This window comes from Qipengyuania sp. L-5Y (assembly GCF_056859455.1).
Genome location: NZ_JBSXOM010000018.1, coordinates 1 through 55,895, shown reverse-complemented (window position 1 = coordinate 55,895; position 55,895 = coordinate 1). Strand labels below are relative to the sequence as shown.

Sequence of the window (55,895 nt, the reverse complement as noted above, 5' to 3'; positions counted from 1 at the left end):
CGACAACGGCATCTACAAGATCTGGTTTGCTCGAAACTACATCGCGAATGAACCGGGCACCATCCTTCTCGACAATGCATTGGCGACGATGGGCGCAGGCCTTCCATCCGCCATGATGGCGGCGATGCTGTCGCCCGGGCGAAGAGTTCTCGCGGTGTGCGGGGATGGCGGGTTCATGATGAACTCGCAGGAGCTGGAAACGGCCGTCAGGCTGGGCCTGAACCTCGTCGTGCTCGTCCTGAACGATGCGGCATACGGCATGATCCGGTGGAAGCAGGACCAACTCGGCTTTCCCGACTATGGCCTGACCTTTTCCAATCCTGACTTTGTCACCTACGCACAAAGCTATGGAGCGACCGGCCACCATGTCGAGCGAAGCGCGGATCTGGTTTCGGTCCTGAACGCCGCATTCGAGGCTGGCGGCGTGCACCTTGTCGACTTGCCAATCGACTATTCCGAAAACAAGAAGGTGCTGATCGACGAACTTGGCGCGAAGGTGTGCGAGCTATGAAGACAATCGTTCACAATCCGTTCGACCGCTCGCCGATTGCAGAAGTAGCGCTTGTCGACTGGCCTCAAATCGATGAATGGCTGAATAAAGCGCAGTTGCTCCACCGCAACCGTCATGGCTGGATTGCCGTGCATGAGCGGATCGCCATTCTTCGGCGGGCGGCGGATATTATGCGCGAACGAGCCGAAGAACTGGCTCTCCAAATCGTCAGGGAGGGCGGCAAGCCCCTGGTCGATGCCCGTGTGGAAACCGAGCGCGCGATCAACAGCCTCGAACTGTGCGTTCAGGCGCTGTTCGATAATGGTGGCCGCGAGATCCCCATGGATCTTACTCAGGCCGGTGCGGGAAGGACGGCGTACACGTTCTGCGAGCCGATCGCTCCTGTCGTTGCAATCTCCGCTTTCAATCACCCTCTCAACCTGATCGTCCATCAGGTGGGACCCGCGGTCGCGGCAGGCTGTCCTGTCCTCATCAAGCCCGCGTTGGAAACGCCCTTGTCATGCCGAAGCTTCGTGAACATTCTTCATGAAGCGGGTTTGCCCGAGGCCTGGTGCCGGTTTGCTCCCTGTGCGAACCAGACTGCCGAGAAGATGGTGACCGATCGACGGATGGCATTCGTTTCCTTTATCGGGTCAGCGAACGTCGGCTGGACGCTTCGCTCGAAACTTGCCCCCGGAACGCGTGTAGCCCTGGAACATGGCGGAGCGGCACCCGTCATCGTGGACCGTGACGTCGAATGCAAATCCGTGATCGCTTCGTTGCTCAAAGGCGGATTCTACCATTCGGGACAAGTCTGCGTATCGGTTCAGCGCGTGTTCGTGCCCACCGACGAACTCGCGGACTTCGAGGACCAGCTTGGACGGCGCGTTGCCAGCTTGATCGGGAGCGATCCCGCGGACCTTCGCACTGAATGCGGCCCGCTCATCCGGCCGGCCGAAGTTGACCGTGTCGAAAGCTGGGTCGCGGAAGCGGTAAAAGGTGGTGGGACGCTTTCGGCGGGTGGCCGCCGCCTCGGCGACACGATGTTTGAACCGACCGTGATCGTAAATCCTCCTTCGGAAGCCAAGGTATCACGTCAGGAGATATTCGGTCCCGTGATCTGTCTGTACGGTTACAACGACCTGGATGACGCGATCGCGCAGGCGAATGGTATCCCATACGCGTTTCAGGCCGCCGTTTTCACCAATCGGATGTCGGTGGCAAAGCGCTGTATCGAGATGTTGGCAGGATCGACGGTCTTGGTGAACGATCACACGGCTTTCCGGGTGGACTGGATGCCATTTGCGGGGCTGAAGCAATCGGGGCTGGGGACCGGCGGGATAGGCTATACGATGGCGGATATGACGGTCCGCAAGATGGCCGTTCTGAATTGGTCCCACCAGGCATGATTTGCTTTAGCCGGGGAATGGGGCGAAGTGGAGGCGGACGGCGGAGGCGCGCTCTTCCCATGGCTGTGCAATCGTCGCACAAGCGAAACGAACAGACGGGCGGTCCGCGCCTGAAGATTTCGTGCGAGGGCAAGCGCGGCGGTGGCTTGTCAGGCGGCACAGCCTGGAAAAACGGGTCTTAGCGAATGCAGGCGCTCCTCTACACCCTTATGCCGCTCGTCGCCGTGATTGCGGGGGCCGCCTACGCGAGTTGGCGCCGGCCCGGTCCTGCCTTTACCGCAGGCGTTCAACACCTGGCGGCGGGGGTCGTCTTTGCGGCGGCGGCGGGCGAAATTCTCCCGGACCTCAAGCATACCGGCTCGCCCGTCGCAGTTCTGGTCGGCGGAGCGCTCGGCGTCGTGCTCATGCTGGCGATCAAGCGCATCGGCGAAAAGTTCGAGGGGCCGCTGGCGCTGACGACGCTCATCGGGGTCGATCTCTTCATTGACGGACTGGTGCTGGGAATCGGCTTTACTGCCGCGCTGCAAACTGGTCTGCTGCTCACAATTGCGTTATCCCTCGAGGTCCTGTTCATCGGTGTCGCGCTTGCTCTCGGCCTTGCCGCGCGGGGCTGGCGCACCGGCAAACTGCTGCTGACAGTGGCCGCCGTCGGACTGCTTCTGCCGCTGGGGACCCTCGCCGGGATCGCCGCCGCTGGCCTGCCCACATCCGTTCTGACGGGCCTGTTCGCCTTCGGACTCATTGCGCTGCTCTATCTGGTTACCGAGGAACTGCTGGTGGAAGCGCACGAGGGACCCGAAGGCCCCTTGGTCACATCGATGTTCTTCGTCGGCTTTCTCTTGTTGCTGATGCTGGAAGAGGCGATGCCCACCTGACGGGCAAACCGAACGCAATTGCCGGCGCGTGGCAACTCGATCCTCGCTTTGCCACGTCACGCGAGAAGCGCTGGTGCGAAATCGAAGGCAATGCCCAGCGTCGCGATCGCCAGTCCCAATCCCGGCGCCGAGGTCAACGCGCGACTTTGGGCCTGTCTCCAAAGTAGATAGATAATACCTCCGGCAATCGCCGTGAGCGCGGCGGCGATCCAGCGCGCCGTGAGTTGCCCGGGAAAGATGCTGCTCGCCGCCCAGAGGAGCGAAAAATGCGCGGCCCAAACCGAAAGCGCGAGCAGCGGCGTGAGCCAGTCGGTGCGGTTGCGATAGTCGGTCGACATGGCATCAGGCTCCGGGGAAAAGGCGAACCGGGAGCGCGAGGACGAGACCCTGAAGCGCGGCATATTGGAGAAAACGCACGACCACATCGAGAGTGACGCTGTCGGGTGCGACGAGAAGACCTTTCCCGCTCCGATAGCCGAGGTAGAGCGCCATGAGCATGCCGATCGCGGCGGTACAGCCCTGATACGCGAGTAACGCGAAAATCGTCGCGCCTTGGCCGCTGACCGTGGGACCAAGCCCACTGGCCGTCCATCCCATCCAATCCCACCAAATCGCGCCGGCAAGAAGCAAGGCGCTCGCGGCCGCCAGGAGCCAGGGCCCTTGGCCCGGAAACTGTCCCGCCGGCTTTGACGCGAGAGTGCGGCGAGACAGCCGCGCCAAGCCCAAACCCGCGGCCAGCAGCGCGGCTATTCCGCCCGTCTCCGCCCCCGCGGGCGCGGCTCTCCAGACTTCCGGATGAATGCCGAAAAGATAAAGATAGCTGAACAGGCCCATGAACGCGATCATGCCCATCACCACCATCAGCGTGTTCAGCGCCCACCAGCCATGGCTCGAAGGCCCGGTAATGGCAATCGGAACGGCAATGCCCGCGCCGATATCGGCGGTGTCCTGTTGAATCGGACGATCAGTCTCCCAGAGCCAGCGCAGAACGCAAGCGACCGCGACGATGCCGCTGAAGGCTGCGAATGCATAGGCCTGGATGGTCAACGACAGGAAAAAGGAAGCGGTGAACACCGCTGCTCCCACCGGATAAGGCGACGGCCCGGGCATAAGCTGGAGATATTGCGGCTCGGCGTTGATCGGCGAGGTGATGATCGTCTCGCGCAAGCCCGTGACGCTGTTGGGGAGGAAATAGCGGCCTTCCTCAACGTCCGCGCAGATGGCGGGATCGTCCCACAGCGGCTCGCGGCTGCGCACCAGCGGGATGGAGCGCGTCGAATACATGCCGGTGGGCAGCCATTCGAGCGTGCCGCCGCCATAGACATTGCCCGCGTCGGCATCGGTGGTGAAACGGAAATTGCGTGCCAGATCGATCAGAAAAAGACCCACACCCGCGGCGATGGTAAATGCTCCCATGGTCGACACCAGGTTGAGGAGGTCGAGTCCGCGATCGGGCAGGTAGGTATAGACCCGGCGCGGCATGCCCATGAAGCCCGTCAGATGCATCGGCAGGAAGGTGATGTGGAGACCTGTGAACATCAGCCAGAACACCCATCTGCCGAGCCGCTCGGACAGTGGGTTCTTCGAAGTCATCCCGTTCCAGTAATAGAACGCCGCGAACATGGGAAAAACCATCCCGCCCAGCAGTACGTAATGCAGATGCGCGACGATGAAATAGGTGTCGTGCGCCTGCCAGTCGAACGGGACCATGCCCACCATCACTCCGGTGAGCCCGCCCATGACAAAGACGACGATGCTGCCGACGACGAACAGCGCCGGGGTCGTCCAGCGAATTTTTCCCGAAGCCAGAGTCGCGATCCAGCAGAACACCTGGATGCCGGCCGGCAGACTGACCGCCATGCTCGCCGCGCTGAAATAGCCGGTGGAGACACGCGGCATGCCGGTGGCGAACATGTGGTGGGCCCAAACACCAAAACTGATGAAACCGGTCGCCACCAGGGCGAGCACATTGAGCCGGTAGCCGACCAGCTCTGTCCGCGCCACGGTCGCGACCATCATGCTCATCAGCCCCGCGGCGGGCAGGAAGATGATATACACCTCCGGATGGCCGAAGAACCAGAACAGGTGTTGCCACAGTAGCGGATCGCCACCGCGCGTCGGATCGAAGAACGGCCAATTGAATGCGCGCTCCAGCTCGAGCAACAGCGTGCCGAGGATGACGCTGGGGAAGGCGATGACGATCATCACCGCGAACACCAGCATGGCCCAGGCGAACATTGGCATGCGGTCGAGCGTCATGCCCGGGGCGCGGGTACGCAGGACGCCGACTATGATCTCGATCGCTCCCGCAATCGCGCTAATCTCGATGAAGCCAATCCCGAGCAGCCAGAAATCGGTGTTGATCCCCGGCGAATAGGCGATACTGGTCAACGGCGGATACATGAACCAACCGCCGTCGGGCGCCAAGCCCACGAACAGGCTGGCGAAGAAGCACAGGCCGCCCACGAAATAAGCCCAGAAAGCATAAGCCGACAGGCGGGGGAATGGCAGGTCGCGCGCGGCCAGCATCTGCGGCAGCAGCATGATCCCGATCGCCTCCACCATGGGCACCGCGAACAGGAACATCATCACCGTGCCGTGCATGGTGAAGAACTGGTTGTACGTTTCCGGCGGCAGGAAATCCTGCATCGGCGCGGCCAGTTGCACGCGCATACCAAGCGCCAGCACGCCGGCGAGCAGGAAAAAGAGGAATGCGGTGGCGACGTAGAAAAAGCCGATGTAGTTGTTGTTGACGACCGTCAGCAGGCCCCAACCCTTCGGATTGGCCCAGATGCGCTCGAGTTCCTCGACCTCGCCGTCGGGACGAGGGCGATGGGTAGGGAAACGCCGGTAGAGATCGTGGTCGAAACCGGTCTCGGACCTGCGCCCTTCCATGGCGCTGCGTGTCTCCTGCAGCGGCTTGCCGCTCATTTCTGCTGCTCAAGCCAGATCGCCACCGCTTCGAGCTCCTGGGCCGACAGCATGTCGTAGCTGGGCATGCGGTTACCCGGCTTGATCGCCTGGCTGTCGCCGATCCACCCCATCATCGTCCCGCGATTGTTGGGCAGGATGCCCGCGCCCAGCGATAGGCGGCTTCCCACATGCGTGAGGTCGGGACCGGCAAGGCCGTTGGCCTCGGTGCCGGCCACGCGGTGGCAAGCGGCGCACCCGCTTTGCATGAACACTTGTCTCCCCGACACCGGCCCGCTCGGGTCCGTGCGCTCATCGCGCGCCAAGGCCGGCATCTCACCCGGCACGTCTTGGTCGATGGCGCGCGGCGTGGGCGCCGCGCGTAGTCGCCGCCAGCGGTCCCATTCGGCTCGTTCGTGGGCTACGGTAACGAAACCCATCAGCGCATGCTGGCCGCCGCAGTACTCGGCGCACACCCCGCCGTAGCGGCCTGCCTGGTCCGCCTGGATGCGCAGCAGGTTGGTGCGTCCGGGGATCATGTCCCGTTTGCCCGACAGGTTGGGCACCCAGAAACTGTGGATCACGTCTCCGCTGGTCAGTTCTAGGACAACTGGTTCGCCGACGGGCAGGTGCAATTCGTTCGCATCGCGCATGGTCACGTTCCCGGCGCGATCGAGATATTCGACGTCGAACCACCACATGTAGCCGGTTACGCGGACGCGCATTTCATCGCCGGTGACGTCGTCGGTCAGCGAGGCGGTCAAAGTCAAACCCCAGATGAGTAGCGCGGTCAGCACGACGCCCGGGAAAGCAATACCGCCTATCCAAACCGCGCGCTCGCCGCCAAGCGCCGCTTTGAGCGTCTCTGGCCCCTTGATCGCGATATAGAGTGCCGCAACGACTATGGCGGTGACGAGCACCCCCATGCCAATCAGCACCCAGGCAAGAATCACCACGCTGTCGCCATAGGGACCGGCAGGGTCGAGGACCGGCGGCGGCCAGCCCCACCAGGCATCGAAGACATCACTTCCTTCACTCATCGTCGAGACCATAGAGGTACGCCGCCACGTCGCGAGCCTCCTTTTCGCTCAAGGGCATAGCCGGCATGGTCGAACCCGGCTTTACCCGTGGCGCATTGCGCACGAAGGCGGAGAGGTTCCCGGGGGTGTTCGGCACGGAGCCCGCAATCAAACCGAAATCGTCGAAACCAGACAACGATGGCCCGGTGCGCCCGGTGGGCCAGCCAATGCCCGGTATCTCGTGACACGATGCGCACCCCACCTGCTTCATTGCCACAAGGCCGCGCTGTGCGGCCGCCGGGTCCGGTGCGTAGCGAGAGTCCGGTGGCTGCTTGCAAGCGGCTAGCAGCGCGCATAGCGTCAGCGCCATGACCACTCCGATCGCTCGCCCCCCCGGCCTCGTTCCGGCGCCCCCCATCGCTCGGAGGCTGTAATTGGCCTCACGTGTAGTGCGAAAAGGAGGATGATGGCCATTCGTCCTGCTATCATGGTTGCGGCGCTTGCGGTTCTGACCGGCTGTGGCCCAATTGAGCCTGGACTGGATCGCTTCGAGCAAACCGGCAAACTCATTGCGCTGAGTGGCGGCGATGCGGGACCCCGCGGCGCGTGCATTTCGTGCCACGGTCTTCGAGGCGAAGGAGACGGCAATCGTGCGCCACGCCTGGCTGGCCTCGATCAGGGCTATTTCGTGCGTGAGCTGGACTCCTTCGCGCGAGGTCAGCGGCGACACGCCCAGATGGCGTGGATTGCACGCCGCCTCGACTGGCCGGCGCGGCAAAAGCTTGCCTCCTATTATGCGAACCTTCCGATACCCACAGGAGCGGGCAGCGCTCCCAACCCCGGCGATTGCGCGGCCCAAGCCCTGTACGAGCTTGGCGATCCGACACGCGGCATTGCTTCGTGCGCGAGCTGCCATGGTGATGATGGTGCTGGTGCGGGCGCAGGCAATCCTGCCCTTGCGGCCCAGCCCGCCCCCTACCTCCGAGCGCAGCTGGACGCCTGGGCGACCGGAAAGCGGTATGGCAACCTGACAATGCTGCAACTCAGCCAGCTTTTGACGGAGGAAGAGAGGGCGCGCCTGGCCGGCTATAGTTCGGCCCTCCCGGGTGCCAGTTTGTATCCGGCACCTCCGGTAACATGCCCTCGAGAACGTCATCGCGATCCCAGAAATGGTGCTTCAGCGCCGCGAACGTATGCAGAGGCACCAAAAGAGCCAGCAAGATAACCGCGCCGACGTGCACATCTTCTGCGATATCGAGAACCCGGTACTGCAGTTCCGGTGAAAAGTCCTGAAAGGGCATGGGCGGAACCGGTACGAGTCCTAGAAGCGACAGAGGGCGGGCGGGCTGGATCGCCGACCACAGCGTCCAGCCCGAGAGGGGAAGGATCACGAACAGGGCATAGAATACGCCTTCCGTGGCGTAAGCGACCTTCGATCGCCATCCGGCGTCGTCGGCATCGTTGATCGGACCCGGCACCATCAACCGCCAGAGCAGTCGCAGCGCCCCGAAGAAAAGTAATGTGAGGCCGATCTCCGAATGTAGACGGTACGCCTCAAGCTTGTCTGGCCCCGCGAGATAGCGCTGCATCGCCCAACCGGAAATCAGCTGGTACAGTACTACCCCGGCCATCACCCAGTGAAACGTCACTCCCACCGGGGTGAATTTGCCGCGCCCGCGATAACGCTCGGCCCAGGTGCGGAGCTGCCCGATCATCTGACCGGCTCGGGCCACAACGATCGGAAGAGAATGCCGAGTGCCGCGATCAGGTAGATGAGCGAGGCGGGTGCCCACATGATGACCCCGGCCAGTTGCTGGTCTTCGAGCGGAGTCAGTCCCCAGGCAGCGGTCGTCAAAAAATGCGGCGCGTAAAGCGGAACCAGGGCGAAGGTCAGGATCGCTCCCAAGAGCCCCATCGCCAGCATCGCCGCAAGCAGCGCTCCCACCGCTTTCGTAGGCGGCGCTCGCAGAACTCTGCTCCACCAGACCGCCGCGCTTCCCGTGATCGTGAACTGCATGACCCAGAACACCGGGCTGGAATTCATCGCAGCTTCGTACAGCGTCGGCGCGTGCCAACCAAGAAAGATGGCCGCGTGGGCAGCTGTCCAAAGCGTGACGGATCCTGGAATGTGCCGGCGTTGTAATGCAAAAGCGCGCATGATCAAGGGCGCGAGCATTGCCGCGAGAATGACGTCGTGGATGACCCGCACCGTGAATAAGGCCGATCCAAGGGCGCAGAACGGGCTGAAAAACAGTCCTGCGGCAACCGCGCTCGCGGCGAAGGCCGACCTTCGCTCGTGGTGCGCGCCCCATTGCCGCCAGGCGAATAAGCCCGCCAGCAATCCAAGCCCGAGAAGCGGGTCGAAATTCCAGCGGCTTAGCCAGTCGCCCGGCCCCGGTCCCATGCCGCAATAAGGAATCCAGATAAGAGGCGCATTGGGCAAGGGTGTGGTCCTCAGCCTGGATTTGTCGGAAAACAAAATTCAAGCCAGACTAGCCGAATACAGGTGAAATCGACAAGGCCACTCGGAAATTGTCTTCCTCCTTCGAAACAGCCCCGAGACTTTCGAAATCTCTTGGCGGCTTCGACGCGGACCTCGCTTTGGACCATTCCGCACTGGCAATGCCGAGACGGCTTATTTCCGGCGAGCCTGAGTTGTGCTTCGGGCGGAGCGAGCCAATCAATTCTATCGTGGCAAGAGTACTTATCAAGCCAAGCCGGATAATCTGATCACGAAGATCGCGGAAACCCGCCTTCTCTATGGCCCGCCAGTGGCAAGCGCCGGGGGATGAGCGGTCCCCGTAACCGGCTCCCGATCAGCGGGATCCGGTCCCGAGCCTGCGCGCCGCCCACAGGGCCCCTGTGGGAACGGCATCACGACAGGCACGAGACCGATCCTGGTCCCGGGCATCAGGGGCATGATTGCGCTGTAGGTCCACCCCCCAGGCAGCGCCCGCAGCAAACATCTCAACCATTGCGGTCATGAAGAGCCCGATCGCCAGCTAGACAAGGAAACGTGAATTCGGCCAGTCCACCAGCCACCCCCGTACTCTGCATATATGGTTACGACGAAATCGATCTGGCTATCGAGCAGGCGAATGCCCTGCCTTACGCCTATCAAGGCTTTGTATTCACCGAGCGGTTGCCAATCGCCAATTATTGTATCCAGTCTCTGGCGGGATCGGCTGTGATGTTGAACGACCATACGGCCTTCCGCGTCGACTGGATGCCTATTGCAGGGCCGCGTCGCTCCGGGCTCGGTGTCGGCCGGATCGCCTACACGATGGCGGATATGAGCATTGAAAAAATGGCCGTCTGGAACTGGCCTGCGGCGGCATCATAACCCATTCGACAGACCCGGGGATTGCGACACGGGCAGCTTCGCACTCGTCGGCCTTACCCGAAGTTGAGACCGGCATGGGCGGCGGACAATAGCCGGGTATTGGCGAGCCCGACCGAACTGGCGCACGAGGCGCGGGCATCAAGGCTCGGCGGTATCAGCAAGTGCATCGATGATGCGGCAATCGCCTACAGTGTCTTGCTCGCAGGCAGCGATCATGCGCCCAAGTTCCGTCCGCAACGCCTCCAGGCTCGCGATCTTGCACTCGACTTCGCCGAGATGGCTTCTGGCCAGAGCGTCGATGCCTGCGCAGGACCGGTCGGCGTCATCGGAGAGATCGAGCAAGTCCCTGATGCGTGCCATGGAGAAGCCGAGATCACGCGCGCGCCGTATGAATTTAAGGCGCGCTTCCTCTGCAGGTCCATAATCGCGATAATTGGCCTGCGTGCGCGGAGGGGCAGCGAGGATACCCTCGCGCTCGTAGAAGCGGATTGTTTCTGATTTGACGCCGGTTATCCGGGCAAGTTGACCAATTCTCATTACAAAGGCTCCTACCGCTTGACCTTGTAGTTACTACAAGGTCCATAGGATGGATCGACGCAAGGAGTCGAGTAAATGAGAAAGACCTGCTGCGGTCCCGATGAGGCCGGTGCAAGCAACAACGATCCGACATGGCGGCGCATTCTGTGGATCGCGCTAGGCCTTAATGCAATCATGTTCGGTGTGGAGATCGTGGCAGGCATTGCTGCGGATTCGCGCGCCTTGCAGGCCGACGCGCTCGACTTTCTCGGTGATGCGGCAAACTATGCTATCAGTCTCGGCGTAGCCGGGATGGCGCTCGTCTGGCGCGCGCGGGCGGCTCTCGTAAAGGCGGCGACCATGCTGGCTTTCGGCCTGTGGGTGCTCGGCTCGGCCATCTGGGGTTTCTTTGTCGGGGCGTCGCCCGACCCGGGAACGATGGGCGCCATCGGTTCTCTTGCTCTGGCGGTAAATCTCGCCGTCGCCGCGATGCTGTTCCGGTATCGCTCGGGCGATGCGAACATGCGCTCGGTGTGGATCTGTTCGCGCAACGACGCGATCGGTAATATCGCCGTGCTGGCGGCAGCGATTGGCGTTTTCGGCACCGGCCGTGCGTGGCCCGATCTGGTTGTGGCGAGCATCATGGCAGGACTGGCGGTGTGGGGAAGTGCCGAAGTCTCCAAACAGGCCCGTGGCGAACTGCGCTCTACCTAAACTCCAGAATATCCCCGCGATCGGGGGTTGGAGGAAATACATTTCCGTCTACACCCTGCTATTGCGGATTAATTGCAACAGATATAGAGACCCCTCATGCATCGCATCGTCTCCGCCACCGTCCATCCGGCACTGCGGCTCATTCTGCTGGCGCTTGCGCTGTGTCTGTCCGTCACCGCGAACGCGGAAGAACCCGACGTGCGAACCACTTGGCGTCTGCTCGATTATATCGCGGTCGACTACGCCTCCGCCGTTTCCGAGGGACGTGTTGCCGACGAATTCGAATATCGCGAAATGGTGGAGTTTTCCGATGTCGTGGCGCGGCAGATCGCTGCATTGCCGGATACTAAAGACAATCAAGCACTCATCCGCCGATCGGACCAGCTGCGAGCTCTGATCGCCAATAAGGAACCCGCCGAGCGAGTTGGGCGCTTAGCGCGCGCGCTGGCAGCCTCGTTGCTGACAGCCTACCCGGTTCCGCTTGCCCCTTCGCAAGCGCCCGACCTTGACCGCGCCCGCACTCTCTTCGCGCAGAACTGCGCCTCGTGTCACGGCGCCGCCGGAAGTGCGCCACCGGCCGCAATGCAGGCACTTGATCCCCCGCCGATCGACTTTACCGATATCGACCGGGCACGGCAGCGCAGTGCGTTCGGGCTTTACCAGGTCATCACGCAAGGGCTGGAAGGAACGTCCATGGCCAGCTTCGCATCGCTGTCCGACGAGGATCGCTGGGCGCTTGCATTCCATGCCGGCAGCATTGCTTTTGAAGATGTGGCCAAGGGCGAGCGTATTTGGCGGGAAGATGATGGCATACGCCAGCTTGTCCCCGATCTCGAGACGCTCGCCGCGCTCACACCGGAAAGTCTGGCCGAGCAGATCGGCGAGGACCGTGCGCTCGCCGTCATGGCCTATCTTCGCGCCAATCCCGATGCGGTGGGACAGGCAAATGACGCAGGTTCGCTCGCCTTCGTTCGCGATACGCTCGATCGCAGCCTGTCAGCTTATCGGGCTGGCAACCGAGAGGAAGCGCGGCAGCTTGCCCTGTCTGCCTATCTCGACGGGTTTGAACCCCTGGAGGCCCTCCTGGCAACGCGCGATGGCGGTTTGATGCGGGAGGTAGAACAGGCGCTCGGGCAATTCCGGGCCGGAATAGAGTCCGGTGCGAATCCATCCGAACTACAGCAACTAAGGGCTCGCATCGATAGTCTGCTGGCAAGAGCCGAGGAAGCGTTGGCTCCTGAGGCGGCCAGCGAAATCTCGACCTTTCTCGGGGCGTTCACCATCCTGCTGCGCGAGGGGATCGAAGCACTTCTGGTTGTGATCGCCATGATCGCCTTTGTGAAAAAGTCGCACCGCTTCGAGGTACTGCCCTATGTCCATGGCGGGTGGATCGCTGCTCTTCTTGCAGGTGTCGCCACCTGGGTCCTGGCAACCTACTTTGTGAGCATCAGCGGTGCGAGCCGCGAGATGACCGAAGGGATCGGCGCGCTGCTTGCGGCTGTCATTCTCGTATCGGTCGGGATCTGGATGCATGGCAAATCCCAGGCCGAGGAATGGCGGCGCTATATCCAGGAAAAAATGGGCAAGGCGCTTTCGCGCGGATCGGCATGGTTTCTCTTTGGTCTTGCATTCGTGGTCGTCTACCGGGAAGCGTTCGAGACTATCCTGTTCTACGCTGCCCTGTGGAACCCGCAGAGCAGCGGCATCATACTGGCAGGTGCCTTGTCCGCAGTAGCGCTGCTGGCGCTCATTGCATGGGCCATGCTGCGCTACAGCCGCAAACTGCCGATCACCCAGTTCTTCCGCTACAGTGCTATCCTGATTGCGATCCTTGCGGTCATTCTCGCGGGCAAGGGCGTGGGCGCTTTCCAGGAGGCCGGAGTTCTTTCCGCCACTTTCATTGCCGGCTTGCCGCGCCTCGCCGAACTCGGCTTCTTCCCGACTGTCGAGACGATCGGCGCGCAATTGCTCACGCTGCTGGCCCTGATTGCCGGATTTCGGGTAAGTCGATCACCATCGGGACCGCAGCCGGCAGCTGTCGAGGGATAGGAGATCCCGGTTTGCGATCAGCGGGGTCCGGTGCCGAGACGGCGCGCGAGCCACAAGGTGGCCGTGGGAACCGCGACCCACATCACGATCGGTACCAGGCCGATTTTGGTCCCGGGCACAAGCGGCATGATTGCACTATAGGACCACCCCCAGTCGGCACCGACAGCCAGCACTTCGACCATGGCAGTAATGGCCAGGCCGATTCCCAGGAACACGACAAAACGCGAGATCGGCCAGTCTACGAGCCACGGCGTTTTACCACTGCCGACAGAGGCGCCGAGATAAGCGGCCACCATGATCCCGGCATCGCCGAACGAGGCCAGGCCGCAGCGACGTGCTGCCTCGGCAGGCGACAGACCTCCCGACTGGTAGAAAGGAAGCTGGAGCATCTCCCAGGCGAAAGCGATGAGAATTCCGAAGATGGCGATCCAGAGTGCGGGATGCGCACCGCGCCATTCGCGCGATTCCTCAGAGATTTGGTCCTGATCCTGCATCGTCTGATTCGTCACTCCTGCGATCTCCGTCCCGTCCCCATCGCTCAGGTATCGAATTTGGGAAGAGCGAGGCCGCGCAGGCGCAGGGCGTTGCCGATCACCGATACCGAAGACAGGCTCATCGCTGCGGCCGCGATCATCGGGTTCAAAAGCAACCCGGTCCATGGATAGAGGACACCTGCTGCGACCGGTATGCCGAGCGCATTATACGCAAAGGCAAAGAACAGGTTCTGCCTGATGTTGCGCATAGTGGCCCGAGACAGGACGAGCGCCTGAACAACGCCGACGAGGTCGCCGCGCACCAATGTCACGCCCGCGCTTTCGATCGCGACATCGGTACCCGTTCCCATCGCGATGCCGACATGCGAAGCGGCAAGCGCGGGTGCGTCGTTTATGCCGTCGCCGGCCATAGCGACCCGGCGACCATCGCTCTTCAACTGCTCGATCTTGCGATGTTTGTCCTCGGGCGAGACGTTCGCTTCGACTTCGTCGATACCGACCTGGCTTGCTACCGCACGCGCGGTGGCTTCGCTGTCGCCGGTAAGCATCACGATCTTGATGCCGCGCTCATGCAACGCGGCAATAGCGGTGCGGCTGGTTGCCTTGATCGGATCGGCGACCGCGATAAGGCCTGCCGGTGCCCCGTCCACGGCCACGAACATCACCGTCTGTCCGAGGCTTCGGCCTTCGTCCGCCGTTGACCGCCAGCCTTCTTCGAGCGCCCCTATACGCTCCATCATCTTTTCATTCCCGATCGCGACCAGGCGCTGGTCGACATTTGCCTGGATACCTTCGCCGGTCACGGATTCGATATCGGAAGCGTCGAGAATGGCAGCGCCCCTGTTTTGAGCCCCTTCCACGATCGCGTGGGCGAGCGGATGCTCGCTTCCTCTCTCAACGGCAGCGACAAGGCTCAGCAATTCCTGCTCGTCGAAATCTGACTGCGGTTTTACGTCGACAAGATCAGGCTTGCCCCGGGTCAGCGTTCCGGTCTTGTCGACGACCAGCGTATCGATCTTTTCCAGCGTTTCGAGCGCTTCGGCGTTCTTGATCAGGATCCCGTGCTGCGCGCCCTTGCCGGTACCGGTCATGATCGACATCGGCGTCGCCAGTCCGAGCGCGCAGGGACACGCGATGATCAGAACGGCGACCGCGTTGACGAGCGCGTAGGCAAGGGCCGGTGCCGGTCCCCAGATGGCCCAGACGACAAAACTCACGATAGCGACAAGGACGACGATGGGTACGAACCATCCGGTGACCTGGTCGGCGAGCCGCTGGATCGGTGCCCGGCTGCGCTGGGCCTCCGCGACCATCTGCACGATCTTCGAGAGCATGGTGTCCGCGCCGACCTGCGTCGCGCGCATGGTGAAGCTGCCGGTCTGGTTTACGGTGCCCCCGATCACGGGATCGCCCGCGCTTTTCTTGACGGGAATGGGTTCGCCACTGATCATGGACTCGTCGATGGCGCTGCTTCCATCCTCGAGCGTGCCATCGACGGGGACCTTGTCGCCCGGACGCACGCGCAGCAGGTCCCCAGACGTCAATTCATCAAGCGGAACTTCGCGCTCGTCCCCGCGACCGAAGATCTTCATCGCGGTCGGGGGTGCGAGTTCGAGAAGCGCTCGCAAGGCGCTCGATGTCGATCCGCGCGCCTTGAGCTCGAGCACCTGCCCGAGCAGCACGAGGGTCGTGATAACCGCTGCGGCCTCGTAATAGACGCCGACCCGGCCCGCATGATCGCGGAATGCCTCGGGAAAGATGTCCGGGGCGAGGGTTGCCACAAGGCTGAACAGATAGGCGATGGCGACGCCGAAGCCGATCAGGGTGAACATGTTGAGGTTCATGGTCCGGACCGATTGCAGCGCGCGGGTGAAGAAGGGCCAGCCGCCCCAAAGCACCACCGGAGTTGCCAGCAGGAGCTGCAGCCACTGCGCGATAGCGGGTTCGATGACCTGATCGAACGGTCGCGACGGGATCATGTCGCCCATCGCATAGGCGAAGAGCGGCAGCGTGAAGAGCGCGCTCCACCAGAACCTTCGCCGCATGTCGACGAGTTCGGGATCGGGGCCCTCGTTCAGAGTGACCGTTTCGGGTTCGAGGGCCATCCCGCATATCGGGCAAGAGCCCGGCCCCGGCTGCCGGATCTCCGGATGCATCGGACAGGTGTATATGGTACCTTCCGGGACATCCTCGACAGCATCGAGGTGCGCCTTCGAAAGATACATCTCCGGATCCGCGCGGAACTTGTCGAGGCAGCGCGAGGAGCAGAAGTAATGGTCGCCACCCTCGTGTCGATCGACGAAGCGGGCGCCGTCCATCTTCACGCTCATTCCGCAAACGGGGTCGGTCGCCATACCCTCGATTGCATTGTGCCCATCGCTCATCTGTCGTTCTCCCCTAATTGGCCATCACCACGAACTGCCCCATCATGCCTGCGTCCTCGTGCTCGAGGATATGGCAGTGATACATGTAGGGATTGTCGGGATCGGTATTTTCTTCGAACCGCAACAGCAGCCTGACCTGTTCACGCGGGTTGACGATTACGGTGTCCTTGAAACCTGCCTCTTCCGCCCGCGGAGGCCGACCGTCCCGGTCGAGCAAGCGGAACTGCACGTTATGAATATGAAAGGGATGGGCCATCATCGATGCGTTGGCGATTTCCCATATTTCCCACTGACCCACCGGTACGCGCTGATTGATGACATCCATGTCCATGGTCTGGCCGTTGATCGACATACCCCGACCCATCATGCCCATATCGAGTACGAAACGGCGGCTGCGAACGGCGAGCGAGGGGTCTGGCGCGGCTAGCGCGGCGAGGGTGGGCGGGAGCATCACTGGAGTCGACGAGCCGGAGGGGCGCATATCGAGGATGGAAAATGTGCGGCCCTGCCTCTCGCGACCGGTCCGGTTTCCCATCATTCCGCCGCCCATCATACCCCCGCCTTGCCCGCCCATCATGCCCATGGCGTTAGCAGGGCTGCTGGCAATCAGCCGGAGCGGGCGCCCTTCGGAAAGATCGACGATCACTTGTGCGCGTTCGCCTGGGGCAAGGGTAAGACTGCGAATCTCGCTTGGCGCGGCAAGCAGGCCGCCATCGCTTGCGGTGAGTTGCATCGGACGATCACCTTCGAGCGAGAAGGTGTAGAACCGCGCATTCGATCCATTGAGAAGCCGCAGGCGCAGCGGACCGGCGGCGGCCTCGAAAACGGCATTGGCCGTTCCGTTCACATAGATGCGCTCACCCATCACCCCCATCATCCGCGAGTGCATATCGAGCGGGTAAACAAGGCGGCCCGCGCCGTCGATCACGCGATCCTGCACGACGAGCGGTATGTCATCTACACCGTACCGGCTCGGCAGATCGAGGCGATCCTCTTCCTCGTCGCGCACGTAGATCGGGGCAGCAAGTCCGGCATAGACCTGTGGTCCGGCCCGGCGATGCAGATGCGAATGATACCAGTATAACGAAGCGCGCTGGCGTATTTCGAAGGACGGGCTCCAGCGCTCACCGGGCCGTATGAGCTGGTGCGGCCCGCCATCCGCTGTGGCGGGAAGTTCGAAACCATGCCAGTGGACGGTCGCATCTTCGGCAAGCTTGTTGTCGATGTGAAAGCGAACCTGTTCGCCGCGGCGCATTTCGAGGGTCGGGCCGAGATAGGATGCGTCGATACCGATCGTCGGTGACGCCGTGCCGGGCACGAATTCTTTCTCGCCCGGTGTCAGGGACAGGCGAAAGACACGCTCGCCCCGTTCGATCGTTCCTGCCTGTAGCCGAGGTATGGCAAGAGGATTGCTTTCGCCTCCCTGATCGAGCGACATCCTGCTTTGCGTACCGCAACCCAGCAGCGGCAGCGCGGCGAAACCCGTCGCCGCGAGGCCGGCGCTCTTGATGAAGTCGCGGCGATCCTTAAAGTCGGGCCTGTCGATACCTGGCATATTCACCTGTTTTTGCGTGGGAGGCACCGGCGCAACCGAGCGCCTCCCACCCACCGTCCTATCGCGGCGTTACCGAGGTAACGACGCTGCCTTCGGTTCCAGTACGAAATTCAAAGGCTATTCCCTCACCGACACTGACCTGTTCGAGGATTTGCGCGTCGGCTTCGAAGGTCATGGTCATCGCGGGCCATCCGATACTTTCGACCGGACCATGCTCGATGGTCACCGTGCCCGCCTCGGAATCGATGGCTGTAACCGTTCCCTCCGCGCTGGCGCTCTGCTCGCCGCCGGTCTCCTCCGCCATCGGCATTTCGCCTGACATGGGCATGCTGTCCGAGTTCGCCATGTCGTCTGACATCATGGTCTCTGAGCTGTCGTCTGCAGCGTCGCAGGCTGCAAGCGCCAGCGGTGCCGCGAGCAGGATCATGTAGGTTGGGGTACGCACTCTTCTTCTCCTTGAGGGTTGGCCGGTTTTTCCGGACGGGGGCGCCGCAACAACAGATAGGCGGCGGGAAGCAGGAACATGGACAGGAGCGGGGCGGTGATCATGCCGCCAACCATCGGCGCGGCGATGCGGCTCATGACTTCCGAGCCCGCGCCGGTGCCGATCAGGATCGGAAAGAGACCCGCAAGGATGACTGCGACGGTCATCGCCTTGGGCCGCACGCGCAGGAGCGCGCCTTCCCGGATGGCCTCGTCTACTTCTTCGGCGCTCAGATCACCGCGTCGCCGCTCCAGTGCGGCTTTCAGGTAAATCAGCATCACTACGCCGAATTCGGCGGAGACGCCGGCAAGCGCGATGAAACCGACCGCAGTCGCCACCGACTGGTTGTAGCCCATCAGATAGAGCAACCAGTATCCGCCCGTCAGCGCGAAGGGCAGCGTGCCCATGATCAGCAAGGCTTCGTCCCAGCGCCGGAAAATGAGATAGAGCAGCAGGAAAATGATCGCAAGCGTCGCGGGAACCACGACCTTCAGTCGCTCATAGGCGCGCGTCAGATATTCGAACTGGCCCGCATAGGACAGGCTGACGCCGGCAGGAAGATCGACGCCCGCTGCGACGGCCTCCTGCAGATCGGCGACCACCGAGGTAAGATCGCGGCCCCGGACGTCGACATAGATGTAGCTGGTCAGACGACCCTGCTCGCTCTTGAGCATCGGCGGACCGTCACTGACGACGATACGGGCGACAGTGCCAAGCGTGATCTGTTGGCCGGACGGCGTCAGAACCGGCAAGGCCCTGAGTTCATCGACGCTGTCCCTGATTTCGCGTGGATAGCGCACATTGATCGGATAGCGCGCCAGCCCCTCGACGGTCCGTGCGACATTGGCGCCGCCTATTGCACCAGAGACGATCTGCTGGATGTCGGCGATGTTGAGCCCGTATCGTGCGGCCGCCATCCGGTCGATATCGACATCGACATAGCGACCGCCCGACAGGCGCTCGGCCAGGGCGGAACTCACGCCAGGCACGGTCTTGGCGATACGCTCGACATCGAGTGCAACGCGTTCGAGTTGATCGAGATCGTCGCCTGACACCTTGACCCCGATTGGGCTCTTGATCCCGGTCGCGAGCATGTCGATCCGGTTGCGGATCGGCGGCACCCAGACATTGGCGAGGCCCGGCACCTGAACGACCCGGTCAAGTTCCTCGACCAGCAGATCGGGCGTCATTCCCTCGCGCCACTCCTCGCGGGGCTTGAAGCGGATTGTCGTTTCGAACATCGTTAGGGGAGCCGGATCGGTTGCCGTATCGGCGCGCCCCGCTTTGCCGAACACCGTTTCCACTTCAGGGACCGACTTGATCAGGCGATCGGTGCGCTGCAGCAGCGCCGACGCCTCGCCGGGGGAAAGCCCGGGCAATGCACTCGGCATGTAAAGCAAATCGCCTTCATCGAGCGGCGGGAGGAACTCGCCGCCAAGCCGGGTGAAGGGGATCGCAGTGGTCAGGAAGATCACCGCCGCGATCGCCAGGGTTGCCTTGGGGCGCCGCATGACCCAGTCGAGTCCCGGACGATAGATTTTCGTCAGCCAGCGGTTGAGAAAATTGGAATCCTCCGAAGGGATCTTCCCACGGATCAGCCATCCCATCATCACCGGCACCAGCGTCACCGAGAGAATGGCCGCGGCTGCCATGGCATAGGTCTTGGTGAAAGCGAGCGGTGCAAACAACCGCCCTTCCTGCGCCTGCAGGGTGAAGACCGGCAGGAACGACAGTGTAATGATCAGCAGGCTGAAGAATAGCGCCGGTCCCACTTCCTTCGATGCATCGGCGATGATCCGCCAGCGTTCCTTCACCGCGAGCACCGTATCGGGATTCTCGTATTCCCATCGCTCGAGATGCTTGTGCGCGTTCTCGATCATCACGACGGCGGCATCGACCATCGCACCGACCGCGATGGCTATTCCACCCAGCGACATGATGTTGGCATTAACGCCCTGGAAGCGCATCACGATGAAGGCCGCGAGCACGCCCAAAGGCAGGGTGATGATGGCGACAAGTGCCGAACGCGCGTGCCAGAGGAACAGCGCGCATACGAGCGCCACGACGATAAACTCTTCGATGAGCTTCGTGGTGAGGTTCTCGATCGACGCATCGATGAGCTGGGATCGGTCGTAGGTCGTGACGATCTCGACGCCTTCGGGAAGGCTTGCCTGCAACTCGTCGAGTTTGAGTTCCACGGCTTGGATCGCGCTTCGCGCATCCGCGCCCTGGCGCAGAACGATAATGCCCCCGGCAACCTCGCCTTCGCCATTGAGCTCGGCGATGCCACGGCGCAGCTCAGGGCCTACCTGGATCGTCGCTACGTCGCCAAGCGTGACCGGAATGCCGCCGCTCGCGGTGCGCAGTGGAATCTGCCGAAAATCCTCGAGGTCGCCGAGATAACCCGAGGCACGCACCATATATTCGGCTTCGCCCATCTCGACGATCGAGCCGCCCGCTTCCTGGTTGGCGGACTGGATTGCGCTCACGATCTCGGCGTGGGTCACCCCCAGCGATGCCATGCGGTAAGGCTCGAGCACGACCTGGTATTGCTTGACCATGCCGCCGACGCTGGCGACCTCGGCAATGCCGGGGATCGTCTTGAGCTCATAGCGCAGGAACCAGTCCTGCAGGCTGCGCAGTCCTGCAAGGTCGTGCCCGCCGCTGCGATCGACCAGCGCATATTCGTAGATCCACCCCACACCGGTTGCATCGGGGCCAAGCGTGCTCGTGACGCCATCGGGCAGGCGGTTCTGCACCTGGTTGAGATATTCGAGCACGCGCGAGCGCGCCCAGTAGAGGTCGGTTCCGTCCTCGAAGATGATATAGACATAGCTGTCACCGAACATCGAATAGCCACGGACGGTTTTCGCCCCCGGCACCGAAAGCATGGTCGTTGCCAAGGGATAGGTGACCTGGTCCTCGACGATCCGGGGGGCCTGACCCGGATAGTTTGACCGGACCACAACCTGCACATCGGACAGATCGGGCAACGCGTCGACCGGCGTCGTGCGCACCGCCCAGAAACCGGCCAGCGTTACCGCGACGGCGGCGAGAACGATAAACAGGCGGTTGGCGATCGAGGCATCGATTATCCGAGCAATCATTGTCCGGCCCTCGTGATAGACTCGATCCGGGGGCCGGCATCCTCCTGGGTGAAGTTGAAGCGCACCCTGTCTCCCGTCTCGAGCCCGCGCATTTGCGCCGCGCTCTTCGTGCGGAAGGTCATGGTCATCGCGGGCCAATCGAGCCGCGGGACAGGTCCGTGCCGCAGCGTGACGGAGCCATCGGCAATCTTCTCGATCGTCCCGATTGCGCTGAATGTCGCTGGTTGGTCTTCACCGTCCCGGTCCGGGCCTGCCTCATCGATCGCACGAACATCGAGCCCTGCCAGGCTTGCCTCGGAATCGAGCAGGAACTGGCCCGAGGTCACGACCTCTTCGCCTTGCGAAAGGCCGGCCAGCACTTCGGTCCTGCCTCCCGCCTCACGGCCGATCCGGACTTCGGCAGGCATGAAGCCGCCCTCGTCCTGCTTGATCATGACGATGGTGCGGCGCCCGGTCCGGATCACCGCTTCGGAAGGAACCAGCAGAGCGCGCCGGGTGTCGGGGGTCAGCGAGACCTGCGCGAACATGCCCGGCTTGAGCCGTCCGGAAGGATTGGGCAATTGTGCGCGGACGGTGATTGTCCGGCTGGCATCCTGTACGCTCGGCAAGATCGCGATGATCGGTCCGGAAAATCTCTCATCGGGAAACGCGGTCAGGGTTGCACTGACAGGTTGGCCGACCCGGATATTCGCTGCTTGTGTTTCGGGCACCGATGCCTCGAGCCAGATCGGCGAGAATCCGGTTATTTCCGCCAGGGTCTGGCCTGCCATCACGGTCATGCCGGGTCGCACGCCGAGCATGGTGATGGCCCCGCCGGTCGGCGCGGTGACCGTGATCGTCGCCTGCGCGCGGCCGGTCCGGCCCACCGATGAAATTTGCCCATTCGACATGCCGAGCAGCCGCATCCGCTCGCGCATGGCCTGTGCAAGCTGTTCATCGCCGCTGTTCAGGACGGCCAGATATTCCTGCTGCGCTCCTCCCCATTCGGGTACGAGAATATCGGCCAGCGGCGCGCCTCGGCTCACCACATCGTCTGGAGCACGCCCATAGGTTCGTTGTACAAAGCCGCCAGCCCTTGGCTGGACAATTGCAACGTCCCGCCCGTTGTAAGCGAGAACACCGGTAACGGACACGTCCGGCTCAAGTACGCCGTATTCGGCCTCGGCGGTGCGGATGCCGAAGTTCTGGACAAGCCCCGCGTCGATCTGAACCCCGGAGGTGGCCTCCTCGCCAGCGCATTTGGGAACAAGTTCCATATCCATGAACGGCGATTTTCCAGGCTCGTCGAAACGCTGTCCCGGCACCATCGGATCGTACCAGTAAAGCACGTCCTCACATTCGGCGCTGGATGATCCCCCGTTGCCATTTGCCTGACTTCCGCTCTCACCCAGCTGCGATAACCCGTATCCTGCGGTGACGCTGATCAGGGCGACCGTTGCCGCCATCGTCCAGGATTTCTGGCGCGGCGACAGTTTGTCCCACGCGGCTCCCATTTTGGCTCTCATGGCTGGAACTCCGTATAGGTCAGTCGCAAGGTCGTAGCGGCTTCAACTGTCGCCTCCTCACGCTCAAGGATCTCGATTTGTAAGAGCGCCAGCGCCTTGATCGCTTCGATGACGTCGAGCAGTTCGGCGCGGTTTGCCGCGAAGCTGGCCCTTTCCAGATCAGCACGGCTTTGGGCGAGGGGTAGCAACTCCTCCGTGGCTCGCTGCCACTGCCGGTATGCGCTGCGCCAGGCGGCAAGGTCGGCCTCGAATTGCGCTTGCAGTTCGCGCAAGCGATCAAGCTGGATTGCTTGCGCTGCGCTCGCTTCGGTTTCAGCGGCGGCAATCCTCGGATTCTGCCGCCTGCCCGCAAAAATGGGGAGCGTGATCGAGCCCATGACCGAGACGACATCGCCGAACATCGGATCGCGCCGGCCATAGCTGACATTGATGCCGAAATCGGGCCGCTTCTCCGACCGGGCGAGATCGATCCTCGCCTCGGCCTGGCGCACCTGCGCGACAGCGAGAATGATCTCAGGATTATATTCCAGGGTCGCCCGAAGTTGTTCAACATCGACATCGGGCGCCGGAATGCTTCCAGTCGCCGTTGCGTCTTGCAAGGCAATGTATCGCGCAAGCATGGCCTGCGCCGCCTCGCGCTCAGCGTCGATGCGCGTCCGCATATCCTCGACCTCCAGCACGGCCCGGCGAATTTCGAGGCTTTCACCTGGCCTCGCCGATCCCGCCGCAACGGCGCTTCGCGCCAGGGGCACCAGCCTTTCGATCTGTGCAAGGGCGTCATCGGCAACGTTGAGGGCCTGTTGTGAGTAAGCGAGCGAAATCCAGGCCCTTCCCGCACCAAGACGCGCCATATGGCGCGCATGAGCGAGCTGCGCGGTGGCGAAGTCGATATCGGCTGTGGCCATCCCGGCTCGGGCGTGTCGTTTCGCAAGATTGGGAATATCCTGCTCGACGCCGACCTGGATCTGCGTGGGAAGCTGTCGATCCAGCTGAAACGCGGCCGGGCCGCTGATTGGCAGATTCTGGATACCCGCACGCAGCCTGGGATCCGGCAGTTCGTCGGCAGCATCCGCGACCTGGCGGCGGGCATCGACTTGTAGTTCTCGCGCTCTAACCTGGGGCTGGTCGGCCACGGCGGCTCTCAAGGTTTCTTCATACCCAATCGACTGGGCGTAACTTGCGGGCGCCAAGGCCAGCAGAACCGGAAGTGCGGTCCAACGTAGTCGTTTCATGATTCTCATTCCGCTAGAGTGCGCGACCAGTACGCGTTCGGGACAATCAGCCAGCGACTTTGGTGCCAGCAGAATGTCCAGCCATAATTTGCAGAGATCCCCCTGCATCGATTTCAGGCCTCAGCTTGCGGAGGTGGCGGTTCCGGTCCTGCTCCAGTCTCACCCGGTGTAGAGCTGCCGAAACCGGTGAATCGCAAGCGCGCGGCTGACAGCGTGCGTACTTCCGACGCATCGTTGCCAATCGCCATCGGCGCGATACAGCCGAGCGAAACAAGGCAACCAGCGCCTACCTTATCACAAGGCGGTTTTTCACCTTCGTTTGGAACCCCAGACGTGAGCAGTTCATCGCACTGGCGCTCGACCATTATCGGCTCCTGCGGAAGCGTCGACGCATGAGCTGCCGATTGGACGAAAAGTCCAAATCCAATCAGAATGAGGCCGAATGCGCGCAGCATTCCGATCACCCGGCACCAAGAGGGCGCGACTTGGCAGTCAGGCGCGAGTCAAACCGCCTCAGCCAAGGGAAAATCGTTGTTGTCGGGCTAGGTGTTATCATGAAGTTTGCTGGCTCTTATGAGCAAAAGGGTCCTGCCCCGCAGGCTAGTGCGGGGCAGGTGGGGGGTGAAGCATTCGACAAAGATTGGCGCCCGGTTTTAACCTTCTTCGCCCTGCGACATCTGTTCCTGCTTTTTCTTCATCATTTCGTTGCAGTTACGCATCATCTCCATCATTTCGGCGCGCATTTCGGGATCGTTCATCATGGCCATCATGCCCGACATCTCCATTCCGGACATATCGCCCTGCATCTCGCCGCGCTCCTGTTGCTGCGCGCCTTGCGCTCTGTCGGGCTGATGATCGACCTTCGGCTGCGCTATGGCCGCTGATGCGAGGCCAATCGTTGCAAGAGCACCAAGCGCGGTAATTTTGAAGTTGTTCATGGGGTTTTCCTTTCATTTATCAAATAGCGCGCTGCACAAATCTTCAGGTCATCGTGCGAGCACACATGCGAATCGTATCGAAATCACGTCCCGGTAGATGTCCCGTTCTTGCGCATGCACATTGCAAGCATGGCCAGGCAGGGCAGTACATAAAGAAACGGAAGAATTGCTGCGAAGCCGAGCCACATGGATCCGAGCGCAAGCGCAGCGAGTGCCAAAACAGCGCTGGCTGCGAGCAGCCATTTGCGCCGCTGGCTCGAAACACCCGAACAAGATACGCCCGACTTCTTATTCGAGGTACTGGCGGTCGCAGAGACCGGCACCAGGGCGCGGGACGACGGGATGTTCATTTCTTTTCCTTCATCGAATCAACCAATACGAAGAAGATAGGGCTTCCCATCATTGGAAGGTCAAGGCATTTTGTGGAGATTTTCTCGGCTTTCAGCCAGCCACCTTGCATTCCCATCATTGGAAGGTTAAAGCGCCCGCATGAAACATTCACACACGATTGGCGAGGCGGCTGCAGCGAGCGGGGTTTCTGCCAAGATGATCCGACATTATGAAAAGATCGGTTTGATCGAGGCGGCGGACCGGACCGATGCCGGGTACCGCCTCTACACTCCGGCAGATATTCATACGCTCCGGTTTGTGCGGCGCGCCCGCAATCTGGGCTTTTCGGTCGACGATATTTCCGAACTGCTCGATTTATGGAAAGATAGTGCCCGAGCGAGCAAGGACGTGCGCCGAGTAGCGGATGGCCATCTTTCGGCCCTGCGATCGAAGGCTGCCGAAATCCATTCGATGATAGACGCGCTCGAACATCTTTTCGAGAATTGCACGAATGACGAACGTCCCGACTGTCCCATCCTCAAGGACCTCGCGGACGATGCCAATCCGGCTCGTGCCAAGGACGTTGGTCACAAGTTTGGCTTCGAGCGCGTTTGCTAGGCTTCGGACGGTGCTCAGTATCGCGCAAAGACGCTCGTGGTACGATCCGTTCTTACGCCCGTAATCGTCCACGTGCCTGTCTTGGCACCGCCCATGCCCGGCGAACCTGCAGGCATGCCGGGAAGCGTGATGCCTGAAATCCGCGGGCGTTCCTCCAGCAGGCGGTCAACGCTGTCGGTCGGCACATGTCCATCGACGAAGTAGCCGCCGATGAGCATCGTGTGGCATCCCTCGAGCCCGGCGGGCACACCCTGGCGTTCCTTGATTAGGGCGAGGTCGTGGGTCGCGACCATCTTCACCTCATATCCGCTGGCTTCGAGATAGTCGCCGTAGCTCTCACAGCAACCGCACTGAGGGTTCTTGAAGATCGTGGCAAACGGTCTTGCTTCCTGTGCCGCCGCTGCCGAGGGCAGCAGCGCGAGGGCCGAAAACGACATCAAAACCTTGGGTAACAAACGCATCAGTTTTTCCTTTCAGTTAACTCGAATGGTGGCCATCATCCCTGCGGCCTGGTGTTCGAGAATATGGCAATGAAACATCCAGTCGCCCGGGTTGTCCGCTACGAACGCGATCTCGACGCGTTCTTCGGGCGCCATGAGGACGGTGTCCTGCCACTCTTGATATCGTGTCGGCTGTCCATTGCGCGACAAGACGCGGAAACTGTGGCCATGCAGATGGATCGGGTGCCACCACGCAGTCTCATTGGTCATGTCGAGGAGAAGCGTGGTTCCTCGCACGGCAGATATAATCGGATCGTGAACATGGCCGCTCGCCGAAACGCCGTTGACGGTCCAGCCCATCATTCCTCCGGACATCATTCCCGAACCTCCCATCCGCCCCATCATCATGCCGGAGCCGGTTCGTTGTTCGTTCCTCGCGTCAGAGCCGCTGGCTGTTCGCCCCATCATGCCCATCATCCCGCCCCCGAATATGATCCGGTGACGCTCGGCCGTTGCCAGTTCGGGTTCGGCGAGAGGGTTGGGCGGCAGCGGCGCTGGGTCGGACAGACGCCTTTCCCTGACCTCTTTGCCCTGACACTCGAATGTGGTGAGTTCGTATTCCAGTCCATCATAGAAGACATCGCGCAGTGAATGCCGGGTCCCGGCGGGATAATCGAAATCGACGATCAGATCCGCCCGCATTGCCGGCCCGAGAAGCAGGGGCGCGCTTAGACGGTGAGGCTCGACGGGCTGGCCGTCGAGCGCGACGACCATTGGATCGAGTTCACCGAAATCGAGCCCGAAGATGCGGGCATTGGCAGCGTTCACGAGCCGCAGCCTGATCCGCTCATTCGGCCTCGCAATCAGTGGTGCCGCCGGCTTTCCGTTGATAGTGATCGTGTTGCCGATCCGGCCTGCCATCATCGCGTCGTGCCGACTGCCGAACCCTCCACTTATTTGCCCCTGGTCATTGAGCCTCCAGTCGTCGAGCATCCAGACGAGGTCGCGATCGACCTGCGGCGGATCTGCCTCTTCGATAATGAGCGGTCCGTAGAGGCCGCGACCGACCTGCTCGAAGCTGCGCTGATGGGGATGGTACCAGAAAGTGCCCGCATCCTCCGGCGTAAAGGCATATCTGAACCTTTCGCCGGGCTCCACGGGGGGCTGGGTGAGGTGGGGAACGCCATCCATCGCGTTGGGAACACGAACGCCGTGCCAATGGATGGTTGTTTTTTCCTCGAGAGCGTTTTCCAGCAGGACCTCGAAGGCCTCTCCCTGCCCAAGCCTGAGAGCAGGACCCGGTACCGAGCCATTGTAACCCCACACCGGTATTTGAGAGGCTTCGCCGACGAGTGGCGCGCTGGTCGTTCCGGTTTTGAGGACGCGGCGGCCGGCGGTTGTGCTGGCACCCACCGGCGTTCTACCTCCGGCTCCCAGAACGGCGGCCAATCCGCCGCCAATGGCCAGAGCACCGGAACCGGCGAGGACCGCGCGGCGCGTCAATCGTGATTCTTTTGATTGCATAGAAAGCATCTCCGCATCGCCAGATTAAGGTTCGACCGACAATGTAGTCCTTCCCATCATGGGAAGGTCAAGGCCGCCTATTGGACATAGACCGTTAAAGGCACGGAAGACCCCGAAACTTCTCTGTATGAAGGACGCGCAGGCAGGTGCAGGACAATTGTCCTCAACCCCGAACTTCGCGCCTACCGTTCGCCGGAGTCCAGCGCCGCTTCTCTTGATATGCGGGTTCAGATTTGGCGCATGGTCATCGTCGCCGTTAGCTTCTTGGCTGCTGCGATCTCTTGGCCAGCTCTTTCCAACGACCGGGGCGTGGCAGCAGCATTGGAACCTTGCGCATATAAGCGCGATACTCGTCGCCAAATTTACGGATCATGTCGCGTTCTTCCTTGCGGGCGAGAAGATAGTAGGCGAGCACGATCACCGGGAACAGAACGGCCGAAAAGATTGTCGGCCAGTGAATGACGCCTTCTCCGAACAGAGCAAGAAACAACCCGGTATACTGCGGGTGCCGTACGAAACGATATAGTCCATCGGTGACAAGCCGTTCATCGTGACGCGCCTTATAGACCGCGCGCCATCCGTGAATGAACATTCCCACGCCGATGATCGCTAGCGAGTAGCCTATCAGCATCGAGACAAACATCCCGGTTTCGCCTAGACCCACGAGTGTCGACCACAGGTTGGCGCTGACATACTCCCGATCGATCCCGAATGATCGTATGAGAAGGTATACGGTCAAAGGGAAGCCGAACATTTCAGCATAGAGGGCGATGATGAAAGCCTGCACAAGGCCGGCGCCGGTCCATTCGCGCCATCCACGCGGGGCGAAGTACCGGTAGAAAATCCACGATACGATGACGATCATGATCGCCGCTAAACCCCAAGCCATCGGTTTTTCCCCTTCGCTTGCCTATGCCGACAGGGTTTCCTGTCTTGCGTAATGCAGCCCGCTGCCACGCAGTTCTGGCATCGCCACAGACCGGGGATATGCTGCGGCTCATTCCGCAGCTCCACACCGAACAGCCTGCGACGGTCCACTCTCCGGGGCCCGGCACCAAGGTGCCGCTTACCATCGTTGGAGGGTCAAGAGGTATTTGCATCAAGCACGAATAAAGGTCTCGATTGAGACAAACCCATCCTTGGTCGTTACAGCCTTGGGCCAAGGAACGGACCCGGCACCAAATTGTTGAAAGTCTGGAATCTTGCGAGCCGGCCTTGACCTTCCCATGATGTCAAACATTAGGTTTGCTGGACCCGACGATTCGATGCGGCGGTCACGTCCTCCATTTGATTTGGCGGAGATGGCTTCCCATCGAACGGAACGCCAAACTTTTGGAGAGACAGATGAAAACCAGCGAAATTATGACTAGCGATCCGGCATGCTGCAAGGAAGACCAAAGTCTTCAGGACGCTGCCACACTTATGGTCGAAAATGATTGCGGGCAAATCCCGGTCGTCGACGATGAGGGTGGTCTTGTCGGCGTGATCACGGATCGCGACGTGTGTTGCCGGGCCATCGCTGAGGGAATGTCGGCGGAGACACGCGTCGGAGACGTGATGACCCGGTCGGTTGTCAGCGTTACTCCCGACACCTCTCTGGAAGACTGTCTGGCATCCATGGAGAAAAACCAGGTTCGCCGTGTCCCGGTTATCGACGATGACGGGAAATGCTGCGGCATGGTTTCGCAAGCCGATGTCGCCCGTACCGGAAGCGATGCGAAGACGGCCGAGCTCGTGCAGGAAGTTTCCCAGTCACGCGCAGATGGGAAATCCTCCGGCTGTTGTTAGGGCGGCGACATGCAGCAGCCGCTCCTTGAAGGGAGCGGCTGCCGTCTTCATCGTACCGAAGTCGAACATCTTCCGGCTACCAAATCGAGGGCACTCCCATGGACAAGCGTATCGTTCTGATTACAGGCGCGAACGGATATATTGGGCGCGCGCTGACGCAGCGCCTCGGCAGGACATATCGCGTGATTGGTCTCGACCGGTCTCCCGTCGAGGATAATCCCGATCTCGCCGCTTCTTATTCGATAGATCTCGCCGATGACGCGTCCGTGTCTGCTGCCCTCGAAAAGGTCAGGGACGATTTCGGAGACCAGCTTGCCGCCTGCATCCACCTGGCCGCCTATTTCGATATCACCGGCGAGCCCAATCCTCTCTACGAGACGGTCAACGTCGAGGGTTCACGCCGACTGATCACGGAGCTGCAGGCCTTCGACATCGAACAGTTCATCTATGCAAGCTCCATGCTTGTTCACGAGCCCAAACCGCTGCCGGGCGTACGTATCGACGAATCCAGTCCGCTTGGACCGACCTGGCCTTACCCTCAATCGAAGGCCGATGCGGAACAGGTACTGCGCGAGAACCGTGGCGACATTCCGGTTGTGTTCCTGCGGTTTGCCGGGGTCTACGACGACAAGGGGCATTCCGCCTTTCTCGCCGAACAGATTGCCGGCGTCTATGAGCACCGCGTGTCGGCGCATCTGTATCCGGGGATGTTGTGCGCTGCACAATCGGCACTGCATCTTGAAGATCTGATCAAGGCGGTCGAGCAGACTATCGCGCGTCGCGCTGACCTCGAGGACGATTTGCCGATACTTGTCGGCGAGCCCGAAACGCTGGGCTATGCCGAGATACAGGACATCGTCCATTGCCAGATCCACGGCAAGGAATGGACGACAGTGCGCATTCCAAAGAGCGTGGCGAAACTGGGCACGTGGGTCGAGGAAGAAGTCCTTGGCCATGAAGGCTTCGTCAAGCAGTGGATGGTCGATGACGCCAACGCCCATTACATTCTTGATATTTCACGTGCCCGGAACCTGCTGGGGTGGGAGCCAGAGCACTCGCTCCGCGACACACTTCCGATCATCATCGACGCGTTGAAAGCCGACCCGCAGGACTGGTACGAAACGAACAAGCTGAACACGTCCCGCGTGGCCTGGCATCCAAAGCGTTCGGACGCAGAGAAGACCGAACCGGCGCGACCTCAATCGCAAGACACCGATATCGCGCATGATGGGCACCAGATGGACGGCGACATGAACAATATGGACGGCGATATGCAGCATATGGACGGACCCCAGCGCGGTACCCGCTGGACGCAGTTTGCTGTCATCGGACTCGGCCTCTGGCTTGCTGCAAGTCCGGGTGTTTATGACGTCGTATCCGCCGATACTGCCCGTGCGTCGGTCGTAGCGGTCACTCTCGAACGGGGTTTGCCGTCGATCGAATGGCGGGCCAACGCTCTTGCTCTGAGCGATATGCTGAGCGGGATCGCATTGATGATTTTCGGCGCGATGTCGCTTTCGAAGCGTACCGCATGGCTAGGGCAGTGGGCGACAGCCTTTATCGGTATCTGGCTGCTTTTCGCGCCCTTGTTCTTCTGGAGTCCGAGCGCGGCCCAATATCTGACCAATATGCTTGTCGGTACATTGGCAATCGCATTTTCCGTGCTGGTGCCGATGATGCCCGGAATGAGCATGGAAGGGATGATGGACAAGAAGTCCATCCCGCCCGGGTGGACCTACAGTCCCTCGACCGATGCCCAGCGATTCCCGATTGTTGCGATGGGCATTATCGGCCTTTTGATATCGCGCATGCTCACCTCCTACCAGCTTGGCCATATCGATATGGCGTGGGAGCCGTTTTTCTCCGGATCGCTCGCAGATCCCAAAAACGGGACCGAGGAAATCATCACTTCAGATGTATCCAAGGCCTGGCCGATCCCGGATGCCGGGCTTGGAGCGGTCAGCTATGTGCTTGAAATCCTGATGGCGGTCATGGGAACCCGCGCACGCTGGCGCACCATGCCGTGGATGGTCACCTTCTTCGGCATTCTGGTCATTCCGCTGGGTGTGGTCAGTATCTATTTCGTGATCATTCAGCCGATCGTGATCGGAACGTGGAGTACGCCGGCGCTGATTGCTGCCCTTGCGATGCTTATCATGATCCCGTTCTCTCTCGATGAAGTCATCGCCATGGGGCAGTATCTCTACTGGTCGAAAAAGGAAGGAAAACCGCTCGTCCGAACCTTCTTCAAGGGCGGCGCGGTGGCACACGGCGAAATCGACGATACCGACTATATGACCGATGCGCGCTCGATCTGGAACAACACGGTGCGCGGCGTGACCTTCCCGTGGACCCTGATGGCCAGCACGGCTCTGGGAGCCTGGTTGATGCTGACAAGGATAACGCTTGGCAGCGAGGGGGCGATGGCCAACAGCGATCACGTGGTGGGTGCTTTGGTGATTACGGTGGCAATCATCGCGACTGCGGAAGTCGCGCGCACCCTGCGCTTCATAAACGCTGCATTCGGAGCTTGGCTTGTCGCAGCGCCATTCCTCCTAGCGGGAGCGTCGTCTGCCGGAACGGTGGCGTCGGTTGCGGTCGGTCTGCTTTTGATCGGACTGAGCCTGCCTCAAGGCAAGCGTAGCGGTGAGCATTATGCTGGCTGGGATCGGTTTGTCGTATGACCGGTTGACCCGAGCAAAGCGGATCTGGCGCTCTTCCTTTAGGAACAGGATGAAGACGAGGTCGGACCCGCATTCTTCTCAGAGCATCGCTAGAAATGTGCCCTGAGTTCCCACAAGATAAGTAGGAGTATTTACATGACCCTTTCAATTGGCTCGACAGCCCCCAATTTCACAGCCCAGACCACACAAGGCAGCATTCATTTCCATGATTGGATGGGTGACAGCTGGGCAATCCTCTTTTCCCATCCCAAGGCATTTACACCGGTTTGCACGACCGAGCTTGGTTATATGGCCGGGCTTGGCGAGGAATTTGCCAAACGCGACACCAAGATTATTGGCCTTTCGGTCGACAGCAGCCAGGATAATCGCGATTGGCTTCCCGATATCGAGGAGGTGAGTGGAAATAAGGTCGACTATCCCGTGGTCGGCGACAGCGACCTTCAGGTCGCCAAGCTTTATAATATGCTGCCGGCCGACGAAGCGGGTAATGCGGAGAGGCGAACCGCAGCCGATAACGCCACCGTCCGCGCTGTCTATATCATCGGGCCAGACAAGAAAATTCGCGCCATGCTGCTTTATCCGATGAGCAGCGGGCGGAATTTCGATGAAGTGCTCCGGCTGCTGGATTCGGTGCAACTCACCGAACGCAAGGGTGTAGCGACACCGGTTAATTGGCAGAAGGGTGATGATGTGATCATTCCGCCTTCCTTGTCGGACGAAGATGCGAAAGCCAAATATCCCGATGGCTGGGACGAAAAGAAACCGTATTTGCGTGTGATCCAAGAACCGATCGACTAATTGCGCGAGCAGGTTGCCAGCAATTGCATGTCGGCGTGAATATAGCATGCTCATGCTAGGATTTGAGCGCGTCGCCACACCTGCGAGTGGATCTATCTGTTCGATATATAGATTGGCAAGAAGCGTAAGCGATTAGGTGTACGGTAAAACCAAATCCGGTCCCGATCGGTTTTCTCCTCGTTAATCGAATGGCGGCCCCACCTCCCCCTGAACCCTGCGGATCGCAGGTGTCCCGGGGCCGTTCAGGAACCCCGCGCTTCACCCAACCCTGGCGCGGGGTTCCGCCTTTCAGGTACAATAGCTGTTGAGCGCGGCTATGTTGGTCAAAGGACTGCGGCGTCCGCCGAGCTTGGACACCTCAGCTGCGTGACGGGGTTGAGGAGCTGTCAGAAAGTTTGACGCAATTGACCTCGACCTTCATTTGGTGGAGGCCTATGCCACATCCGCGAAATACAATGAACCCTCGCGTGTGAAGCCTCTGTTCGAAAGAGTACTATGGCAGACCTATTTGAAGACTTCATATGGGTAAGGGCCGTTCGTGGTTGCTAGTCGCTTGATGGCCGAACCGACTCATGCTGTCGAACCACTACCTTTGCACGACGGCAAGACGACCGTTGTTAGCATCATAAGCAGTTCGGCTGCTGTTTTGGCAGCTTGCTCTTGCTGCATTCTACCGATGGTGCTGGTTGCCGCCGGGCTGAGTGCGAGCCTGAGCAGTGTTTTGGCACCTCTGGGTTCGCTCCATTGGCCAATGACCGCATTTTCGGTGATTGCGGTGGCGGCTAGTTGGCTCATTGTTCTGCGCAAGTATCGGCATAAGAGTCATTGCCACTCCCAGGCCGCAGTTAAATGGCTCAAGAACCGTCAGATAATTTTGCTCCTGGTTGCAACCGTGATGAGCTTCATCGCGGCCGCCTGGGGCTATTTCGAGCCAACTCTCATGAAAGCATTTATGTAATCCGAGGTTCTGAGAGAACGACACTCGGACTGGCTCCTTTTACTGCGATAGCGAAACTTTGCGGGGGCCTATAAAGCGCGACCGGACAATGAGGGTTCAGACGATCTTCTGCGCGCAACGTCCTACAGACAAATGCGCCTTGGCAATGTTCGAGGGGAAGCATCTTCGGAATCGAGCGAAAAAAAAGCGGTCTTAATTGCGACAGGTTCAAAAAAGCCCCCCAATCCCGAAGGACTCCAATTCGATTGTCATCCCGATGTGGTTCTGATGATAGCCTCCCCGGTTCGATCAAATGATTGGGAATGCGGATAGCGCGCAATAGCCCGCACATGGCTCCGCGGTGGCCAAGGCAATCCAACCTATCCCTGCGGTGATTTCCCGCCGAGCTCGTGCAGTCGCTCGACAGCATCTTCAGAGCAATTTCCGCATTTCAGATTGGTAGGCACGGCCACGTCGATTTTTTCAAGGTAGGGCAGGTCCAGCACGGCCCTGATCTGCTGAAATTCGAAAAGGTGAGACATCGCCATTCAAGCGGGGGTTGCGTTTGCCTGCCTGTATGATCGTCGAGACGCGCCCCCCTGCACAATCAAGCGCAGGATAGACCAGCGTGTCTTCCGGTAGGCCAAACAGCTTTCGCGCACGGCCCTGAAGGGATCGCGGGTTGGCCATTTTCGAGGTTTTCCGGCTTTTTAGCCCTGCGCGTTTGCCCATGCGCCCATGGAGCCCAGATAGACGTCGAGGTGTTTGAAGCCTTGGCTTGCGAGCCAGCCCGCTGCTACGCTCGCCCTCATGCCGCTGGCGCACATCAAGGTGTAATGACGGTCGCGATCGAGCTCTTTCCAGCGGGTGTTGAGCTCGCCGACATAGACATGTTCGGATCCATCGATGCTGCCTTGCTGCCGTTCGTCAAGGGCGCGCACGTCGAGCAAGGTCCAATCTTCGCTGTCCTCAGCGAGCCTGCGTGCGACTTCCTCGGTGTCGATCATGGCAATACTTTGCATCGCTTTGCCCTGTGCGGCGGCTGGGATCACGCCGACATAGCCGCCGACAATATTATCGAGACCAATGCGCACCAAATGCGCCATAGCTTGAGCGAGCTCGTCTTCTTCGGAAGCGATTAGGGCTATCGTGTCGCCTTCGCTGATGAACCACCCGGCAAAGGCGGGTATCATTCCCACTGGAAGGCACACGGCACCCTGCATATGACCGGCGGCATAGGCGAGCGGCTCGCGTACATCGACCAGGTGATCGGCGCCGCTCTCGCCAAGGTCATCCAGCCCCAGATGCTTTGGCCGCATGACTCGCGGCGCGGCATTGGCCCCTTCGAGATTGAGCCGCTCCATTAGCCGAAAGTAGGGTGGCTGGTAATGATGCTCTGCTACTTTCGCCTTGATGAACTCGTCGCGGTCAGCAATGCGCAGCCGCGGGTTGTTGCGCCGCTCATGGCCGATTGTCGAGAATTCCCGGTCTGCCATTCCGGACCCGCAAACCGATCCGGCACCGTGCGCCGGGTAGATGATCGTCTGGTCACCCAGAGCGCAAATCTTTTGCAATGAATCGTACAGGAGGCCCGCGACCTCCCGCGCGCGCTCGGGATAGAAATCGGTTCGGCCGACGTCGCCCACGAAGAGCGCATCGCCGGTGAACACGCCGACCGGTCCTTCGGGATAATCGTCGTCGTGAAAGACGAAGGCGAGATGATCGTCGGTGTGACCGGGGGTTTCGAGCACTTCGACCCTGATCTTACCGATCTCGAAAACATCGCCCTCTCGCGCGGTGTCGGCGAACACAACCTCATCCGCAGGGTTTGGACCGTGCAGAACCCGGGCGCCGGTCATTTTGGCCAGTACCGGCGATCCCGTGATGAGATCCTCATTCCTGTGCGTTTCGAAGATATGCGTGATCTCCAGCCCTTCGGCGCGGGCTCGCTCGAGATATATCTCGCAGTCGCGGCGCGGATCGATGACCGCTGCCTTGCCCTGCGAACCGATCAGATAGGAAAGGTGCGAAAGGCCGGGGGTCTTTATCTTCTCAAGCAGCATATCTTACCTCGTTGTTGGAATGTTTCCGCAAGTCCGCATCGATCTAGTCGATCCCGAGTTCGGCCTTGAGCGCCGAGACGTTCTCGAAGCGGTCTTCTTCTGGGCGGGCTATTGCGGGCTTGGCGTTGACCCAGGTGTTCTCGCAGACGAATTCGAGCATCGCTGCCGCGAGGTCGGCGTGCCGGCAGCGAAAGCAACCTTCGGCAAGGCGCTCGTCGGAAATGACGGCTTCACCGGTATAGGGTTCGTCGAGGAGCCAGCCCGGTCGCGCAGCCGTCCATTTCAGGCCTTTCGCGCGCTCCAGAAGATCTTCCATGGCGCGCATCTGTTCGAGAATATTGTGCAAGGCTGGTCTTGCTGTGAGCTCGAACCATGCAGGAACGCTGGGCTGCGGCTCTACAAACGCCGCCGATATCACGACGATCCGGGAAATGCGGGTCGTCGACATCGCTTCCACCAGCTTGCGGGTTCCCTCCGTATAAAGCGGAGGCGGATCGATCGCCGTAGATGGACTAAACTCTATACCGAGTGCGGAAATAACAGCACGGCAACCTTCGAGCTCGCTGCTGAAGTCGTCATTGAGTACATCGCACTGGAGGTACTCGACGTTGTCGACCCGGTCCGATGGTTCGGGCAAGGTGTGCTCGAAGGCTCGAACCTCCATGCCCTTGCGAACCGCATGGCGTAATATTTCCGTGCCGGTCTTTCCTCCGGCACCGAAGACCGCAAGGGGGGCTGCATCGCTCACAGGCTCAGCTTCCACTGTAGCACCTCATTATAAATTCGGCCGCGCGTGCCGGGCCGATCATGATCATGGAGCGGGCACCGACGCACGCTGGCGCCCGCTCGCTCGTGTTCACGCTTCGCTGTTGCCGCAGGTCGTGTACCCCCAGAACCCGAACTCGTCCTTCATCCGGGGGCCGGCGACGATGAGCTCCTGCATCTGCAGGCCCGCGTCTCCTTCGTCATCGAGAAGGCGCGTGCGGATACGAAGCTCACCATCCGCATACTCTTCCGAGCCGCTTGCCGTCACGGGGATCAGTTTGCCATTGATCTTGATCGCCCCGCGACCGCTGTTGTCGTAGACGAACGACGGAAACGCGACCTCTGTCAGGCGAAACTGGCACGTGTTCTCGGCTCCCAGCGCGGTGAGGTCCGCGTCGCTCATGGTCTCGGGCAGCATGAGGCCGGGGCTGAGATTGGCAAGAGCGCTCGCAGCACTCTCTATCGGCGCCGCCGTTGCCGGAGGATCGAGCTGTGCTTCGCGGTCATTACCGATCGCGGTGTTGGTATTGCAGGCCGCCAGAGGGAGGGCTGCAAGCGTCAGGATTGCGATCTTGTTCATTGCTGCATCTCCTCGGGCAGGCGTTCTTCGGTGCGCGGACCGTTTTCCTCGATGTCCTGGATGAGATATTTCATCTCGGCGATCTCGCGCCGCTGCGCGACGATGATGGCCTGCGCGAGTTCGCGAACCCGCGGATCCTTCAGGCTCGCCCTCTCGCTAGTCATGATCGCGATCGAGTGGTGCGGGATCATCGCGGCCATGTATTCGGTATCGTCCACCGTGGTCTGGCTGCGTACGAGCCATAGCGCGAGCGCGAAGACGACGGCTCCGACACCCAGGATGATGAAGTTCTTGGTCCGGTCCTTGTACATGCCCCACATGAAGAGAAGCATGACCACCATCATCATCGCGCCCATGACGAACATCATCCAGAAGCGCGTCTCGCTCCAGAAAACGTCGTCCATGTCGAAGCTGTTGGCATACATCAGGAAGAACATGATCACGGTCGAGGTCGATACCATTGCCATGAACCGCCAGTAGTTGCCGCCCCCTCCACCTTTTTCGTGTGCATCGTGCCTAGCTTCAGCCATATCAATTCTCCTTTTCGCTCATGGTTTGATAGACATATTGGGCGGTGCAACTGATCATCAGGAACCCGGTAAGGGCGGCGATGCCGGAAATGGCGCGCATGTGCCCGGCGGGCAGAATATCGCCGAGACCGACCGTCGAGATCGTGATCAGCGCGAAGTAGTAATAATCCATCCAGCTGTTGATGACGTCCTTCTCGAGCCCGCCAAGGCCCCAGACGGAAGCGAGATACATTCCGCCCGCGAATATGCCGGCGATGACCAGATGGCTGAGAAGAACGAGGCTGGAGCCTGCAAGCAGCCGGAAATGGCGTGGGTCCTTGCCTGGCGGAGAAACGGCTTTCGCCCCGCGCAGCATCAACATGTGGAAGTAGAGAGAGATCGCGAACAGCGCGAAACCGAGAAGCAGTGCCCAAATCATAGCGAGACCCAACCCAGGGCCTTGGCACCCATCCAAAGACCCATACCGATCATGAACAGGTTCTCGGTCAACGATACGAAGCCGAGCGGCACGTTGCTGCCTCCGCCGACGCAAGCGCATTTCAACTCGCGCTTGTCGATGTAGACCGCCTTGAACACGCTGACCGCGCCGACCGTCCCTATGAACAGCGATACCGGAACCGAGACGATCGGAAGCGCGTGCGCGACCATTAATATTCCAGCCAAACCCTCACCGAACGGATATAGAAATCCATATCGTACCCAGCGTCGCGCCAGCAGATCGTAGTTGAGGAACATGGTCGAGAAGCTGCGCACGTCCTGCAACTTCTGGATCGCGAGCAAGGCCATCGATAGGCTGACAAACCATTCGACCGCTTCCACCGTGAAAATCGTGTCGAAAACGTACCAGCTAATTGCCAGACCCAGGAGGAAAGCGACGCCGAAAATGGCAATGACGGGCTGGTAGCTGGTCTCGTCATCACCGGCTTGCGTTCTTTTCTTGCCGACATGCTCACGGACATCGTCGTAACCTCCGATGCGCTTCCCGCCGATGAAGGTTTGGGGGGTGGTTTCTACCCCATGCTGCTCTTTGAACGCATCGGTCTCCTCGCGCGTTTTCAAATGGTGGTCGTCCACCTCGAAACCTTCGCGTTTGAGCAAATCGACCGTTTTCAATCCATACGGACAAACGTGGTCCGGCATGACCATTCGGTAAACGGTGGCAGTTTTAGTCGTCACGATATGCTCCGTCTTGAATTTCTTTTGATCCGCGAACTTGGCGCCTCGATCCTCGTCGGCTTTTGGTCGCTGCCTTTGCGCTCGTGTTCTACTAACGGGGTCACCGCCTCTCTTCCGCCGGTCTTTCTGAAGCGGAGTCCATCGCTTGCGAACGCCTGGACAAATAGAACCATTCGGCGATGAAAACGGCGGCAATGCCTGCGACCGCATAGGCGACGACCGCAGGGTCGGTTTTGAGCTTGGCGAAGGCAAAAGCTGTCAGGACTACGCTGTCCGCCACGAGTGCCGACCATAGCACCCAGGCACGCGCACCGATCTCTTCCCGCAAACCGCGCAGCACGCCCCAATGCACAAGCATGTCCATTACGAGATAGAAAAATGCTCCGAGCGAAGCGATCCGCGACAGATCGAACAGGACCGCGAGCGTGCCGGCAATCACTACGGTATAGACCAGCATGTGACTGCGGATCGGTCCGCTCATGCCGAAATGGCTATGCGGGATCATCTTCATCTCGGTCAGCATCGTCAGCATTCGCGAAACGGCGAAAACACTGGCGATGACACCCGAGGTCGTGGCTGCGATCGCGATTGCGACTGTGAAATAGAAGCCAAGCTCTCCGAGCGCGGGGCGCGCAGCTGCCGCAAGAGAGTAATCGCGCGCCTCGGCTATTTCTGAAGTGCTGAGGCTGGCGCCGACCGCCACCGCGACGAGAAGGTAGACGACCACGCATACTGCGATCGAAATGATAATGGTTCTGCCGACATTCCGATGCGGATCGATGATTTCGCCGCCGCTGTTGGTGATGGTGGTGAAACCCTTGAAAGCGAGGATCGAGAAAGCGACCGAAGCGAGCAACGCGTCGAGGCCCGAAAGCGCGACCGGCTCTGCGAAGGCACCGCCTGAAAATCCGGTGGCCCAGATCGCCGCAATTGCGAACAGGGCGATGCCGCCGATCTTGATTGCCGACATAATGAGCGAAAACCCGCTGACCGATTTGTTGCCGGCAGCATTCACGAAATAGGCGAAAACGATGAGGGCCAGTGCCGCGACGGAGACCAGAATGCCGCTGCTTTCGAGCCCAAAGGGCCGCAAGGCATAGGTCGCGAAGGTCCGAGCGACCAGGCTTTCGTTGATGACCATCGACAGCGCCATCAGGAGCGATGCCGATGCTGCAACGACGCCCGGTCCGTAAGCCTTCTGAAGGATCATCGCGATGCCGCCAGAGGAGGGCCAGCGGTTCGACATCTTGATGTAGCTGTAGGCGGCAAGCGAGGTAACCAGCGCGCCGACTATGAAAGAAAGCGGAAATAACGGTCCAGCCAGTTCGGCAATCTGGCCGGTCAGTGCGAAGATACCTGCGCCAATCATGACGCCGGTCCCCATCGCGACACCGCCCAGCAACGTTATCGAGCCCGCATTCTCGCTATGTTGATCGTCGCCATCTGTCTGCAAGTCTTTCCCCTGTCTATGTCATCCCGTCCGAGAAGCATCACGACAAGCAGTACGTTGGGCAGAGGTTCACCCCTTAAAAAGATCCAGCATTTCTGACCGAGCTTTTGACTATCGCATTTCTCCTATTTCGTGCGTGCTGCAATCATACAAATTGGAAGGGTCCGGGACTGTGGGGGCAGCCAGCCCGGACCCGGCGAGAAGTTCGACAGGCTTCTGTGTCGCTTCCCGCAATTAGTCCTCATCGCCTGCAACCTTTCATGCCGACGCATGGAGTGGCTTCACCCCCTTACGGAAAGGACGCGAAGACGCTCTGTCCGGTTGGGCCAAAGGCGATGACGTCGTAAGGCTGGATCCGGTTTCCGGCCTCCATGCCGGGCGATCCCAGAGGCATTCCCGGAACCGCGAGGCCGGCAACGCCGGCGGGCCGTTCGCGCAAAAGCTTGGCGACGGCTTCTGCAGGCACGTGACCTTCGATGATGTATCCATCGACCTCCATCGTATGGCATGACCATAACTCTTGGGGTACGCCCCGCGCGGTCTTGATCGCCGCCATGTCGTTGCTGTCGACCGATGCCACCTTCGTGTTCATCCCGTCTTCGACATGGCCTGCCCAGTTGAGACAGCACCCACATCCTGGATCCCGGAACATCGTATAGGTCGCTGCCTGAGCCACGTTCGAACAGGCTGCCAGCACGAGCAAGGCCGCGCCGCTAATCGATCGCCGGAGCAGCGAAGGCTTTTTCAAATTCATTGTGCAATTCCTTTCTTGTATCCGCGCCATAGCGAGATCGTCCCGGTTGCCGTCGGGAACCGTTGGAGCAGGCATGGCTCGGTGAAGATTTCGGCGAACAGTTTTTCGACTTCGCCGTCGGCGCTGGGCTGCGTGTCGCTTATGCCGTCAAGAGACTGGACGGTCGCCCGGAAGAGGCTCCGCATGAGTGGGCTATCCTGCTTCATATAATCGGAGATCAACACGGTTCCGCCTGGCACGAGCAAGCTTTCGATGGTTTCCAGGATTGTCTGCTTCTTGCGCAAGGGGACCTGGTGCAGGACGAGGCTGCTGACGATCTTGTTCGGCTGCCACCCTGCGGGTAGCTTGAGGCTTTCGAGAAAGCCATTGTGCCATTTCACGAGATCGGCTCCCGCGCCAAACTTGCGCCGCGCAAGCGCGAGCGCATCCGGGTCGGGTTCGACACCGATCAGACCCGCTTCCGGACAATCCGTCATCAAGGCCTTGAGAAGAGTGCCGGTTCCGCTGCCAACATCGATCACCCGGTCGCCGGGGACAAGGTGCAGCTCTTCGACAATCCTTTGGCGCCAGAGATGTTCGCGGGTGAACAGACCGATCGCCCGGTCGTAAAGCGGCGTCAGAAAGCTCTTGCCAAGAAGAGGCGTAAATTCGCCGTGATCTTCAGGTGCGGTGATATTGCTCACGAGTTGGTTTCCATTCATCCCGGGTTCGACCCGATTCTGACAGACCCGTCTCGATTACGTATGGTGGTGGACATTCCCTCAAAAAAAGAAGTTTAAGGGATTGTGCAGGCGAGCGCGTATAGGACACGTGCAACCCACAGGAGTTTTTCGGATGCGTGACAATCACTCTCTTGATGCGGTGCTCGGAACCCTTTCCGCCACCGGCACCAGCGAGGTCCCCGCCGACTTCATGGATGGCGTTTGGCAGCGCGCCGGACAGCTTGGCGAAATCGCCGACCGACGCCGCAGGACGGCTCTGTTCGTCGGTCTGTTCGTCGTCGGGCTTGGAGCTGGCGCCGGAACGAGCGGTTGGCCCGGCGGCTATGGCACGTCTTCCGCGTCATTTGGCGAGAGTCTTATCCTCGGCGAACAGCTGTCCCCATCGGCGCTCCTCCATGTGGAGCAATAAGGTTTGAAGACGACGCATATCGTTCTCGCGGTGCTTCTCGCAGCACTTGCAGGATGCCTCGGCGCGATTGCCGCGGATCGCTGGGCCAATCACGAGGCTGGCTCCGGCCTCCACGATTTCGTGCACGACGAGCTCACCCTGACGACCGACCAGGAGCAGCGTCTCGATGCGCTCGAGGCCCGTTTCGCTGTCGAAAGGGCACGGCTCGAAGGATCGGCGCGCGCAGCCAATGCCCGGCTCGCCCAGGCGATGGAAAATGAGCACGAGTACGGTCCCGAGGTTTCGGCCGCGATCGACGAGGTGCATGCGCGTATGGGCGATCTGCAGAAAGCAACGGTGCGCCATGTCTTCGACATGCGTGAAATTCTCGAACCCGAGCAGCAACGCCAGTTCGACCGCAAGGTCTCCGACGCCCTGACCCGCGACCCGCGCGACTGAAGCGCCATGTGGGGGGCGGGCGACAATCCGGATGAGGCCCTTGTCTCGCAGGTGAGGGCCGGTAACAAGCGGGCTTTCAGCAAGCTCGTCGAGCATGAAACCGGTCGGCTTCTCGCGCTCGCGACACGCATGCTTTCCTCTCCTTCTCAGGCGGAGGACGTTGTTCAGGACAGCCTCGCTTCGGTGTGGCTGACGCGCCATCGGCTCGATCCGGACAAGCCGATCGGACCCTATCTGACAACCGTCGTCCTCAACCGCTGCCGGGACCGTTTGCGCAGGCGCAAGGTCGCGGGCTTTTTCGGACTGTCGGGTGATGACGAACTCCATTCCATCGCCGACGATTTGCCGGGTCCTGAAGCGTTGGCCGTTTCCAGGGAAGAGCTCAATCTCGTTCAGGCCGAGATCGCGCGAATGCCTGTAAGGCTGCGCGAAGCGCTTGTGCTCGTGACCATCGAGGGGCGTAGCCAGGCCGAGGCGGCCGATCTTCTCGGAACGACCGAAAAGGCGATCGAAACCCGCGTATACCGCGCGCGCAACAGACTAAAGGAGCGCTTCGAAAAACTTTGAGGGGTTGGATGGGCGCGCGCGTAAGTAACGGTGAACGCCACGTCAGGAGCCCTTTATGATCGCCGTCAATCGACGCAAGTTTCTCGGAGCCGGAGCAGGAGGAATGGGTCTGCTCGGCCTTGCCGGGGCGATGCCTGCCTGGGCACGGGGCGCGGACATCCTCGCAGGTAACGCCCGCAAGGGGCTGGACGAGATATCCGGCCCCAATATCGACCTCACCGTTGCCCGATCGGCCTTCGCGACCGGCAACAGGCGCGGCGGCGCGATCGCCGTCAATGGCACGATCCCCGGTCCGCTGTTGCGATTGCAGGAAGGCACGACCGTCCGGCTCAATGTCCATAACCAGCTCGAGGAAGATACCTCGATCCACTGGCACGGTCTGCTCGTGCCGTTTCAGCTCGATGGAGTGCCTGGCGTGAGCTTTCCCGGTGTCAAACCGGGAGAGACCTTCACCGCCGAATTTCCGGTTCGCCAGTCGGGTACCTACTGGTGGCACTCGCATAGCGGCCTGCAGGAGCAGGCCGGGCATTACGGCGCGATCGTGATCGACCCCGCCGGACCCGATCCGGTCCAGGCCGACCGCGAATATATCGTGGTGCTGAGCGAATTCAGCGAAATGTCGCCCCACACGATTTTCGACAAGCTCAAGAAGGGCGAAGGCTACTTCAACTACAACCAGAACACCTGGACCGACGATTACCCGCTTTCGGGCGAGGATCGCCGGATGTGGGCGAAAATGCGCATGATGCCGACGGACATCCTCGACGTGTCGAGCGCGGCTTATACCTATCTTCTGAACGGCCATGGCCCGCTCGACAATCTGGAATACCTCTTCCGCCCGGGCGAACGCGTGCGGCTGCGCTTCATCAATGCCGGCGCCATGACCTTCTTCAATATTCGCATTCCCGGCCTGCCGATGACCATCGTTCAGGCAGACGGGCAGAACGTCGAGCCGGTTGAGGTCGACGAGTTCCAGATCGGTGTGGCCGAGACCTATGACGTCGTCGTGACGCCGGGCGCGCAACAGGCCTACACGCTGGTCGCGGAGTCGATGGACCGCTCGGGCATGGGTATTGCCACACTCGCGAGCGCACCCGGCGCTCGCGCCGCCATTCCGCCGCTGCGCGATCCGCCGCTTCTGACCATGGCCGACATGGGCATGAGCGGCATGGACCACGGCTCGTCTGGCGATGCCGGCATGTCGGGCATGGACCACGGAAGTGGCGGCGACATGGCGGGGATGGATCATGGTTCGTCCGGCCAATCCGAGATGGCAGGCATGGCCGGCATGTCGGGCATGCAGATGCGCGACACCTCGCTTCTGCCGCCCGATGTGAAGGTCGGGCCCGGTCTCGACATGGTCTCGATGAACCCGGTCGATCGCATGGGCGATCCCGGTATCGGTCTCGCCGATGTGCCGCATCGTACGCTCGACTATCGCAAGTTGCGCGCTCTGACTCCACACCGCGAGGGCCGCACGCCGTCCCGGCGAATGGAAATTCATCTGACCGGCAATATGGAGCGCTACATGTGGTCGTTCGACGGCAAGAAGTTCTCCGCCGTCTCAGACGAGCCGATCCGTTTCGCCTATAACGAGCGCGTGCGCGTGAAGCTCGTCAACGACACGATGATGGCGCACCCCATTCACTTGCACGGTCATTTCTTCGAGCTGGTCAATGGCGCGCCGGCCGATCGTCAACCGCTCAAGCACACGGTAATCCTGCAGCCGGGTGGCAGCGCGCAGTTCGACCTGACGGCGGACGAGCCGGGCGACTGGGCCTTCCACTGTCACCTTCTCTACCACATGCATGCCGGGATGTTTCAGATCGTCACGGTCGCCAATCCCGACGGGAGCGAAGCATGAAAATTCGTATTGTCAGCCTGCTCGCATCGGTCGCAGCCGGCTCAGTTCTCGCCTCCCCCGCGGCGGCACAGCATGCCGGTCATTCGCCGACGGGACCGCAGCAGAGTGTCGAGGCGCAGTCTGACGCGAAGACAAAGTGCGAACTAGAAGCCGAGCGCCATCGCGCAATGGGGCATCCCGTAGCAGATGGAGCATGCGAACCGGCTGCTCAGCCTGAAGCCGCCATGGACCACTCCGAGATGGATCATTCAACCATGGATCATGGTTCGATGACCGCTCGGGACGGTCATTCTGGCATGACAATGCCGATGGACGCTGCCCGTCCACAGGCATCGCCCGAAAGTCATGAGGGAATGGATCACGGCTCGGTGCCGCAGGGCAAGCCTGCCGAAGGCGCGATGGATCATTCGCAGATGAATCACGGCGAGATGGGACAGGCGGAAGCCAGTTCGTCGATGGACCATGGGCAGATGGATCACAGCCAGATGAACCATGGGGAGACGCCTTCGCAGGACATGCAGGGCATGGACCATTCGGCGATGCAGATGGGCGCGGACGATGATATCCCGCTGCTGCCGCCTCCTCCAGAAGCCGGGAGCGGCCCCGCGCGCGCGGCGGTCGCCATCTGGGGCGAGGAAGCCATGAACGAAGCGCGCCGCGAGCTTGTCCGCGAGACCGACGGAGGAATGCGCTTATGGTTTCAAGGCGATCGGCTCGAATACCGCGCCCGCGAGGGGAAGGATGGATATCTGTGGGACATCCAGGGATATTATGGCGGCGACATCGACAAATTCTGGTTCAAGTCAGAGGGGGAGGGCAGCTTCGGCGAACCCATAGAAGGCGCCGAGGTTCAGGCGCTCTGGAGCCGCGCCATTGCGCCCTTCTTCGATTTCCAGGCGGGTGTTCGCCAGGACCTCACCGGTCCGGAGCGCACGCACGCGGTTATCGGCATACAGGGCCTCATGCCGTACCGTTTCGAGGTCGATGCTGCGGCCTTCGTGTCCACCAAGGGCGATGTGACCGCGCGGATCGAGGGCGAACTCGACCAGCGCATCACGCAGCGGTTGATCCTCCAGCCCAGAGCCGAACTCGCGCTTTCTGCGCAGGACATTCCCGAGCTGGGCATCGGTGCCGGTCTTGATCGGATCGAGGCGGGCCTGCGTCTACGCTACGAGTTCGCGCGCGAATTCGCACCCTATGTCGGCGTTTCGCAGGAATGGCGCATCGGCGACAGCGCGGATTTTGCGCGGGCCGCCGGAGAGGATCCGAGCGTCACCAATTATGTCGTCGGTGTGCGATTCTGGTTCTGAAATCTCAAAAAGGATAGAACTTCCATGACCAAGACTTTGACACGCATCGCGGCGACTTCGCTCGTTGCCGCGCTGATACCGCTGCCAGCCTTCGCGCAGCAGATGGACCACTCTTCCCATGCGAACCATCAGATGCACGCGATGGACGCTCCGGCGGACGATGTCGCGGGCGCTGAAGAAACCCTCAAGGCCTATCGCACCGCTCTTGAAGCGCGCGACGCGCAGGCAATGCGCGGGCTCTTCGCCGAGGACTCGGTGATCTTCGAGAATGGCAAGGCCGAAGGAAGCTTCGCGAATTACATGGAGCACCATTTGGGCCCCGAGCTCGACGCGATTGTGAGCTTCACCTTTACCGACCCCACGCTGACCGTCACCCGGATGGGGCACATGGCCCATGCCTATGAGACGTATGGCTATCGCATCGAACTTAGCGATGGCCGGGTGATCGAGCGCGACGGCGTGGCGACATCGGTGCTTGCTCACGATGCGGACGGGTGGAGAATCGTCCAGTACCATTCCTCGTCGCGCGCGCCGCGCAACTGATTACGGCTTTCGAAGAGGTAGCACCGGTTGGCAACGCCGTCGCTGAAGCTGCGCCTGCATGTGCTCGGCAGCAAGATCCACAAATGGCTGGCGATCTTCGTCGGTGTCCAGGTTCTCTTGTGGATGGGAACCGGTGCCCTCATGTCGTTTCTCGACCTGGAAGAAGTTCGCTCCGAACATGTCCTTTCGCGTGAACAAGAGGCGCTACCCGCCGACGCCCCACTCCCGGCCTGGGTCGCAAGCGACGGTACTCTTGCAGCGGTAACGACACGTTCGCTCGACGGCGATGCCGTGACCGAGGTCCGAAAGGTCGACGGTAGCGTGAGCCTCCATGATTCGGTGACGGGGCGCAAACTCTCCCCCATCTCGGCTGCGACGGCAAGATCCATCGCCTTGCGCGCATGGACCGGACCGAGAACGACGATCGAGGACGCGCGGCTCGTTCACCAACCGGTGGGAACCGAGTTTCGCGGGCCTTTTCCTGCCTGGCAGGTCAGCTATGCCGACGAGGCTTCGACGCGCATCTACATCGATGCCACCAGCGGCACGCTCGGGGCGGCGCGTAGTGATACTTGGCGCCTGTTCGATTTCATCTGGGGCCTGCACATCATGGACTGGACCGAGCGCGATCGCATCAACAGTTGGTGGCTTCTGCTGTTCGGCATTGGCGGCACGATCATAGCCCTGTCGGGTTTCGTCCTGCTGGCGAACCGGATGCCGCGGCTGCGTCGTCGCACAAAGAAGAGCAAACTCGCCTGAGCCCATGGGGCTAATGCGCGTGGGCGAACGCCTTAACCCCGTTCGTCAGGCCGAACGGGGCCAGGAGCCGACTGCGTTCAACGATCGCGATGGTGCCGCCATCAGACGTGATACGGCGGACGCACATCTGTCGCGCCAATATCATCAAATTAATGTGAGGGGCACGCGGCTGCCGTGCGTATCAGGCACATAGGTCGCACTGCAACTGCCGGGCCGGGAGATATACGAGACATGAAAGCCCCCTCATTCTTGGCGCTGCTCGCCGCAAGCCTGCTCTTCGTCGGACCCGTTCAGGCTCATGGCGACGAAAAGCACGGCGAACAGGCGAGCGCCGCGCCTGCTGCCACCAATGGCGATGCGCACGACCAGGCGGCCATGGCGCAGATGGGCGAGACTGCCGATGCTGGCGAGTCGTCCGGCGCGCACGACGAAGCGGGCGGAGGCCATGACGAGGCCGGTGGCCATGCGGATGTGGGCGAGGCCGGACTCATGGCCGTAATGAAGAAGCTGCATCCGGCAACGATCCATTTCCCGATCGCCTTGTTTCTCATGGCTGCGGCCACCGAATTGTTCGTGATGCGCCGGAAAGGAGCGGGCCTGGAAAGTGCGGTGCGCGTGCTTGTCTACGGCGGAGCCATCGGCGCGGTGGTCGCAGTCCTGTTCGGATGGATTCACACCGGGCTGTGGTTCGGCGGCGACACTGTCATGCAGGTGCATCGATGGAACGGTATGCTGATCGCGGTTCTCGGTATTGCGATGGCCTATCTCGCGAGCAGGCCGAGCCAGAGCCGTGCATGGTTGCGCGCCTCGATCTTCTCCATGGCGGCACTCGTTCTCATCCAGGGCTTCCTTGGCGGCGAGCTCGCGCATGGACCGAACCACCTCGGTATTTCCTGGCTCTGAAGGAGTTGAAAAGCATGCGTACTTCCAGATTGAATGTAGCGATCGGGTTTCTCGCGATCGCGCCCTTGATGTCCGCTCTTGCTGCTTGCGACGAGGCGCAGGAGAGCACACCGATCACCGAGGTTTCGCCTATGGGCGAAGCTGCGGTGGTGGCTGGCACGGCACCCGAGCCGGGCCTCGCCGATCCGGCAGCCTCTCCCTCCGAAGATGAGGCAGCGACTGCGCGGCAGGACGCTCTTTCGACAAATGGCGCCGCGCCGACCGCCTCACGGCCTGCTGCCTCTCCCGCATCACGCGCAACTGCCAAACCCGCAGCGCCAGCAGCGGGCACGCAACCCGCGAGCGAAGCGACCCAACCCGCCGATCCCCATGCGGGCCATGACATGTCCTCGATGGCCGATCACGACATGGAAGGCATGTGATCGGACGCGTTTCCCGGTGACACAGTTATTCAGGAGAGACCCTCGGCAAGAAATCGCAACGAACAACGCAAGATCAGGAAAGGACGGCCCCGCCTCCCCCCGAAGCCCTGCGGGTCGCAGGTGCCCCCAAGGGGTCGTTCAGGAACCCCGCGTGAAGACCAACCCGCGCGGGGTTCCGTTTGCCCGGCTTCGCTGTCGCCGTGCCAGGCGCATCCCGGTAGGGCTTTGTGCTATGTGAGCAGCGTGCAGACGATCGCCTCGTTGGTTATGAAAGGAACCGCATATGTCGGAAACGGGAAAAGCCGGGGCGCTGTCGCGCTGGGAAGACGAAGGCGGGGCATTGCCCTGCGGGCCGCAGGAAGCGCTCGCTGCCGATTGCGAGAAATGGGATATTCCGCCACTTTCCGATGCCGAGATCATCCAATTGCGCATCAGGGTGATCGCCCTTGAGAACATGGTGCTCGGCCTTCTGTCGAAGGCCAGCGCCGATCAGCTTGCAGCAATCGAAGAAATCGCGGAATTCATATCCCCGCGTGCCGATGCGAAGCCGCATCCGCTTACCCTGCATGCCGCCACCCAGATGGAGCACTTCGTCGAGCGCGCCCGGCGGCTTCGCGAGCAACCCACCGCTGATTGAGCGACGCATGACCGGGCCACGAATGCTGGCCTTCCTCGCCGCGGCCCGACCGATGATCCGAAAAGAGTGCGATGGACCTCGATACGCTTCTCATCCGCTATTTTGGCACTGCCGATCCTGGAGCGATTGGCGCAGAAACCTTGGCCTCGGGGATCGAGCGATGCCAGGTCGATCTCGGTCTGGAGCAGGACCGGGGAAAACGCTTTGCCCTGTGGGCCATGCTCTACCTGCTCGGGTCTGCCCCCGACCTCGACGTGGCCTTCGAGAACGAGGAAGACCGGGAAGCAGCCCGCAACTTCATGGATCTCCTGGCGGCATCGGAAGGCAATGAGGTAAGCTGATTGCAGCAGGGTCCTGGCACCTTCAGACCCGCACCCGATACCCATCCGGCTTTCTTCGCGAACAGTCCTGAACCAGGTCAGCTGAGGAGCCGCAACCCGTTCCTTTCCGGCCGTGTTGGCGGCTTCGCCGCCTGCCCGCACCACCCGTCATGAACAGGTTTCCCTTCGGCCCTTCAGGCCTGCGGTGCAGTCCTCCCAAGCCCTGCTTCTTCTGGATGTTCGCAAGCCGGAGATGGTCTCCGGTTTGAGGAACTGAAGGAATTTGATCATGACCAATATCGCAATCCTCACCGGCCGCATCGCCCGCGATCCCGACACCCGCGAGACCAAGGGCGGCACCAGCGTCACCGGGATCACTGTCGTCACCGATCGTCCTGCACGCGACAAGGACGGCAAGACCTACAAGGACGAGAACGGCTACACCGCCAAGGACAGCGAATTCCACCGGGTGACCTGCTTCAACGGCCTCGCCAAGACCGTCGGTCAGTACTGCTCGAAAGGCCAGCTGGTCTCGGTCCAGGGCCGTATCCACTACACGCAGTGGGAAGACCAGGGCGGTGTGACGCGGTATGGCTCGGAGATCCTTGCCGACAAGGTCGATTTCCTCTCGCGGGCCAATGGCGGCGACAACCAGGACGCTCCTCCGATCGACTGATCCGGCGCCATCGAACCAGCCAAAGGAGGCTCTGCCGGAAACGGCAGGGCCTCTTTCGCTGTTCACACGTCCTTCCGCTCGTACTTCTCTCCGGGGAATAGCCAGGCGCTGCCCGGGGGGGCGACCCACTATGGCAGCGATCATCTGAAATGGTCGTTTGAGGTGGACTGGATTGGCCTGGCTTACCGCATTTCCAGCATGATGGTCCCGCGCCGCCCGCATCAAGGACGGCAGGGGCCCCACCATTTTGTCCGCCGCCGGATTGCATCCGGCATCGGACAAAACCGTTTCCCCCTGCGCCACTTCGCGGTCGCCCTGTCAGGCGATCCTGTGACCCGGTCTGCCCGGGCCCATCGGCCAACCTCCTGTCGTCTCGCGACAGATTTCAGGAGGATTATCATGACCTATTTCACGAAATGCAAACTGCCCTCGCGCAACTATTTCGAGGCTTTGGCGACAGCCGAACAACGGGCCTTGCACAGCTTCTTCGACCAGCATGTCATCGAGGATGACGAGCTTGGATACCGCGCGGTCGACGAAGGGGACTACAACGCGCTGCCCCCACATCTTGCGATCCGGGTTGTTCATACCGTCCATGGCGGAATGCTCGACGAATTCTGAGGCTTTCTGCAGGGCAGGGACCGGCAGCGGTTCCTGCCCTTTTTTCGTGTCTCTTATGGGCTGAGCTACAGGTTCAAGTTTCGATCCAGCAGCAATCGGCGGTTCTCCAAACATCGGCTTGGCCAACTGGCGATCGGGATAAATGGAGCGGGGCTGGGGACGCACTCTGTCCCGCGCATCCGGCGATGCGCTCCTGAGGGTGCGGCATTATGCGTTCCGGGGCCCCGCACGCACTTGCGAACCGGCAGCGGGTCGGGCGAGCGGGAAGCTACGACCGCGACATGCCCCGCTTGCCTTGCTTCCCACAGGCCCTTGGCCACTGCCTCTCTCGCAGGTGCGGTTCATTGCTCTGAGCCTTCGGCATTGCAGCCGAAAGCCTGCCGGGCAGCGCGATAGCGTCGGGTTCTGCGCGGATGCCGCCCCTCCTCGATCCTGCCGAGCTCAGATCGGTAGGGGCGACAAATCCGAACGCGGCATCGTGTCGCTCCCCCCATCGCCAAGGCATGCGCCATCACCCTCCGTAATCAGCGGCACTTAGCCGCAGCCACCCATGCCTCGTGGAGCTCATACAATGCCCGCCGTCCCCGATCCGGTCCGTCCCCGTTACCTGCGCACCCCAGATGCCGCGGTGCATCTGGGGCTTTCGCCGCGCACGCTCGAAAAGCACAGATGCTATGGAACAGGGCCTGTCTACCACAAGCTCGGCGGCCGCATCGTTTACCGGCCCGAAGATCTCGACGCCTGGGCCGAGCAGGGCCTGCGCCGTTCGACCAGCGATCCGGGCAAGGGCGTCGTCCATCCTGCCAAGCGGATCGACGGCTACACCGGTCCGGTCCGGCGCTGAGGCGGTATGATGCGCTCCTTGAGGACATTGGACGGCGAGGCCGGGCAGCTCGACCTGTTCGTTGGCGCGGGCCGCGACATCGCCGCGCGCGATGCCCAAGACCTGATGGCCTGGCCTTTCTTCAGCCTCGCCAAGACGAAGCGCGTGCAGCCGATCGACTTCCGCATGGGCGAGGTCGCCATTCTGGTCGAAGCGACCGCCGAACATGGCATGGCCACCATCTGGGACGCCGATGTACTGATCTGGGTAGCGAGCCAGATCGTCGAGGCGCGCGATGCCGGCAAAGCCACCTCGCGCCTAATCGCGGCGACGCCCCATGAAATCCTTACCTTCACCCGGCGCGGAACCGGAAAGGCTGGCTACGAGCGCCTGAAGGCGGCGCTCGACCGCTTGCAGTCGACCAGCATTGCCACCTCCATCCGGCAGGCCGGGGCGCGGCGACGCCGACGATTTTCCTGGATCAACGAATGGCGCGAACGGCTCGACGACAACGGGCGAGCGCTCGGCATCGAAATGATCGTGCCGGACTGGCTCTACGAGGGCGTGCTCGATCGTGCGCTCGTCCTGACCATCGACCCGGCCTATTTCGCGCTTACCGGCGGTCTTGAGCGCTGGCTCTATCGCATCGTACGCAAGCATGGCGGGAAGCAGAAGGGCGGGTGGAGTTTCGACATTTCGCACCTGCATTTGAAGTCCGGCGCGCTCTCGCCATTGAAGCGTTTCGCTTTCGAAGTGCGGGCCATCGTTCGCCGCCAGTCGCTCCCCGGCTACAATCTCGCTCTTGAGCACCAGTTCGGCCGCGAGCGGCTCCTGTTCGTTGCAGCGCCTGTCGATCCCTTCGCGTCCGCGCGGCGCCGTATCGGGCTGCCCCCTGTGGAAAAGGGTGCGTGATGTTCGGACTATCGGGAACCATGACGTTCGGACGATCGGGAACCCTATTCCCGGACTATCGGGAACCGGGAGCCTGCGCGACTCGCCGAAAACGCGGCGCCTGCGAAGCCCTTAACAATGCTAACAAGGAATCTTTCAGATTCCTGCTAACACAGCCACGCCTGTGCAAAAGCGCAGCGCGCGCTTCGCTTCCGCCTCCGGAACCGGTCGAGGCAGGTTCCGGTGATCCGCCACTTACGCATGTCACGCTGGTGTGGCGCGGCGGCGTGCAGGAAGACTGGCTTCGGTTCGGCAAGCCCGTTGCAGAGCGCATCCTCGATCGCCGGACGCGTATCGAAAGCTATGCTCCGGGACAGGTCTTTGCCTTGGTTCGGTGGGCTTCGAACGACTACGGGACCGTTGGCTCCACACTCACGATCGCCCAAGCCGCCGGTTTCGGCGAGCCGTTCACCACTCTGCCGCAGGTCGATCCTGGCGCGCAAATCCTGCTCTCGGTGCGAAGCTGGCCAAAGGTTCGCCAGGTCTTTGCGCTGATCGATGCGATCGAGGACGTTGGCATCGATCCCTGCGATGTAGCTCCCGACCACTGGCATCATGTCCACAACAGGCTGGCAGGGGGCATGCAAGTACGTTTCTATTCCCCTGCGCGCCATCGCGACTGGCTGCGGCGGCGAAAGCTGCAATCATGAGGCGGCGCACCGCCTTTCTGGCAGGCATGGTCGCGGCAGCGACACTGGCCAGCATCGCAATCCCGTTCTCGCGACTTTTGGTCTGGAACGTGACGGCCAGCGTGCCGGTTGGACTGTACTCAATCGGCGGAAAGACCGGTCTCCAGAGGGGCGACCGCGTCGCGATCGATCCTGCTTTCAGGCTGCAGAAATACCTCGCCTCGCGCGGCTATCTTCCTGCGGGCGTTCCGCTCATCAAGGAGGTTGCGGCGCTTGGCGGGGATACGGTCTGCCGGCGCGACCTGCTCATCGAGATCAATGGGACACCTGCGGGCTCGGCGCGTCGGCGCGACAGCCTTGGACGCGAACTGCCCGTCTGGAAAGGATGCCGGACTATCGCTGCGGATGAACTGTTCGTGATGAACAGGCGCGCCCCCGGCAGCTTTGACGGGCGTTATTTCGGCCCGGTCGCACGCGCCGATGTCATCGGGCGCGCGCGGCCCGTCTGGACCAACGAAGCGGGCGACGGGGACTATGTCCTGCTCGCCTCGCCCGCCGACTTTCCCATTCCCAACGTAAATGATGGAGACGCACAATGACCTGTATCGGCACTTTTGCAGCCACACCCGACGGCTTTGAAGGGCGGCTGCAAACCCTGACCATCGACGCACCGCTGACCCTGGTGGCCGCCGACCCCGGCGACACCGAGAACGCCCCGGACTATCGCATCATGGCAGGCGAAGGCGAGGAAACCTACGAGGTGGGTGCAGGCTGGAAACATGTCGGCGACAAGGCAGGCGATTTCGTCACGCTCGTCATCGACGATCCGGTATTGCCGCGGCCCCTGCGCGCCAATCTGTTCAGTTCTGACGACCAGAGCCATGTCCTGATATGGTCGCGCGGCGCGCGCCGCCCGGCAAAGGACTGATTCCGTGCTCCGCCCGCATCTTCTGCCGGGGATCCTGGCCGCCATGCTGGCGGCGAGTCCCGGGCAGGCTTTTGCACAATCGGAGCAGTTTGTCCGACCTTCCCCGCGCGTCGAGATTGCGACGCATGTCAGCGAAGCATCGCAGCAATTCGGCATTCCCGAGCACTGGATCTACGCGGTGATCCGCGCCGAAAGTGCGGGCCGGGTGCGGGCGGTTTCCAGAGCAGGAGCGATGGGTCTCATGCAGCTCATGCCCGGAACCTGGTCGCGGCAGCGCGCCCGGTTCTCCCTCGGGCAAGACCCGTTCGACCCGCGCGACAACATTCTGGCCGGCACGTCTTACCTGCGCGAAATGTACGATCGCTACGGCGCGCAAGGCTTCCTCGCTGCATACAATGCGGGTCCGGGACGCTACGAAGACTGGCTTGCCGGACGGCGTTCGCTGCCACTCGAAACACGCCGCTATGTCGCCCGGATTGCGCCGCTGTTGCAGTCCGAGGGCATTTTTGCGGCGGCGCCTCTTCAAGCCGGGAATGTTCCGCCCGGCGTCTTGCAGCCTTCCGGCGCGGCGCGACAAGAGTTGGACGAGGTGGCTGCGCCCGGCCCCGTAGCGAACCCTTTTGCGCGCCCGGAACAGCCCGCGCATGATCTTTTCGCGCCCGTCTCGACGGCGCCTTCTAAATGAGAGCGGTCCTCGCACCTTCGCCCAGGCATGCGTTCCCAAGCGAAAGCGGGCGTAGGAGCGGAGACCTAGGCATCAATGGAAGGGAGGGATGGCCGCTGTATTTGGGGAGGACTTGGCTGCGGCCAAGTCTTGCACAGCGGCTGCATCAGGCGCTTCCCTCGCTCCGGTTAAACGGAAGCGTAGGAGTCGGATGATGGAGTACTTTGCAGGGCTCGATGTATCGATCG

58 protein-coding genes and 1 pseudogene (1 of these 59 running past the window's edge) are annotated in these 55,895 nt (G+C 61.2%); 31 read left to right on the top strand and 28 right to left on the bottom strand.

The features are described 5' to 3' along the window. The 3 genes from AC13F2_RS02265 to AC13F2_RS02255 form a co-directional block, all read left to right on the top strand. A protein-coding gene (locus tag AC13F2_RS02265; RefSeq protein ID WP_482964165.1) for an acetolactate synthase large subunit crosses the window boundary here: on the top strand, positions 1–511 show its final stretch. It extends 1,130 nt beyond the left edge of the window; only the last 511 of its 1,641 coding nucleotides appear in the window; its start codon lies off the left edge, out of view; it ends in the stop codon at positions 509–511. Continuing rightward, positions 508–1,899: an aldehyde dehydrogenase family protein gene (locus AC13F2_RS02260; protein ID WP_482964164.1), complete on the top strand. Its 1,392-nt coding sequence runs from the start codon at positions 508–510 to the stop codon at positions 1,897–1,899. The genes AC13F2_RS02265 and AC13F2_RS02260 overlap by 4 nt, the downstream gene beginning before the upstream one ends. 185 nt (positions 1,900–2,084) lie before the next feature. After that, positions 2,085–2,774, top strand: a complete 690-nt coding sequence (locus AC13F2_RS02255; RefSeq protein ID WP_215227133.1) for a ZIP family metal transporter — start codon at positions 2,085–2,087, stop codon at positions 2,772–2,774. A 56-nt stretch (positions 2,775–2,830) separates the two neighbouring features. Here the strand turns inward: AC13F2_RS02255 and AC13F2_RS02250 are convergent, their stop codons facing one another. Genes AC13F2_RS02250 through AC13F2_RS02235 form a run of 4 tightly spaced genes read right to left on the bottom strand, consistent with a single transcriptional unit; the run spans position 2,831 to position 7,481 of the window. Continuing rightward, entirely contained in the window at positions 2,831–3,112 is a 282-nt protein-coding gene (locus tag AC13F2_RS02250; protein WP_215227134.1) for a hypothetical protein, read from the bottom strand. Between the two features lie 4 nt (positions 3,113–3,116). Further along, positions 3,117–5,705, bottom strand: coding sequence for a cbb3-type cytochrome c oxidase subunit I (locus tag AC13F2_RS02245; protein WP_251566637.1), 2,589 nt, complete (start codon positions 5,703–5,705; stop codon positions 3,117–3,119). Continuing rightward, positions 5,702–6,724, bottom strand: a complete 1,023-nt coding sequence (locus tag AC13F2_RS02240) for a cytochrome c oxidase subunit II (RefSeq protein ID WP_215227135.1) — start codon at positions 6,722–6,724, stop codon at positions 5,702–5,704. The genes AC13F2_RS02245 and AC13F2_RS02240 overlap by 4 nt, the downstream gene beginning before the upstream one ends. Then, the gene (locus tag AC13F2_RS02235) at positions 6,717–7,481 is read right to left on the bottom strand and encodes a c-type cytochrome (RefSeq protein ID WP_482964163.1); all 765 of its coding nucleotides are present in this window, start codon (positions 7,479–7,481) and stop codon (positions 6,717–6,719) included. Before AC13F2_RS02235 ends, AC13F2_RS02240 begins: the two co-directional genes overlap by 8 nt. Between AC13F2_RS02235 and AC13F2_RS02230 the strand changes: the two are divergent. Continuing rightward, positions 7,440–7,733 (top strand): annotated as a pseudogene (locus AC13F2_RS02230) (c-type cytochrome); the annotation flags it as partial. The gene AC13F2_RS02235 and the pseudogene AC13F2_RS02230 overlap by 42 nt on opposite strands. 13 nt (positions 7,734–7,746) lie before the next feature. On the opposite strand, the gene AC13F2_RS02225 reads toward AC13F2_RS02230, so the two are convergent. Together AC13F2_RS02225 and AC13F2_RS02220 are read right to left on the bottom strand one after the other, a co-directional pair. Next, on the bottom strand, positions 7,747–8,418 hold the full coding sequence (locus AC13F2_RS02225) for a cytochrome b (protein WP_215227137.1): 672 nt from the start codon (positions 8,416–8,418) through the stop codon (positions 7,747–7,749). Then, a complete protein-coding gene (locus AC13F2_RS02220; protein WP_251566641.1) occupies positions 8,415–9,146 on the bottom strand; it encodes a cytochrome c oxidase assembly protein in 732 nt (243 codons plus the stop codon). Before AC13F2_RS02220 ends, AC13F2_RS02225 begins: the two co-directional genes overlap by 4 nt. A gap of 573 nt (positions 9,147–9,719) precedes the next feature. Here AC13F2_RS02220 and AC13F2_RS02215 point away from each other — a divergent pair. After that, complete coding sequence (locus AC13F2_RS02215; protein ID WP_482964162.1) at positions 9,720–10,046, top strand: aldehyde dehydrogenase family protein; 327 nt, start codon at positions 9,720–9,722, stop codon at positions 10,044–10,046. Between the two features lie 138 nt (positions 10,047–10,184). Here AC13F2_RS02215 and AC13F2_RS02210 read toward each other — a convergent pair whose 3' ends face one another. Then, on the bottom strand, positions 10,185–10,583 hold the full coding sequence (locus AC13F2_RS02210) for a MerR family transcriptional regulator (protein WP_215227138.1): 399 nt from the start codon (positions 10,581–10,583) through the stop codon (positions 10,185–10,187). Positions 10,584–10,658: 75 nt separating this feature from the next. Here AC13F2_RS02210 and AC13F2_RS02205 point away from each other — a divergent pair, with 75 nt between their 5' ends. Continuing rightward, on the top strand, positions 10,659–11,276 hold the full coding sequence (locus AC13F2_RS02205; protein ID WP_215227139.1) for a cation efflux transmembrane domain-containing protein: 618 nt from the start codon (positions 10,659–10,661) through the stop codon (positions 11,274–11,276). Between the two features lie 96 nt (positions 11,277–11,372). Next, positions 11,373–13,325, top strand: a complete 1,953-nt coding sequence (locus AC13F2_RS02200) for a cytochrome c/FTR1 family iron permease (RefSeq protein WP_215227140.1) — start codon at positions 11,373–11,375, stop codon at positions 13,323–13,325. 17 nt (positions 13,326–13,342) lie between these two features. Here AC13F2_RS02200 and AC13F2_RS02195 read toward each other — a convergent pair whose 3' ends face one another. From AC13F2_RS02195 to AC13F2_RS02155, 9 genes are all read right to left on the bottom strand, one after another. Beyond that, complete coding sequence (locus AC13F2_RS02195; protein WP_224801916.1) at positions 13,343–13,834, bottom strand: hypothetical protein; 492 nt, start codon at positions 13,832–13,834, stop codon at positions 13,343–13,345. A 29-nt stretch (positions 13,835–13,863) separates the two neighbouring features. Next, positions 13,864–16,203 (bottom strand): heavy metal translocating P-type ATPase, encoded by a 2,340-nt coding sequence (locus AC13F2_RS02190; protein WP_215227141.1) that lies wholly within the window; start codon positions 16,201–16,203, stop codon positions 13,864–13,866. Positions 16,204–16,216: 13 nt separating this feature from the next. After that, entirely contained in the window at positions 16,217–17,758 is a 1,542-nt protein-coding gene (locus AC13F2_RS02185; RefSeq protein WP_215229726.1) for a multicopper oxidase family protein, read from the bottom strand. Between the two features lie 58 nt (positions 17,759–17,816). Continuing rightward, positions 17,817–18,203: a copper-binding protein gene (locus AC13F2_RS02180; protein WP_225082053.1), complete on the bottom strand. Its 387-nt coding sequence runs from the start codon at positions 18,201–18,203 to the stop codon at positions 17,817–17,819. Beyond that, entirely contained in the window at positions 18,182–21,349 is a 3,168-nt protein-coding gene (locus AC13F2_RS02175; RefSeq protein ID WP_215227142.1) for an efflux RND transporter permease subunit, read from the bottom strand. The genes AC13F2_RS02180 and AC13F2_RS02175 overlap by 22 nt, the downstream gene beginning before the upstream one ends. Then, positions 21,346–22,842: an efflux RND transporter periplasmic adaptor subunit gene (locus AC13F2_RS02170; protein WP_215229727.1), complete on the bottom strand. Its 1,497-nt coding sequence runs from the start codon at positions 22,840–22,842 to the stop codon at positions 21,346–21,348. The genes AC13F2_RS02175 and AC13F2_RS02170 overlap by 4 nt, the downstream gene beginning before the upstream one ends. A gap of 8 nt (positions 22,843–22,850) precedes the next feature. Beyond that, the gene (locus AC13F2_RS02165) at positions 22,851–24,086 is read right to left on the bottom strand and encodes a TolC family protein (protein WP_054524470.1); all 1,236 of its coding nucleotides are present in this window, start codon (positions 24,084–24,086) and stop codon (positions 22,851–22,853) included. A 653-nt stretch (positions 24,087–24,739) separates the two neighbouring features. Continuing rightward, the gene (locus AC13F2_RS02160; protein WP_054523306.1) at positions 24,740–25,024 is read right to left on the bottom strand and encodes a hypothetical protein; all 285 of its coding nucleotides are present in this window, start codon (positions 25,022–25,024) and stop codon (positions 24,740–24,742) included. A gap of 83 nt (positions 25,025–25,107) precedes the next feature. Beyond that, a complete protein-coding gene (locus tag AC13F2_RS02155; protein WP_008603835.1) occupies positions 25,108–25,374 on the bottom strand; it encodes a hypothetical protein in 267 nt (88 codons plus the stop codon). A 139-nt stretch (positions 25,375–25,513) separates the two neighbouring features. Here AC13F2_RS02155 and AC13F2_RS02150 point away from each other — a divergent pair, with 139 nt between their 5' ends. Continuing rightward, positions 25,514–25,972, top strand: a complete 459-nt coding sequence (locus AC13F2_RS02150) for a Cu(I)-responsive transcriptional regulator (RefSeq protein ID WP_008603837.1) — start codon at positions 25,514–25,516, stop codon at positions 25,970–25,972. A gap of 14 nt (positions 25,973–25,986) precedes the next feature. Here AC13F2_RS02150 and AC13F2_RS02145 read toward each other — a convergent pair whose 3' ends face one another. The 3 genes from AC13F2_RS02145 to AC13F2_RS02135 form a co-directional block, all read right to left on the bottom strand. After that, positions 25,987–26,433 carry a DUF411 domain-containing protein gene (locus AC13F2_RS02145; RefSeq protein WP_054523307.1) on the bottom strand — a complete coding sequence of 149 codons (447 nt, stop codon included), beginning with the start codon at positions 26,431–26,433 and terminating at the stop codon, positions 25,987–25,989. A 12-nt stretch (positions 26,434–26,445) separates the two neighbouring features. Next, entirely contained in the window at positions 26,446–27,915 is a 1,470-nt protein-coding gene (locus AC13F2_RS02140; RefSeq protein WP_008603839.1) for a multicopper oxidase family protein, read from the bottom strand. Between the two features lie 277 nt (positions 27,916–28,192). Continuing rightward, positions 28,193–28,825 (bottom strand): methyltransferase family protein, encoded by a 633-nt coding sequence (locus AC13F2_RS02135; protein WP_038283547.1) that lies wholly within the window; start codon positions 28,823–28,825, stop codon positions 28,193–28,195. Positions 28,826–29,280: 455 nt separating this feature from the next. On the opposite strand from AC13F2_RS02135, the gene AC13F2_RS02130 reads away from it, so the two are divergent. The 4 genes from AC13F2_RS02130 to AC13F2_RS02115 all read left to right on the top strand — a co-directional run bounded on the left by AC13F2_RS02130 (position 29,281) and on the right by AC13F2_RS02115 (position 34,164). Beyond that, the gene (locus tag AC13F2_RS02130; RefSeq protein WP_038283550.1) at positions 29,281–29,724 is read left to right on the top strand and encodes a CBS domain-containing protein; all 444 of its coding nucleotides are present in this window, start codon (positions 29,281–29,283) and stop codon (positions 29,722–29,724) included. A 98-nt stretch (positions 29,725–29,822) separates the two neighbouring features. Continuing rightward, on the top strand, positions 29,823–32,408 hold the full coding sequence (locus AC13F2_RS02125) for a vitamin K epoxide reductase family protein (RefSeq protein WP_008603842.1): 2,586 nt from the start codon (positions 29,823–29,825) through the stop codon (positions 32,406–32,408). A 135-nt stretch (positions 32,409–32,543) separates the two neighbouring features. Beyond that, positions 32,544–33,206, top strand: coding sequence for a peroxiredoxin (locus AC13F2_RS02120; protein WP_054523308.1), 663 nt, complete (start codon positions 32,544–32,546; stop codon positions 33,204–33,206). A 556-nt stretch (positions 33,207–33,762) separates the two neighbouring features. Then, complete coding sequence (locus tag AC13F2_RS02115; protein ID WP_149864703.1) at positions 33,763–34,164, top strand: hypothetical protein; 402 nt, start codon at positions 33,763–33,765, stop codon at positions 34,162–34,164. 689 nt (positions 34,165–34,853) lie between these two features. On the opposite strand, the gene AC13F2_RS02110 is transcribed toward AC13F2_RS02115, so the two are convergent. From AC13F2_RS02110 to AC13F2_RS02070, 9 genes are all read right to left on the bottom strand, one after another. After that, on the bottom strand, positions 34,854–36,206 hold the full coding sequence (locus AC13F2_RS02110) for an MBL fold metallo-hydrolase (protein WP_054523309.1): 1,353 nt from the start codon (positions 36,204–36,206) through the stop codon (positions 34,854–34,856). Positions 36,207–36,249: 43 nt separating this feature from the next. After that, on the bottom strand, positions 36,250–36,954 hold the full coding sequence (locus AC13F2_RS02105; protein WP_054523310.1) for an NAD(P)-dependent oxidoreductase: 705 nt from the start codon (positions 36,952–36,954) through the stop codon (positions 36,250–36,252). A 108-nt stretch (positions 36,955–37,062) separates the two neighbouring features. Then, positions 37,063–37,551, bottom strand: a complete 489-nt coding sequence (locus tag AC13F2_RS02100; protein WP_008603932.1) for a DUF6692 family protein — start codon at positions 37,549–37,551, stop codon at positions 37,063–37,065. Then, on the bottom strand, positions 37,548–38,012 hold the full coding sequence (locus tag AC13F2_RS02095; RefSeq protein ID WP_008603933.1) for a DUF305 domain-containing protein: 465 nt from the start codon (positions 38,010–38,012) through the stop codon (positions 37,548–37,550). The genes AC13F2_RS02100 and AC13F2_RS02095 overlap by 4 nt, the downstream gene beginning before the upstream one ends. A gap of 70 nt (positions 38,013–38,082) precedes the next feature. Next, entirely contained in the window at positions 38,083–38,499 is a 417-nt protein-coding gene (locus AC13F2_RS02090) for a potassium channel family protein (RefSeq protein WP_008603934.1), read from the bottom strand. After that, the gene (locus AC13F2_RS02085; RefSeq protein WP_051051475.1) at positions 38,496–39,227 is read right to left on the bottom strand and encodes a glutaredoxin family protein; all 732 of its coding nucleotides are present in this window, start codon (positions 39,225–39,227) and stop codon (positions 38,496–38,498) included. The genes AC13F2_RS02090 and AC13F2_RS02085 overlap by 4 nt, the downstream gene beginning before the upstream one ends. A gap of 130 nt (positions 39,228–39,357) precedes the next feature. Continuing rightward, a complete protein-coding gene (locus AC13F2_RS02080) occupies positions 39,358–40,710 on the bottom strand; it encodes an APC family permease (protein ID WP_009823996.1) in 1,353 nt (450 codons plus the stop codon). Between the two features lie 286 nt (positions 40,711–40,996). Further along, positions 40,997–41,461, bottom strand: coding sequence for a DUF411 domain-containing protein (locus AC13F2_RS02075; RefSeq protein WP_008603937.1), 465 nt, complete (start codon positions 41,459–41,461; stop codon positions 40,997–40,999). Then, on the bottom strand, positions 41,458–42,162 hold the full coding sequence (locus tag AC13F2_RS02070; protein WP_038283671.1) for a class I SAM-dependent methyltransferase: 705 nt from the start codon (positions 42,160–42,162) through the stop codon (positions 41,458–41,460). The genes AC13F2_RS02075 and AC13F2_RS02070 overlap by 4 nt, the downstream gene beginning before the upstream one ends. Before the next feature lie 133 nt (positions 42,163–42,295). Between AC13F2_RS02070 and AC13F2_RS02065 the strand changes: the two genes are divergently transcribed. The 19 genes from AC13F2_RS02065 to AC13F2_RS01975 all read left to right on the top strand — a co-directional run bounded on the left by AC13F2_RS02065 (position 42,296) and on the right by AC13F2_RS01975 (position 55,668). Next, on the top strand, positions 42,296–42,592 hold the full coding sequence (locus AC13F2_RS02065) for a hypothetical protein (protein WP_009823994.1): 297 nt from the start codon (positions 42,296–42,298) through the stop codon (positions 42,590–42,592). A 3-nt stretch (positions 42,593–42,595) separates the two neighbouring features. After that, complete coding sequence (locus AC13F2_RS02060) at positions 42,596–43,030, top strand: Spy/CpxP family protein refolding chaperone (RefSeq protein ID WP_054523311.1); 435 nt, start codon at positions 42,596–42,598, stop codon at positions 43,028–43,030. Between the two features lie 6 nt (positions 43,031–43,036). Then, positions 43,037–43,597 (top strand): RNA polymerase sigma factor, encoded by a 561-nt coding sequence (locus tag AC13F2_RS02055; protein WP_482964161.1) that lies wholly within the window; start codon positions 43,037–43,039, stop codon positions 43,595–43,597. Between the two features lie 55 nt (positions 43,598–43,652). After that, positions 43,653–45,461 (top strand): copper resistance system multicopper oxidase, encoded by a 1,809-nt coding sequence (locus AC13F2_RS02050; RefSeq protein WP_054523313.1) that lies wholly within the window; start codon positions 43,653–43,655, stop codon positions 45,459–45,461. Continuing rightward, complete coding sequence (locus AC13F2_RS02045) at positions 45,458–46,771, top strand: copper resistance protein B (protein ID WP_054523314.1); 1,314 nt, start codon at positions 45,458–45,460, stop codon at positions 46,769–46,771. The genes AC13F2_RS02050 and AC13F2_RS02045 overlap by 4 nt, the downstream gene beginning before the upstream one ends. Positions 46,772–46,795: 24 nt before the next feature. Beyond that, complete coding sequence (locus AC13F2_RS02040; protein WP_482964160.1) at positions 46,796–47,314, top strand: YybH family protein; 519 nt, start codon at positions 46,796–46,798, stop codon at positions 47,312–47,314. Positions 47,315–47,341: 27 nt separating this feature from the next. Further along, a complete protein-coding gene (locus AC13F2_RS02035; protein ID WP_482964159.1) occupies positions 47,342–48,073 on the top strand; it encodes a PepSY domain-containing protein in 732 nt (243 codons plus the stop codon). Positions 48,074–48,304: 231 nt separating this feature from the next. Next, positions 48,305–48,976, top strand: a complete 672-nt coding sequence (locus AC13F2_RS02030; protein ID WP_054523316.1) for a DUF2231 domain-containing protein — start codon at positions 48,305–48,307, stop codon at positions 48,974–48,976. 14 nt (positions 48,977–48,990) lie between these two features. After that, positions 48,991–49,398, top strand: a complete 408-nt coding sequence (locus AC13F2_RS02025) for a hypothetical protein (RefSeq protein ID WP_156502108.1) — start codon at positions 48,991–48,993, stop codon at positions 49,396–49,398. A gap of 283 nt (positions 49,399–49,681) precedes the next feature. Continuing rightward, a complete protein-coding gene (locus tag AC13F2_RS02020; RefSeq protein ID WP_010240464.1) occupies positions 49,682–50,035 on the top strand; it encodes a hypothetical protein in 354 nt (117 codons plus the stop codon). A gap of 71 nt (positions 50,036–50,106) precedes the next feature. Beyond that, on the top strand, positions 50,107–50,376 hold the full coding sequence (locus AC13F2_RS02015; protein WP_054523318.1) for a hypothetical protein: 270 nt from the start codon (positions 50,107–50,109) through the stop codon (positions 50,374–50,376). 268 nt (positions 50,377–50,644) lie between these two features. Further along, on the top strand, positions 50,645–51,031 hold the full coding sequence (locus AC13F2_RS02010) for a single-stranded DNA-binding protein (protein WP_054523319.1): 387 nt from the start codon (positions 50,645–50,647) through the stop codon (positions 51,029–51,031). 399 nt (positions 51,032–51,430) lie between these two features. Next, a complete protein-coding gene (locus AC13F2_RS02005) occupies positions 51,431–51,652 on the top strand; it encodes a hypothetical protein (RefSeq protein WP_054523320.1) in 222 nt (73 codons plus the stop codon). Positions 51,653–52,223: 571 nt separating this feature from the next. Next, positions 52,224–52,496, top strand: a complete 273-nt coding sequence (locus AC13F2_RS02000; protein ID WP_010240237.1) for a helix-turn-helix transcriptional regulator — start codon at positions 52,224–52,226, stop codon at positions 52,494–52,496. A 9-nt stretch (positions 52,497–52,505) separates the two neighbouring features. Continuing rightward, the gene (locus tag AC13F2_RS01995) at positions 52,506–53,387 is read left to right on the top strand and encodes a replication initiator protein A (protein ID WP_054524472.1); all 882 of its coding nucleotides are present in this window, start codon (positions 52,506–52,508) and stop codon (positions 53,385–53,387) included. Next, entirely contained in the window at positions 53,387–54,076 is a 690-nt protein-coding gene (locus tag AC13F2_RS01990) for a DUF2840 domain-containing protein (RefSeq protein ID WP_230782952.1), read from the top strand. The genes AC13F2_RS01995 and AC13F2_RS01990 overlap by 1 nt, the downstream gene beginning before the upstream one ends. Continuing rightward, a complete protein-coding gene (locus AC13F2_RS01985) occupies positions 54,073–54,654 on the top strand; it encodes a S26 family signal peptidase (protein WP_054522839.1) in 582 nt (193 codons plus the stop codon). The genes AC13F2_RS01990 and AC13F2_RS01985 overlap by 4 nt, the downstream gene beginning before the upstream one ends. Further along, positions 54,651–54,983, top strand: coding sequence for a DUF736 domain-containing protein (locus AC13F2_RS01980; RefSeq protein WP_010236492.1), 333 nt, complete (start codon positions 54,651–54,653; stop codon positions 54,981–54,983). Before AC13F2_RS01985 ends, AC13F2_RS01980 begins: the two co-directional genes overlap by 4 nt. Before the next feature lie 4 nt (positions 54,984–54,987). Then, complete coding sequence (locus tag AC13F2_RS01975; RefSeq protein ID WP_369813971.1) at positions 54,988–55,668, top strand: lytic transglycosylase domain-containing protein; 681 nt, start codon at positions 54,988–54,990, stop codon at positions 55,666–55,668. Positions 55,669–55,895 lie beyond the last annotated feature (227 nt).

What these genes read in the sequence shown, in the direction of transcription:
- AC13F2_RS02065 (WP_009823994.1), top strand. Translation starts at nt 42,296, where the DNA reads ATGCGTGACAATCACTCTCTTGATGCGGTGCTCGGAACCCTTTCCGCC.
- AC13F2_RS02175 (WP_215227142.1), bottom strand. Translation starts at nt 21,349, where the DNA reads ATGATTGCTCGGATAATCGATGCCTCGATCGCCAACCGCCTGTTTATC.
- AC13F2_RS02045 (WP_054523314.1), top strand. Translation starts at nt 45,458, where the DNA reads ATGAAAATTCGTATTGTCAGCCTGCTCGCATCGGTCGCAGCCGGCTCA.
- AC13F2_RS02160 (WP_054523306.1), bottom strand. Translation starts at nt 25,024, where the DNA reads ATGAACAACTTCAAAATTACCGCGCTTGGTGCTCTTGCAACGATTGGC.
- AC13F2_RS02090 (WP_008603934.1), bottom strand. Translation starts at nt 38,499, where the DNA reads ATGATTTGGGCACTGCTTCTCGGTTTCGCGCTGTTCGCGATCTCTCTC.
- AC13F2_RS02070 (WP_038283671.1), bottom strand. Translation starts at nt 42,162, where the DNA reads ATGAATGGAAACCAACTCGTGAGCAATATCACCGCACCTGAAGATCAC.
- AC13F2_RS02085 (WP_051051475.1), bottom strand. Translation starts at nt 39,227, where the DNA reads ATGGTCATGCCGGACCACGTTTGTCCGTATGGATTGAAAACGGTCGAT.
- AC13F2_RS02115 (WP_149864703.1), top strand. Translation starts at nt 33,763, where the DNA reads ATGGCCGAACCGACTCATGCTGTCGAACCACTACCTTTGCACGACGGC.
- AC13F2_RS02130 (WP_038283550.1), top strand. Translation starts at nt 29,281, where the DNA reads ATGAAAACCAGCGAAATTATGACTAGCGATCCGGCATGCTGCAAGGAA.
- AC13F2_RS02155 (WP_008603835.1), bottom strand. Translation starts at nt 25,374, where the DNA reads ATGAACATCCCGTCGTCCCGCGCCCTGGTGCCGGTCTCTGCGACCGCC.
- AC13F2_RS02225 (WP_215227137.1), bottom strand. Translation starts at nt 8,418, where the DNA reads ATGATCGGGCAGCTCCGCACCTGGGCCGAGCGTTATCGCGGGCGCGGC.
- AC13F2_RS01995 (WP_054524472.1), top strand. Translation starts at nt 52,506, where the DNA reads ATGCGCTCCTTGAGGACATTGGACGGCGAGGCCGGGCAGCTCGACCTG.
- AC13F2_RS02170 (WP_215229727.1), bottom strand. Translation starts at nt 22,842, where the DNA reads ATGGGAGCCGCGTGGGACAAACTGTCGCCGCGCCAGAAATCCTGGACG.
- AC13F2_RS02190 (WP_215227141.1), bottom strand. Translation starts at nt 16,203, where the DNA reads ATGAGCGATGGGCACAATGCAATCGAGGGTATGGCGACCGACCCCGTT.
- AC13F2_RS01990 (WP_230782952.1), top strand. Translation starts at nt 53,387, where the DNA reads ATGTTCGGACTATCGGGAACCATGACGTTCGGACGATCGGGAACCCTA.
- AC13F2_RS02120 (WP_054523308.1), top strand. Translation starts at nt 32,544, where the DNA reads ATGACCCTTTCAATTGGCTCGACAGCCCCCAATTTCACAGCCCAGACC.
- AC13F2_RS02025 (WP_156502108.1), top strand. Translation starts at nt 48,991, where the DNA reads ATGCGTACTTCCAGATTGAATGTAGCGATCGGGTTTCTCGCGATCGCG.
- AC13F2_RS02260 (WP_482964164.1), top strand. Translation starts at nt 508, where the DNA reads ATGAAGACAATCGTTCACAATCCGTTCGACCGCTCGCCGATTGCAGAA.
- AC13F2_RS02245 (WP_251566637.1), bottom strand. Translation starts at nt 5,705, where the DNA reads ATGAGCGGCAAGCCGCTGCAGGAGACACGCAGCGCCATGGAAGGGCGC.
- AC13F2_RS02005 (WP_054523320.1), top strand. Translation starts at nt 51,431, where the DNA reads ATGACCTATTTCACGAAATGCAAACTGCCCTCGCGCAACTATTTCGAG.
- AC13F2_RS02240 (WP_215227135.1), bottom strand. Translation starts at nt 6,724, where the DNA reads ATGAGTGAAGGAAGTGATGTCTTCGATGCCTGGTGGGGCTGGCCGCCG.
- AC13F2_RS01985 (WP_054522839.1), top strand. Translation starts at nt 54,073, where the DNA reads ATGAGGCGGCGCACCGCCTTTCTGGCAGGCATGGTCGCGGCAGCGACA.
- AC13F2_RS02135 (WP_038283547.1), bottom strand. Translation starts at nt 28,825, where the DNA reads ATGGCTTGGGGTTTAGCGGCGATCATGATCGTCATCGTATCGTGGATT.
- AC13F2_RS02125 (WP_008603842.1), top strand. Translation starts at nt 29,823, where the DNA reads ATGGACAAGCGTATCGTTCTGATTACAGGCGCGAACGGATATATTGGG.
- AC13F2_RS02145 (WP_054523307.1), bottom strand. Translation starts at nt 26,433, where the DNA reads ATGCGTTTGTTACCCAAGGTTTTGATGTCGTTTTCGGCCCTCGCGCTG.
- AC13F2_RS02010 (WP_054523319.1), top strand. Translation starts at nt 50,645, where the DNA reads ATGACCAATATCGCAATCCTCACCGGCCGCATCGCCCGCGATCCCGAC.
- AC13F2_RS02015 (WP_054523318.1), top strand. Translation starts at nt 50,107, where the DNA reads ATGGACCTCGATACGCTTCTCATCCGCTATTTTGGCACTGCCGATCCT.
- AC13F2_RS02255 (WP_215227133.1), top strand. Translation starts at nt 2,085, where the DNA reads ATGCAGGCGCTCCTCTACACCCTTATGCCGCTCGTCGCCGTGATTGCG.
- AC13F2_RS02020 (WP_010240464.1), top strand. Translation starts at nt 49,682, where the DNA reads ATGTCGGAAACGGGAAAAGCCGGGGCGCTGTCGCGCTGGGAAGACGAA.
- AC13F2_RS02055 (WP_482964161.1), top strand. Translation starts at nt 43,037, where the DNA reads ATGTGGGGGGCGGGCGACAATCCGGATGAGGCCCTTGTCTCGCAGGTG.
- AC13F2_RS02150 (WP_008603837.1), top strand. Translation starts at nt 25,514, where the DNA reads ATGAAACATTCACACACGATTGGCGAGGCGGCTGCAGCGAGCGGGGTT.
- AC13F2_RS02200 (WP_215227140.1), top strand. Translation starts at nt 11,373, where the DNA reads ATGCATCGCATCGTCTCCGCCACCGTCCATCCGGCACTGCGGCTCATT.
- AC13F2_RS02095 (WP_008603933.1), bottom strand. Translation starts at nt 38,012, where the DNA reads ATGGTATCGACCTCGACCGTGATCATGTTCTTCCTGATGTATGCCAAC.
- AC13F2_RS02110 (WP_054523309.1), bottom strand. Translation starts at nt 36,206, where the DNA reads ATGCTGCTTGAGAAGATAAAGACCCCCGGCCTTTCGCACCTTTCCTAT.
- AC13F2_RS02050 (WP_054523313.1), top strand. Translation starts at nt 43,653, where the DNA reads ATGATCGCCGTCAATCGACGCAAGTTTCTCGGAGCCGGAGCAGGAGGA.
- AC13F2_RS02100 (WP_008603932.1), bottom strand. Translation starts at nt 37,551, where the DNA reads ATGAACAAGATCGCAATCCTGACGCTTGCAGCCCTCCCTCTGGCGGCC.
- AC13F2_RS02210 (WP_215227138.1), bottom strand. Translation starts at nt 10,583, where the DNA reads ATGAGAATTGGTCAACTTGCCCGGATAACCGGCGTCAAATCAGAAACA.
- AC13F2_RS01980 (WP_010236492.1), top strand. Translation starts at nt 54,651, where the DNA reads ATGACCTGTATCGGCACTTTTGCAGCCACACCCGACGGCTTTGAAGGG.
- AC13F2_RS02185 (WP_215229726.1), bottom strand. Translation starts at nt 17,758, where the DNA reads ATGCCAGGTATCGACAGGCCCGACTTTAAGGATCGCCGCGACTTCATC.
- AC13F2_RS02000 (WP_010240237.1), top strand. Translation starts at nt 52,224, where the DNA reads ATGCCCGCCGTCCCCGATCCGGTCCGTCCCCGTTACCTGCGCACCCCA.
- AC13F2_RS02075 (WP_008603937.1), bottom strand. Translation starts at nt 41,461, where the DNA reads ATGAATTTGAAAAAGCCTTCGCTGCTCCGGCGATCGATTAGCGGCGCG.
- AC13F2_RS02165 (WP_054524470.1), bottom strand. Translation starts at nt 24,086, where the DNA reads ATGAAACGACTACGTTGGACCGCACTTCCGGTTCTGCTGGCCTTGGCG.
- AC13F2_RS02250 (WP_215227134.1), bottom strand. Translation starts at nt 3,112, where the DNA reads ATGTCGACCGACTATCGCAACCGCACCGACTGGCTCACGCCGCTGCTC.
- AC13F2_RS02040 (WP_482964160.1), top strand. Translation starts at nt 46,796, where the DNA reads ATGACCAAGACTTTGACACGCATCGCGGCGACTTCGCTCGTTGCCGCG.
- AC13F2_RS02205 (WP_215227139.1), top strand. Translation starts at nt 10,659, where the DNA reads ATGAGAAAGACCTGCTGCGGTCCCGATGAGGCCGGTGCAAGCAACAAC.
- AC13F2_RS02030 (WP_054523316.1), top strand. Translation starts at nt 48,305, where the DNA reads ATGAAAGCCCCCTCATTCTTGGCGCTGCTCGCCGCAAGCCTGCTCTTC.